At 44.5% G+C, this 57,671-nt stretch carries 52 protein-coding genes (2 of these 52 running past the window's edge); 14 read left to right on the top strand and 38 right to left on the bottom strand.

Going from position 1 to position 57,671, the window contains the following annotated elements; all coding sequences use genetic code 11:
- The 4 genes from MHM87_RS07170 to MHM87_RS07155 form a co-directional block, all read right to left on the bottom strand.
- Nucleotides 1–1,416 carry the 5' end (the start) of a FimV/HubP family polar landmark protein gene (locus MHM87_RS07170; protein WP_239258302.1) on the bottom strand. Its footprint begins 2,982 nt before the window's first position, so only the first 1,416 of its 4,398 coding nucleotides appear in the window; its start codon is at nucleotides 1,414–1,416; the stop codon falls past the left edge of the window.
- 498 nt (nucleotides 1,417–1,914) lie between these two features.
- Nucleotides 1,915–2,931: an aspartate-semialdehyde dehydrogenase gene (locus tag MHM87_RS07165; RefSeq protein ID WP_014949948.1), complete on the bottom strand. Its 1,017-nt coding sequence runs from the start codon at nucleotides 2,929–2,931 to the stop codon at nucleotides 1,915–1,917.
- A gap of 29 nt (nucleotides 2,932–2,960) precedes the next feature.
- On the bottom strand, nucleotides 2,961–4,163 hold the full coding sequence (locus tag MHM87_RS07160) for a 4-phosphoerythronate dehydrogenase (protein WP_239258300.1): 1,203 nt from the start codon (nucleotides 4,161–4,163) through the stop codon (nucleotides 2,961–2,963).
- 237 nt (nucleotides 4,164–4,400) lie between these two features.
- A complete protein-coding gene (locus tag MHM87_RS07155) occupies nucleotides 4,401–5,156 on the bottom strand; it encodes a class II aldolase/adducin family protein (protein ID WP_039225270.1) in 756 nt (251 codons plus the stop codon).
- Between the two features lie 174 nt (nucleotides 5,157–5,330).
- On the opposite strand from MHM87_RS07155, the gene MHM87_RS07150 reads away from it, so the two are divergent.
- Nucleotides 5,331–6,020, top strand: coding sequence for a Crp/Fnr family transcriptional regulator (locus tag MHM87_RS07150; protein WP_061486089.1), 690 nt, complete (start codon nucleotides 5,331–5,333; stop codon nucleotides 6,018–6,020).
- A gap of 41 nt (nucleotides 6,021–6,061) precedes the next feature.
- On the opposite strand, the gene MHM87_RS07145 is transcribed toward MHM87_RS07150, so the two are convergent.
- The 3 genes from MHM87_RS07145 to fabB form a co-directional block, all read right to left on the bottom strand.
- A complete protein-coding gene (locus tag MHM87_RS07145; RefSeq protein WP_239258298.1) occupies nucleotides 6,062–6,358 on the bottom strand; it encodes a type II toxin-antitoxin system RelE/ParE family toxin in 297 nt (98 codons plus the stop codon).
- A complete protein-coding gene (locus tag MHM87_RS07140; RefSeq protein ID WP_014976888.1) occupies nucleotides 6,355–6,585 on the bottom strand; it encodes a type II toxin-antitoxin system ParD family antitoxin in 231 nt (76 codons plus the stop codon). The genes MHM87_RS07145 and MHM87_RS07140 overlap by 4 nt, the downstream gene beginning before the upstream one ends.
- Before the next feature lie 352 nt (nucleotides 6,586–6,937).
- A complete protein-coding gene (gene fabB, locus MHM87_RS07135; protein WP_014949953.1) occupies nucleotides 6,938–8,152 on the bottom strand; it encodes a beta-ketoacyl-ACP synthase I in 1,215 nt (404 codons plus the stop codon).
- A gap of 681 nt (nucleotides 8,153–8,833) precedes the next feature.
- On the opposite strand from fabB, the gene mnmC reads away from it, so the two are divergent.
- Entirely contained in the window at nucleotides 8,834–10,897 is a 2,064-nt protein-coding gene (gene mnmC, locus MHM87_RS07130) for a bifunctional tRNA (5-methylaminomethyl-2-thiouridine)(34)-methyltransferase MnmD/FAD-dependent 5-carboxymethylaminomethyl-2-thiouridine(34) oxidoreductase MnmC (protein ID WP_239258296.1), read from the top strand.
- Between the two features lie 122 nt (nucleotides 10,898–11,019).
- On the opposite strand, the gene MHM87_RS07125 is transcribed toward mnmC, so the two are convergent.
- From MHM87_RS07125 to MHM87_RS07095, 7 genes are all read right to left on the bottom strand, one after another.
- On the bottom strand, nucleotides 11,020–11,745 hold the full coding sequence (locus MHM87_RS07125) for a FlgO family outer membrane protein (protein WP_239258294.1): 726 nt from the start codon (nucleotides 11,743–11,745) through the stop codon (nucleotides 11,020–11,022).
- Nucleotides 11,746–11,755: 10 nt separating this feature from the next.
- Complete coding sequence (locus tag MHM87_RS07120; RefSeq protein ID WP_239258292.1) at nucleotides 11,756–12,520, bottom strand: FlgO family outer membrane protein; 765 nt, start codon at nucleotides 12,518–12,520, stop codon at nucleotides 11,756–11,758.
- Between the two features lie 4 nt (nucleotides 12,521–12,524).
- Nucleotides 12,525–13,190 carry a FlgO family outer membrane protein gene (locus MHM87_RS07115; RefSeq protein WP_014949958.1) on the bottom strand — a complete coding sequence of 222 codons (666 nt, stop codon included), beginning with the start codon at nucleotides 13,188–13,190 and terminating at the stop codon, nucleotides 12,525–12,527.
- 409 nt (nucleotides 13,191–13,599) lie between these two features.
- On the bottom strand, nucleotides 13,600–14,019 hold the full coding sequence (locus MHM87_RS07110; protein WP_239258290.1) for a GNAT family N-acetyltransferase: 420 nt from the start codon (nucleotides 14,017–14,019) through the stop codon (nucleotides 13,600–13,602).
- 30 nt (nucleotides 14,020–14,049) lie between these two features.
- The gene (locus MHM87_RS07105; protein ID WP_039225261.1) at nucleotides 14,050–14,394 is read right to left on the bottom strand and encodes a lactoylglutathione lyase; all 345 of its coding nucleotides are present in this window, start codon (nucleotides 14,392–14,394) and stop codon (nucleotides 14,050–14,052) included.
- A gap of 45 nt (nucleotides 14,395–14,439) precedes the next feature.
- Complete coding sequence (locus tag MHM87_RS07100) at nucleotides 14,440–14,877, bottom strand: GNAT family N-acetyltransferase (protein WP_014949962.1); 438 nt, start codon at nucleotides 14,875–14,877, stop codon at nucleotides 14,440–14,442.
- Nucleotides 14,878–14,950: 73 nt separating this feature from the next.
- Nucleotides 14,951–15,448 (bottom strand): DUF2938 domain-containing protein, encoded by a 498-nt coding sequence (locus MHM87_RS07095; protein WP_239258288.1) that lies wholly within the window; start codon nucleotides 15,446–15,448, stop codon nucleotides 14,951–14,953.
- A 91-nt stretch (nucleotides 15,449–15,539) separates the two neighbouring features.
- On the opposite strand from MHM87_RS07095, the gene MHM87_RS07090 reads away from it, so the two are divergent.
- Nucleotides 15,540–15,959: a helix-turn-helix domain-containing protein gene (locus MHM87_RS07090; protein WP_239258286.1), complete on the top strand. Its 420-nt coding sequence runs from the start codon at nucleotides 15,540–15,542 to the stop codon at nucleotides 15,957–15,959.
- Between the two features lie 60 nt (nucleotides 15,960–16,019).
- Here MHM87_RS07090 and MHM87_RS07085 read toward each other — a convergent pair whose 3' ends face one another.
- Together MHM87_RS07085 and MHM87_RS07080 are read right to left on the bottom strand one after the other, a co-directional pair.
- Nucleotides 16,020–16,508, bottom strand: coding sequence for a GNAT family protein (locus MHM87_RS07085; protein ID WP_343213318.1), 489 nt, complete (start codon nucleotides 16,506–16,508; stop codon nucleotides 16,020–16,022).
- Between the two features lie 5 nt (nucleotides 16,509–16,513).
- Entirely contained in the window at nucleotides 16,514–17,245 is a 732-nt protein-coding gene (locus MHM87_RS07080) for an SDR family oxidoreductase (protein ID WP_239258284.1), read from the bottom strand.
- Nucleotides 17,246–17,364: 119 nt separating this feature from the next.
- Between MHM87_RS07080 and MHM87_RS07075 the strand changes: the two genes are divergently transcribed.
- On the top strand, nucleotides 17,365–18,891 hold the full coding sequence (locus MHM87_RS07075; protein WP_343213317.1) for an ATP-binding cassette domain-containing protein: 1,527 nt from the start codon (nucleotides 17,365–17,367) through the stop codon (nucleotides 18,889–18,891).
- A gap of 223 nt (nucleotides 18,892–19,114) precedes the next feature.
- On the opposite strand, the gene MHM87_RS07070 is transcribed toward MHM87_RS07075, so the two are convergent.
- The 4 genes from MHM87_RS07070 to MHM87_RS07055 form a co-directional block, all read right to left on the bottom strand.
- Nucleotides 19,115–19,798, bottom strand: a complete 684-nt coding sequence (locus tag MHM87_RS07070) for a DUF1826 domain-containing protein (RefSeq protein WP_239258280.1) — start codon at nucleotides 19,796–19,798, stop codon at nucleotides 19,115–19,117.
- A gap of 1 nt (nucleotide 19,799) precedes the next feature.
- Nucleotides 19,800–21,002 (bottom strand): zinc metallochaperone GTPase ZigA, encoded by a 1,203-nt coding sequence (gene zigA, locus MHM87_RS07065; RefSeq protein ID WP_239258278.1) that lies wholly within the window; start codon nucleotides 21,000–21,002, stop codon nucleotides 19,800–19,802.
- A gap of 81 nt (nucleotides 21,003–21,083) precedes the next feature.
- Nucleotides 21,084–21,635: a helix-turn-helix domain-containing protein gene (locus tag MHM87_RS07060; protein WP_239258276.1), complete on the bottom strand. Its 552-nt coding sequence runs from the start codon at nucleotides 21,633–21,635 to the stop codon at nucleotides 21,084–21,086.
- Between the two features lie 15 nt (nucleotides 21,636–21,650).
- Nucleotides 21,651–22,040: a hypothetical protein gene (locus MHM87_RS07055; RefSeq protein ID WP_239258274.1), complete on the bottom strand. Its 390-nt coding sequence runs from the start codon at nucleotides 22,038–22,040 to the stop codon at nucleotides 21,651–21,653.
- A 125-nt stretch (nucleotides 22,041–22,165) separates the two neighbouring features.
- Here MHM87_RS07055 and MHM87_RS07050 point away from each other — a divergent pair, with 125 nt between their 5' ends.
- On the top strand, nucleotides 22,166–22,690 hold the full coding sequence (locus tag MHM87_RS07050; protein ID WP_239258272.1) for a cysteine hydrolase family protein: 525 nt from the start codon (nucleotides 22,166–22,168) through the stop codon (nucleotides 22,688–22,690).
- Nucleotides 22,691–22,722: 32 nt separating this feature from the next.
- Here MHM87_RS07050 and MHM87_RS07045 read toward each other — a convergent pair whose 3' ends face one another.
- From MHM87_RS07045 to MHM87_RS07015, 7 genes are all read right to left on the bottom strand, one after another.
- On the bottom strand, nucleotides 22,723–23,283 hold the full coding sequence (locus tag MHM87_RS07045) for an isochorismatase family protein (protein ID WP_239258270.1): 561 nt from the start codon (nucleotides 23,281–23,283) through the stop codon (nucleotides 22,723–22,725).
- Between the two features lie 82 nt (nucleotides 23,284–23,365).
- The gene (locus tag MHM87_RS07040) at nucleotides 23,366–24,673 is read right to left on the bottom strand and encodes a short-chain fatty acid transporter (RefSeq protein ID WP_014976903.1); all 1,308 of its coding nucleotides are present in this window, start codon (nucleotides 24,671–24,673) and stop codon (nucleotides 23,366–23,368) included.
- A gap of 67 nt (nucleotides 24,674–24,740) precedes the next feature.
- On the bottom strand, nucleotides 24,741–28,862 hold the full coding sequence (locus MHM87_RS07035) for a hybrid sensor histidine kinase/response regulator (RefSeq protein WP_239258268.1): 4,122 nt from the start codon (nucleotides 28,860–28,862) through the stop codon (nucleotides 24,741–24,743).
- 266 nt (nucleotides 28,863–29,128) lie between these two features.
- Nucleotides 29,129–31,882 (bottom strand): pitrilysin family protein, encoded by a 2,754-nt coding sequence (locus MHM87_RS07030; RefSeq protein WP_239258266.1) that lies wholly within the window; start codon nucleotides 31,880–31,882, stop codon nucleotides 29,129–29,131.
- A 203-nt stretch (nucleotides 31,883–32,085) separates the two neighbouring features.
- Nucleotides 32,086–32,379 carry a YfcL family protein gene (locus tag MHM87_RS07025; RefSeq protein WP_014949976.1) on the bottom strand — a complete coding sequence of 98 codons (294 nt, stop codon included), beginning with the start codon at nucleotides 32,377–32,379 and terminating at the stop codon, nucleotides 32,086–32,088.
- Between the two features lie 96 nt (nucleotides 32,380–32,475).
- Complete coding sequence (locus MHM87_RS07020; protein ID WP_014949977.1) at nucleotides 32,476–33,639, bottom strand: ATP-NAD kinase family protein; 1,164 nt, start codon at nucleotides 33,637–33,639, stop codon at nucleotides 32,476–32,478.
- A gap of 13 nt (nucleotides 33,640–33,652) precedes the next feature.
- Nucleotides 33,653–34,375, bottom strand: a complete 723-nt coding sequence (locus tag MHM87_RS07015) for an elongation factor P hydroxylase (protein ID WP_275443299.1) — start codon at nucleotides 34,373–34,375, stop codon at nucleotides 33,653–33,655.
- Between the two features lie 154 nt (nucleotides 34,376–34,529).
- On the opposite strand from MHM87_RS07015, the gene MHM87_RS07010 reads away from it, so the two are divergent.
- From MHM87_RS07010 to MHM87_RS07000, 3 genes are all read left to right on the top strand, one after another.
- Nucleotides 34,530–35,240, top strand: coding sequence for a hypothetical protein (locus tag MHM87_RS07010; RefSeq protein ID WP_239258264.1), 711 nt, complete (start codon nucleotides 34,530–34,532; stop codon nucleotides 35,238–35,240).
- 64 nt (nucleotides 35,241–35,304) lie between these two features.
- Nucleotides 35,305–35,754, top strand: coding sequence for a thioesterase family protein (locus MHM87_RS07005; protein ID WP_239258262.1), 450 nt, complete (start codon nucleotides 35,305–35,307; stop codon nucleotides 35,752–35,754).
- Nucleotides 35,751–36,986, top strand: a complete 1,236-nt coding sequence (locus MHM87_RS07000) for a retropepsin-like aspartic protease (RefSeq protein WP_239258260.1) — start codon at nucleotides 35,751–35,753, stop codon at nucleotides 36,984–36,986. Before MHM87_RS07005 ends, MHM87_RS07000 begins: the two co-directional genes overlap by 4 nt.
- Nucleotides 36,987–37,049: 63 nt before the next feature.
- Here MHM87_RS07000 and MHM87_RS06995 read toward each other — a convergent pair whose 3' ends face one another.
- The 3 genes from MHM87_RS06995 to MHM87_RS06985 form a co-directional block, all read right to left on the bottom strand.
- Complete coding sequence (locus MHM87_RS06995) at nucleotides 37,050–37,409, bottom strand: HopJ type III effector protein (RefSeq protein WP_239258258.1); 360 nt, start codon at nucleotides 37,407–37,409, stop codon at nucleotides 37,050–37,052.
- Nucleotides 37,410–37,550: 141 nt separating this feature from the next.
- Complete coding sequence (locus MHM87_RS06990) at nucleotides 37,551–39,593, bottom strand: NADPH-dependent 2,4-dienoyl-CoA reductase (protein WP_239258256.1); 2,043 nt, start codon at nucleotides 39,591–39,593, stop codon at nucleotides 37,551–37,553.
- 118 nt (nucleotides 39,594–39,711) lie between these two features.
- Nucleotides 39,712–40,551 (bottom strand): crotonase/enoyl-CoA hydratase family protein, encoded by an 840-nt coding sequence (locus MHM87_RS06985; RefSeq protein ID WP_239258254.1) that lies wholly within the window; start codon nucleotides 40,549–40,551, stop codon nucleotides 39,712–39,714.
- Between the two features lie 138 nt (nucleotides 40,552–40,689).
- Between MHM87_RS06985 and MHM87_RS06980 the strand changes: the two genes are divergently transcribed.
- Nucleotides 40,690–41,301, top strand: coding sequence for a TetR/AcrR family transcriptional regulator (locus MHM87_RS06980; RefSeq protein WP_239258252.1), 612 nt, complete (start codon nucleotides 40,690–40,692; stop codon nucleotides 41,299–41,301).
- 52 nt (nucleotides 41,302–41,353) lie between these two features.
- On the opposite strand, the gene MHM87_RS06975 is transcribed toward MHM87_RS06980, so the two are convergent.
- Entirely contained in the window at nucleotides 41,354–43,006 is a 1,653-nt protein-coding gene (locus MHM87_RS06975) for a choline dehydrogenase (RefSeq protein ID WP_239258250.1), read from the bottom strand.
- Between the two features lie 215 nt (nucleotides 43,007–43,221).
- On the opposite strand from MHM87_RS06975, the gene MHM87_RS06970 reads away from it, so the two are divergent.
- Nucleotides 43,222–43,947, top strand: a complete 726-nt coding sequence (locus tag MHM87_RS06970; protein ID WP_239258248.1) for a DUF1439 domain-containing protein — start codon at nucleotides 43,222–43,224, stop codon at nucleotides 43,945–43,947.
- Nucleotides 43,948–43,975: 28 nt separating this feature from the next.
- Here MHM87_RS06970 and MHM87_RS06965 read toward each other — a convergent pair whose 3' ends face one another.
- From MHM87_RS06965 to MHM87_RS06955, 3 genes are read right to left on the bottom strand one after another with little or no spacing between them, the layout of a single operon-like run.
- Nucleotides 43,976–45,415, bottom strand: coding sequence for a wax ester/triacylglycerol synthase domain-containing protein (locus tag MHM87_RS06965; RefSeq protein WP_239258246.1), 1,440 nt, complete (start codon nucleotides 45,413–45,415; stop codon nucleotides 43,976–43,978).
- Nucleotides 45,416–45,425: 10 nt separating this feature from the next.
- Complete coding sequence (locus MHM87_RS06960) at nucleotides 45,426–46,091, bottom strand: TetR/AcrR family transcriptional regulator (RefSeq protein WP_239258244.1); 666 nt, start codon at nucleotides 46,089–46,091, stop codon at nucleotides 45,426–45,428.
- 57 nt (nucleotides 46,092–46,148) lie between these two features.
- On the bottom strand, nucleotides 46,149–47,357 hold the full coding sequence (locus tag MHM87_RS06955) for a DUF445 family protein (RefSeq protein ID WP_239258242.1): 1,209 nt from the start codon (nucleotides 47,355–47,357) through the stop codon (nucleotides 46,149–46,151).
- A gap of 414 nt (nucleotides 47,358–47,771) precedes the next feature.
- Between MHM87_RS06955 and MHM87_RS06950 the strand changes: the two genes are divergently transcribed.
- The 3 genes from MHM87_RS06950 to MHM87_RS06940 all read left to right on the top strand — a co-directional run bounded on the left by MHM87_RS06950 (nucleotide 47,772) and on the right by MHM87_RS06940 (nucleotide 51,338).
- Nucleotides 47,772–49,232: a DUF3336 domain-containing protein gene (locus MHM87_RS06950; protein WP_014976917.1), complete on the top strand. Its 1,461-nt coding sequence runs from the start codon at nucleotides 47,772–47,774 to the stop codon at nucleotides 49,230–49,232.
- A gap of 78 nt (nucleotides 49,233–49,310) precedes the next feature.
- A complete protein-coding gene (locus MHM87_RS06945) occupies nucleotides 49,311–50,744 on the top strand; it encodes a hypothetical protein (protein WP_239258240.1) in 1,434 nt (477 codons plus the stop codon).
- Between the two features lie 57 nt (nucleotides 50,745–50,801).
- On the top strand, nucleotides 50,802–51,338 hold the full coding sequence (locus MHM87_RS06940; RefSeq protein WP_239258238.1) for a DUF3592 domain-containing protein: 537 nt from the start codon (nucleotides 50,802–50,804) through the stop codon (nucleotides 51,336–51,338).
- 376 nt (nucleotides 51,339–51,714) lie between these two features.
- Here the strand turns inward: MHM87_RS06940 and MHM87_RS06935 are convergent, their stop codons facing one another.
- The 4 genes from MHM87_RS06935 to fadR form a co-directional block, all read right to left on the bottom strand.
- Nucleotides 51,715–52,479, bottom strand: coding sequence for a hypothetical protein (locus MHM87_RS06935; RefSeq protein ID WP_239258236.1), 765 nt, complete (start codon nucleotides 52,477–52,479; stop codon nucleotides 51,715–51,717).
- Nucleotides 52,480–52,666: 187 nt separating this feature from the next.
- Complete coding sequence (locus tag MHM87_RS06930; RefSeq protein WP_014949994.1) at nucleotides 52,667–53,026, bottom strand: phasin family protein; 360 nt, start codon at nucleotides 53,024–53,026, stop codon at nucleotides 52,667–52,669.
- Between the two features lie 175 nt (nucleotides 53,027–53,201).
- On the bottom strand, nucleotides 53,202–55,379 hold the full coding sequence (locus tag MHM87_RS06925) for a S9 family peptidase (RefSeq protein ID WP_239258234.1): 2,178 nt from the start codon (nucleotides 55,377–55,379) through the stop codon (nucleotides 53,202–53,204).
- 353 nt (nucleotides 55,380–55,732) lie between these two features.
- A complete protein-coding gene (gene fadR / locus MHM87_RS06920; protein WP_014949996.1) occupies nucleotides 55,733–56,443 on the bottom strand; it encodes a fatty acid metabolism transcriptional regulator FadR in 711 nt (236 codons plus the stop codon).
- Nucleotides 56,444–56,873: 430 nt separating this feature from the next.
- Here fadR and nhaB point away from each other — a divergent pair, with 430 nt between their 5' ends.
- A protein-coding gene (gene nhaB / locus MHM87_RS06915) for a sodium/proton antiporter NhaB (protein ID WP_014976922.1) crosses the window boundary here: on the top strand, nucleotides 56,874–57,671 show its 5' portion. It continues 777 nt past the right edge of the window; the window shows 798 of its 1,575 coding nt (coding positions 1–798); its start codon is at nucleotides 56,874–56,876; its stop codon lies off the right edge, out of view.

Raw genomic sequence — 57,671 nt, 5'->3', positions numbered from 1 at the left:
CTCATCACTCTCAAGTTCTGCCGCGTCTTGGCTTTGTACATCATCAAGCAAGTCATCAATGTCAAAATCATCGGCATCTGTCGATGTAGCCTCGTCAGCAACTTCCGTCTCTGGCTCGCTTTCATCGGCAGAATCTTCATCAAAGATGTCGTCATCCCCTGACAGGTCGAAGCCTTCAAGGTCGTCAGTGTCGTTTTCGTTTAATACTTTATCTGACAGGTCATCGTCATCAAACAGACTATCTAGTTCACTTTGATCAAGCTCATCATCGCCAGCTTCAAACAAGTCATCACTGCCATCGTCTGGCACCAACATGTCGTCTTCAAGGTCGGCGAAGGTTTCTAACTCATCATCTAGGCTTTCTTCTAAATCTGAGGTAAGTACGTCATCGAGCAAGTCGTCGTCATTAAATAAATCGTCATCTGATAACTCTGCTTTATCATCAAAATCGGATGCCAATGCGCTTGATAGATCGCCAATGTCAGAATCAGGTACCGGCACTTCATCATCATCAGCTGTAATTGTCGGGGCAGCTGCAGGCGCTTCTTCAGGCTTACTATTGCGTTTGAGCAGCCACATGATAAGGCCACCAACCAACAATAGTGACAGAATTGCCGAGCCTATAATTAGACTCAAAGGGCTGGTAAGTGCGCTTAAAAACGAAGACTGCTTTTCTGCTTCGCGCTGCGCTTGCTCGGCCTTGATCATGTCGAGCAATTCTTGCTGAAGCGCCACTTGCATATCAAGCTGGCTCTTAACATCACCTTCGACTTGCCCACGCAAGGTTTCTAGTTCGCCATTAACAGCCTCAACACGCTCGTACAAGCGTCTGTTTTCGTTAAGAATCGCTTCAACATTTTCCAGTGAGGCTGCAAACTGCATACGCAGTTCGTCGAATTGTCGGGTTTGCTCCTGATCCAAGCGAGTGATTTTCTGCTCAATATCAGTTTGGGTTTGCGTTAAGTCTTGTTGATTGACTAAAGGCGATGCAGGCTTGATATTTCTTACGCTACTGCCAGGTTTATTTAGCATTTCAGCAAATGCTCTATCATCCTGCTCAGCGCGCATCTGGGCTTTTTGCTTATCAATTCTGGCGATATAGCGCTCTGATGGTAACTTTAATACCGCACCATCAACTAATAAATTTAAATTGCCGTTTTCAAATGCGTTTGGATTGAGCTCGTAAATGGCGGTCATAACCTGATATACGCTCAGGTTATTGTTTTGGCGATAGCGCTCAGCAATGCGCCATAGGGTATCGTTGGCGTCGATGGGCCCATATTCCAGGCCCGAATACTGATCAGTTGCGTCTTTGGGACCTTTTAAGAAGGTAGCGCGTTCTTGTGCATCAACAGTGATGATAGGGCCAGACAAACAAAGTGTTAGTAAAAGTAAGCCCGTCAAATGCAATTTCATAGCAGTCCTATATGCCCTCAAGCGTCTTTACCACCCGAGACGTATGGGCGGATTTTCTAGCCAATCAGTACGGAAGAAAATATTGGCTTTTATTTTTATTCTTAAGCCACCTTGAAACCATTAATAATCAAGCTAGCGTTTTACAGTCTTTATGAACTTAGCAGTAAGATTGATTTGCGCTTTTTAGAGTTCTTACCCTTCGCCTAAGTGTCTGACTGAGTATTGTTTTTAACGTTGTTCTATTCCTAACTTTACAAACTATAAACCAGTTATTAAGGGTGATCTAGTTAGACAGTAGTATTGAAGCGCTCTAATGCTCAAATTTTCGCAAAAAACCGTCATTCAGTAGCTTCGAGTGCTGTCTTTCTATCCCGTTGAACAGTGCCGCTTCATTGCAACAGGTAATTCCCCTTTCATTGCGTATCGGCAAGCACAGAAAAATGTTTACCTTTTCCTGTGCTTATCCGATTAATCAGAGGCGGAACCTCTGTAGAATACTTACAAGTAGTCGCGAATAAGTGTCTCAGCAATTTGAATGCTGTTTGTCGCTGCACCTTTGCGAATGTTGTCTGACACTACCCATAGGTTTAAACCACAAGGGTGAGTAATATCATTCCTGATACGCCCTACATGCACAATGTCGTTGCCGCTAGCGCTGCTTACTTGCGTAGGGAATTGCTCATTACCGTCATAAACTGTTACACCTGGCGCATCGGCTAAAAGCTCTTTAACATGCTGCGCATCTATTGGCGAACGCGTTTCAAGGTGAATAGCTTCAGCATGGCCATAGAAAACCGGTACACGCACGGCCGTCGCATTTACCAAAATACTTTGATCGCCCATGATTTTTTGGGTTTCCCACAGCATTTTCATTTCTTCTTTGGTGTAGTCGTTGTCTTGGAATACGTCGATTTGAGGTATGACATTAAAGGCAATTTGGCGACTAAACGATTCTGGTTTTACTTCACGTGCGTTTAGCAAACCTGCGGTTTGTTTAGCCAGTTCTTCCATGGCTTCTTTACCGGCACCAGAAACTGACTGGTATGTGCACACGTTAATACGGTCAATACCAACCGCGTCTTGAATAGGTTTAAGTGCAACCAACATTTGAATGGTTGAGCAATTTGGGTTCGCAATAATGTTTCTATTGCGAAACTCTGCCAGTGCATGGGCGTTAACTTCTGGCACCACAAGTGGGATATCTGGCTCGTAACGAAACTCTGAAGTATTATCGATGACAATACAGCCTTCCTCTGCCGCTATCGGAGCAAATTTTGCAGAAATGCTGCCTCCAGCTGAGAAAAAGCCAAATTGCACTAATGACCAGTCGAAATCATCAGCATCTAATACTTCAATGTCTTCGCCTTTAAACGACACGGTACTACCTGCTGAACGTTTACTGGCAAGCGGATACAAACGGTTTACCGGAAAGTCTCGCTCTTCTAATAGTTCAATCATGGTTTGGCCCACTAGACCTGTGGCGCCAAGTACCGCTACGTCAAACGCTTGCGACATAATGCTTTATGCTCCTAATATTAAAATAACTAAACCAGACTTACGTGAAAGCCCAGTTTGGTGAATGTGTCTTGGATTTGCTTACTGGTGTTTTTTGGCAAGTGTAACGCATAGGCGCTGCACTCGCGACGCACTCTGTATTGCTTGCGCAATGTAGAGAACGTATTTGCTATGTGTGTCTCTGGCGTTTCATTATGGCCTGACGCAAACGCGTTTCGCGTTATCTCATCGTCAATAGCTACATCATACACATTGTGGAATACGGCAATGAGATCCTCAACCGACAACCGCACCGCCTCAGGCGAATTTAACGCAACTTTGATCGGATTGGTTTTCTCTAAAAAGTCGCTAAGCACTTTGTCTGGGGCTTTGCCCACTACGTCACAAATTTGCTCGTAAATCATTTGCGTACCGCGCACTTTGCCTTCTACAGAGTGCCCCGCGATATGTGGTGTAACGAACCAAACATAGTCAAATAATGCTGTATTTATGGCAGGCTCATTGTCGAATACGTCGAGTACCACCGTTGGCGCTTTTTCCTCTTGAAGTACGCTAAGTAGTGCCACTTCATCAATAACCTCACCCCGGCATGCATTTATAAGCAGCTGGTTTGACGTTAATCCTTCCAGAAACGCTTCGTCTATCATCTGATATGTAGGATATTCGCCGCCTTTAATAAAAGGCACGTGAAGCGAGATAACATCGCACTTTGCTATTTGCGCTAAGTCTACAAATGACTGACCGTTATGCTCCTTCTTACCAGATTTTGCTAGCGCTTGCTGTAGCGGTGGGTCATACAGACAGTGTTTAACGCCAATTGCCATTAAAATTCTTGATAATGCAGTTCCCACATTACCAGCACCTACTATTCCCACTGTCGCATTATATAAATCGAGCTTTTGGGCTTTTTGCGCGTGCAGCAGAACACTCAACACGTACTCGGCAACCGCTACGGCATTACAGCCTGCTGCACTGCTATGCATAATTCCCACGCTATCTAAATGCGTTTTATCTAGATGATTGGTCCCCGCTGTTGCCGTAGTAACAAACTTAAGCTTGTTAGCGCTGGTCAGCAGTTCAGGGGTAACCTTGGTGGTAGAACGCAACGCAAGAATATCTACATCGCGCAGCATTTCAGGCACAAGAGATTGCCATGCATAGGATTCAACCTCACCTACGCTATTAAGGTAATCGGTACCAAACGGAATGGTGTCTTCAAGAAGTATTTTCATGGCGCTAAGTGTACCTTAACTTAGGCTTTTAGTAACCCAGCGCCCCCGATTTATCTTGTCGGTGATTTGTTTAATTTACGTCATTTTGATGAACGTTTGGCCGCAGTATAAGAGAGACGGCCGAAGTTCATACAATCTTTTAAAACGGGAGCGCTTAAAGCAAAGCGCTTAAGCTCTCGTTTTTTGTCCACCTCATCCTTTGCGATCGTGGTATTGGATAACGTTAACTTTAAATAGTTACTTGTCATATCCAGGGAAACGGCGTTCAACGCGTCGTTTAATACCCGGCCATGCTAACGAACCACCAGCCTGCCGGGTGACTTGATCGGCTTGTGTACGAATGCCATCTAGAATTGCCGAATGAATTGGAATAAGCGGTTTGCCTGTGGCCTGCGCTTTTAACTGAATTTCACAGGCGCGCTGCATAATAAACATAAACAAGAAAGCATCGGGAATATTGTCTGCACAGGTTAAAAGCCCGTGATTGCGCAAAATCATAAATTGGGTATCGCCAAGGTCGCGAACCAATCGCACTTTTTCTTCTGGGTTTAGCGCCACGCCTTCGTAGGCATGATAGGAAAGCGACGCCAGCGGAAAAAGCGACTGTTGCGAGTATGGCTGCAACCCTTCTTCTAAAATGGATACCGCCACACCTTCTGCTGTGTGCAAATGCAAGACACATTTTGCATCGTCTCTAGCCTCATGAACAGCGCTATGAATAGTAAAACCTGCTGGGTTAATGTCGTACTCACTTTCCATTACCTTGTTACCGTGAAGATCAACTTTAACCAAGCTTGATGCAGTAACTTCATCAAACATTAAACCGTAAGGGTTGATCAAGAAATGATGATCAGGCCCAGGAACACGGGCAGAAATATGGGTGAAAATAAGGTCGTCCCAACCATACATAGCAACTGCGCGATAACATGCGGCAAGGTCAACACGGGTTTGCCATTCTTCACTGCTAACTTTCGACTTTACTGAATCTGTCATAGCTTTACTCTTTTAACGTACAAATTAATTTCATTTGAGGCGGGAGCCCTAGGTGGAAGGCTCGATACCTTGAACGTTTCAATGAAACTTCCACTTACTTTCTCTTACCACCTACATTACGCGCAGTAATTGCTATACACTGTCGGATATACGACATTGTAAGAAATTTGTTAAATGGAAAAATTTAAACCTGTTCTCGCTAGCTCTACTTGGTTTGGCGCGCTCCCACCCTATTTGCAGGAAGCCATGTTCGACAAGATGCGCCTAAAACACCTAAAAGCAGGGCAGCAACTTCATGCCAAAGGTGAAGACGGTGTCGGTTTTTACGGCGTATGCGAAGGCCGTTTAAGAGTTGTCACTGTGGGCGTGGATGGTCGCGAAATGCTATTTGCGCTATTGGGCCCCGGAACTTGGTTTGGTGAGATATCGATGTTTGACGACCTCCCTCGTACTCACGACAACTTCTGCGAGACAAATTGCACGGTGGCGATTATTCAAAAGAACGCGTTTAAAGCACTGCTTGAGCAATATCCTGAACTCTACCCGCATTTTACTCGCCTTTTATGCACGCGAGTGCGCAGCGCTTTTCAGTTTATTGACTCAAGCGCAGGGCTTAGCCTTAAGCACCAGCTGGTAAAACGGCTTTTAATGCTTACCACCAGTTACGGTCAGCATTTGCCCAAACACAACGCGATTACACTTACCCTTTCGCAAGAGTCTTTAGCGCAAATGATAAATAGCAGTAGGCAAACGGTGAACCAGTTATTAGGTGAACTTCAACAAGAAGGTTTGGTAAAACGGCATTACGGGAAAATCACTATTCCCGAGCCAGATACCTTGTTTAGTCGTTATCAGTTTATTTGACTTGACGCTTCAGCCACATTACTGGGTCTTTCCTCCGTATTTCAATCGCATAGATGTATAGAGTATTTCATCTGTTGATGAAGTACCCTAATGACGAAAATGCCGTCATCGACTTTTTTATAGAAGACCATGTGCCTATGAACTGGCAGATGAAAGTAAGTCTTTCTGATATCCTCAGCTGAAGTACCGATACTAGGGTTTTCCGCCAGAATGACTAGAGCTTCGTGTAGGGCAACAAGATAGGCTTCAGCTTGAGTTACGCCATGAATATTGGCTGAATAATCGTAAATCCCGGAGATAACTTCCTCTGCTTTATTGGAGAGGGTATATTTATTCATTCTGAGGCTCGAGTTTTCTTAACTTGAATAATATCTAAAACATTCTTATCACTTTTCCCACTCAATTCACCTTCTATGAGAGCTAAGCTAATTGCCTCTCGCTCACTCTGATTGCGACGCACTAAATCGCGAATATAATCACTAGCATTAGCAAATTTGCCAGTTTTTACTTGTTCATCAATCCACGTACGCATTTCGTCAGGAAGCGACACATTTAAAGTTGCCATTGTCTATTTCCGAATGTCCACCATTTGCAAATTATGGCAAACATTGACAAAGATTGCCGATTGAGTAATGAAAGTTGGTTTAACCGATAGCTCAGAGCACTTAGTTAAACGACAAATTCAGCGTCACTCGAAACACTGCGCTTAATAAAAATTTGACATTCTGCTTCACGGACAAAACACACAATTACAATCGCTTAAGCGGCCGCTTCTGAAAACACAGGTTTTATTTAAAAAATATCAATAAAAAAAGGGCGTAAACACAAGCACCCACGGTGCTCAGGTTTACGCCCTTTTGTCTTTTTTGAAACTCTTAACTGAAGCTAAAAAAGCTTACTGGTTCAAGCGGTTTTAATTAACCGTTATAACGCTGCATAACAAGCGTTGCGTTAGTGCCGCCGAAGCCAAAGCTGTTAGACATAATTGTGTTTAACGTTGCTTCACGAGCTTGGGTAACAATATCTAGCCCTTGTGCCGCGTCGTCCAGTGTGTCGATGTTAATTGATGGCGCAATAAAGTTATTCTCCATCATCAACAAGCTGTAAATAGCTTCGTTTACACCCGCTGCACCTAGTGCGTGACCTGTCAGTGACTTAGTTGCACTAATTGGTACGCCCGCTTGGCCAAACACTTCTTGAATAGCGGCAAGTTCCTTCACGTCACCTACAGGCGTAGATGTGCCGTGGGTATTCAAGTAATCGATTGGCGCATCGATATTTTGCATTGCCATTTTCATACAGCGAATTGCGCCTTCACCCGACGGTGCAACCATGTCGAAACCGTCTGATGTAGCGCCGTAACCTACTACTTCGCCGTAGATTTTTGCGCCGCGTGCAAGCGCGTGCTCAAGTTCTTCAACAACAACCATACCGCCGCCGCCTGAACTTACAAAGCCGTCGCGTGCTGCGTCATAAGTACGTGATGCCACAGCAGGATTGTCGTTATATTTAGAGCTTAGTGCGCCCATAGCGTCGAATTGGCTTGATAGTGACCAATGTAGTTCTTCGCCGCCACCGGCGAATACTACGTCTTGCTTACCAAGCTGAATAAGCTCTAGCGCATTACCAATACAGTGGGCACTAGTTGCACACGCAGAAGCAATTGAATAGTTCACGCCGCGAATTTTAAACGGTGTCGCTAGGCAAGCCGATACCGTAGATGCCATACAGCGAGGAACCATGTATGGACCAACACGCTTAACGCCCTTTTCGCGAAGAATATCAGCAGATAGCACTTGGTTTTCAGAAGACGCGCCACCTGAGCCAGCAATGATACCTGTGCGTTCGTTTGAAATGTCGCTTTCTTCTAAACCAGAGTCTGCAATGGCTTGTTGCATCGCTACGTATGCGTAGCCTGCCGCATCGCCCATAAAGCGCATAGCTTTACGGTCAATATGGTCTTTCAAATCGATGTCGATGTTGCCCCAAACTTGGCTGCGAAGGCCCATTTCGGCGAACTGTTCTGAAAATGTAATTCCAGACTTACCCGCTTTAAGTGAAGCAAGTACGTCTTCTTTATTTACGCCGATGCTTGATACGATACCAAGACCGGTGATAACTGCTCTTCTCATAGTTTACCCTTTGCGTTGTTGCGGCTTATGGTAACGATTTTGAATGATAAAGTGGTCTGCTCTGCCAATTGCCATACTCAAATTTGCTAAACTTCAGCTTTACAGTACCTGTTTCAATTCTGGGCTTATGTATACAAACAGGTAATTTCCCACTTCCCTTCTTTTTCGTTTTTGCCGTCTTCGTCTAAGCTCTCTTATTCGGAATATTTCCAATGTAGCACGAATGTACAGGGTAATGACCAGTGTTAATTTATACCTTCATAAAACCTTCAAAATAGCTCTAGCGGTTTCTTTTATTGACAAAAGTGAGCTCTAAGTGAGCTCTAAGTTTGTTCTTAAATATTTTACCCGTATCTTCTCTGGGCAGAGTATCGAGTATTTGCAAATGTTTAGGCCACTTGAACCGCGCTAGTTTGCCATCTAAATACCCGTGTAGCGCATCAATCGAAAGCGCATTGCCGGGTGAGCATTGAACAGTTAAATAAACGCATTGTTTTTATTGATACAATGCTATTTACGTATGCAATGGGAAAATGCAGGCCCTGCTCAAATGTAAACTTATGCAGAAAAACAAAGTGGTGGCAGGTAGAATACGCCACCAACTGTTACAGATTTAAATAACAAGAAAACGGGCTGATGCGTTGTTATCGCTCAGCCAAAACCACAGGAGAAAAATAAACAGTGAAATCTAAGCATGCACAGGTTCATTTTAATGAGAGCGGTACGCCTGTCGCCGACCATTTTGACGACGTTTATTTTTCTAACGACAGCGGAATTGATGAAACCCAACACGTTTTTGTTGCAGGCAACGACCTTGCTGAGCGCTGGCAACAGTGGCGCAACCCTACTTTTGTCATCGCCGAAACAGGTTTTGGAACTGGGCTGAACTTTTTGGTCGCCATGCGTGCCTTTAACGAATTTAAAACAGCAAACCCCGACCATCCGTTAAAGCACCTGTATTTTATTACCACGGAAAAGTTTCCACTGCCTCAACAGGATATGCAGCGAGCGCTAGAAGCTTTTCCTGCCCTTAAAGACGAAGCGCAAGCACTCGCTTCACTTTATCCCATGGGCCTAGAAGGTTGTCATCGCCTTCATTTTGATAACCATTCAACCACACTCGACTTGTGGATTGGTGATGTACACGAGCTTTTGCCTCAATGGCATTCTCCTGTAAATGGCCTCATCGATGCCTGGTTTTTAGATGGTTTTGCACCAAGCAAAAATCCTGACATGTGGACCGATGCACTGTTTAGCCAAATGGCTCGCTTGTCAAAAACCGGTACAACATTTGGAACCTTTACCGCCGCAGGCATCGTAAAGCGTGGGCTAGCTGGTGTGGGTTTTACCATTAAAAAACGCGACGGTTTTGGCCGTAAACGCGATATGTTGACCGGCGTTTTTAGCCAAGACAATGAGAATGTGCAGCATAGACTTCGCCTGCCTGCTGGCCCCTATTACAGGTACGCTGACGACAGTTTAGATAAAACAAGCAAAGTCGCAGTAGTAGGCTCCGGCCTTGCAGCAGCTACGGCATGCTTGGCTTTAGTAAAACGCGGCATTAGCACCACTTTGTATTTTGATGGTGACACCCTTGCAAGCGGCGCTTCTGGCAACCCGCAAGGCGGCTTTTATCCGCAGCTCCATAGCGAAGCAAGTATTGCCAGCCGCATTCAGGCGCACAGTTTTTTGTATGCTAGACAAGCCTACGACCACACTATTGAACAAGCAAAAGCCTGTGGCCTAGCCGACGTTGCCCATGATTTTTGCGGTGTTATTCAATTAAGCTTTAACGACAAGGTAGCAGAGCGTCAAAATAAGCTGGCAGCAGCCGACGTATGGCCTGAAGCTTTGATTAAGCCCGTAGACAGCAAAGAAGTGAGCGATATCGCTAACCTAACTCTTCCCTACTCTGGCTTATACATTAGCCTCGGCGGTTGGCTTTCTCCTCCGCAGCTAGTTACTGCCATGATTGAAGAAGCACTTCAAAGTGGCAAACTCGAGCTGAAACCCAATCATACCTATGTATCTCATGAGGCAGTTGAGACAACAAAGCAGCGGGTGCAGATTCGTTTTAACTTAGATAGCGTTGAGAGTGAAGAAGTTATTACTGCCGATCATCTTATCCTTGCCCTTGGTGCAGGTGCGGTAAACGCTAGCGATTTTGACAGCCTCTCCCTTCGCCCTGTTCGCGGACAGGTTGAAGCTATTCCCACCCAAATGCCAATTGAACAGCTTAGCACTGTGTTGTGTCATAAAGGCTATATGACACCTGTATTCGAAGGTCGGCACGCGTTAGGTTCAACCTACGTTAAAAACGACTTAAGTACCGATGCGAGAAGCGACGAAACTGAAATGAACCTCGCCACACACGAACAGGCGCTGGCAAACACCGACATCGTGCAAGCATTACAACATGACGGTAAAGCCAGAGCGGCTACGCGTTTAGGTTCACCCGACCACCAGCCTGTTGTCGGTGCACTACATAACTTTGATTCATTAAAAGAGCTCTACACTATGCTAGGCGTGGGCAAGCCGTTGACTAGCGCGCCAGTGTTGCCAAGCAGCGTAGTTTCTACGCTTACTTGCTTAGGGTCACGAGGGTTAACCACAGCACCTTTAATGGCAGAAGTCTTGGTGAGCAGTCTATGTATGGAGCCTCTGCCTTTAAGTAACGATTTGCTTAATGCAGTGAACACAAGCCGCTTTATGACTCGCGAAGCAATTAGAAGTCAGGGTAAATAAAAGGAGAGGTCTTTGTGAAAATTCTACTGTGCCTAGACACAAAAGATCGGATGTTTAGAGGTTTTAAAGCGAATATGCAATGAGTTCGCTTTGAAAAAACAGAGTGCAAAGGAAGTAAATGGCTAGTTTACGCTAGCCATTTTATTTAAATCCATCACGATAAAAGCGGGAATGTATACGTTGGCGCTTGCTACCACTTGTTTATTTTCCAGCGACACGATACGGGCGTTTACGCGGACGCCTCTGTCATCTTCAATGATGGTGCCAGTTACAACATGGTCCATCTCAACCTGTTTAGCGAGTGCAGTACCATCTCGCGTGAGTACGAAATCGCCGACTGGCGTTACGGTAATGCCACCTGCGAGCTTAAAGTCGACAACCGCTAACCCAAAGTCTTGTAGCTCGGCTATTAGATACTCTGAAAGCTGATTACCTAACACGGTGCTGTCGCTCAACGACTGATTAAGCCTCACAAAGCTCGCCACACCCACCATATCTTGCTGCGTAAGACGGGTTGCATTGTCCATTAACTCCATCGCAAGTTGCGAGGCGTAATCATTTAAGCGCTTATGCGTTTGTGACGGTGAATAGCCATGGTGTAGTGGGTCTTTATAGCCGGGTTCGACTTCCACGTGCTGTTGATATTGTCTATCGCGAGAATCTGGTGTGTACTCCAGCCCCGAACGGTTTGGTACAGGCACTGGCTCGGCGTGATGAGTAATTTCACCGTCTTCACCTAACCAAAATGAGCCAATAGAATCTGTGCTAGTGCACCCCGTCATACATACACTCAGCATTACGCCAACGGCTGCCCAACTGCTTGACACAAGCTTCTTTGTAAACACCATGCTGAAACTCCTAGCCGCGACTTAGCTTAACGCCATCGCGCATACCGTTTTGCTGGCTACCGTCACTTGGAATAAGTGCATCTACCACGTAGAACGGCACTAACATTTGCGCAGTTGCCACAACTGCGCGCGACTCCATGCCTAAAATACGGGCGTTAACTAACACGCCACCTTGGTGCTTGGTCATTGTTCCGGTTAACACGTATTCAATAGGAAGGCTGCTGCTCAATTCCAAATAGTCTCGGCTCAATACAAAATCGCCATCGTCAGTAATGCGAATATACTCGGTGGCTTTGAAGTCGATAACCGGCACGCGGAATTTATGCAGTTCGTGAACAAAAGATTCCGCCATCTGACGACCAAGCAAATCTGTTTTCTGCAAGTCAGTATCTAGTAGTGCGAAATGGGTTACACCAATAGGTGTCTTGTTATTCACATATTCCATATTGGCAATTAAGTCTTGCGCCATGTTCTTCACATAGTCGCCAATATGCTTGGTTAGAGGTCGACCTTTATACGCCCCCTGTACGCTCGAATACAAAGGAGGTTGACCGATAGCGCCGTACGCGTCCATACCCTGAGACTGGGTATCACTGGTATTTTCAACTGGCTTTGAGGAAGCGCGGTCGGCGGCAGTAATATCAATCACGTTCATGGCCGGGCGCTGAGGCGCTTGTTCGGCTACCTCTTCTTCCCCCATCATCATAGAACACCCGCTGACGCTTAGCAGTGAAGCACAAAGCGAAAGCGCCGCGTATTGATTTCGTCTTTTCATGGGGTTACCTCGTACCTTCAGTTCTGTATAACTTGCCGTTTCTGGTGGTTACTTGTTCTTCGCGCCAAAACAGTTCGGCAGGGAAAAAGCGTGTTGCTGCTGCGACAATGTTTTTATTTCTAGCGTTGATAATTCGAGCGTTAACCACCGCGCCAGACTCTTGGTAAACCATGGTGCCGGTAATATAAAAATCGACGCGCTCAATGTTGGAAAGCTGGTCGATATCGCGGGTTAATACTCTGTCGCTCTCGTTACTAACAATTATATCGTTCGAAAGCTTAAATTCTTGAGTAGAAAAGCCTCTTTTCGTGGCCTCAGTAATCATTCCTTGTTCAAGCTGATGGCCCAACAACATTAGCGGATGTTGATGGCCAGCACTGTATTTCATAGTATCCGCAGGTACAAAGCCAACTACCGCATAGCGAGACTGACGTGCTGGACCCACATCAGCAAAAAGTTCGTTTGCCAACATATAGGTATGGTATTCCACATTCCCCAATGCAGATACGTCGCTGGCATCGGTTTGCGCAAATTGACTCTTAGGTTCGTCAGATGAAGAGCAACCAGAGAGTAAGCCCATGAGAAGCGCGGTATATGCCAAGGCTTTCACGACTAAGCGACCATTTTCTGTCAGCAAAGCGTGAGAGACAGGTTTTGTCATACTTTTCATTACACGTGTCCAGTGAAAAACGTCAAATTTCTATCGGAAAGAAGCAAAAACTCATCGAAAAACAGTGATCAGCTACTACGCAAACCGACATTTTTAGTGCCTTTAAACATGCTTTAGCAAAATTCACACCAAAGAGAGACTACAAGCAGCATTGACCGCTACATTGAAGGTTACATTGATAAAATTGCTGATAACCAAGTGACGTAAAGCGCCTAGTTTAAGGAGATATACCTTTCTCAGTGTTAAAAGAACTTGATGTTTATCGTCAGGCCGTGCATGAAAAGCGGAGGCGACTTGCCGCCTTAGGACAGAAAGCTGCCGATAATTAAATAGGCAATGATCACAATGCCAAGTGATTAAAAAACTTGAGAACTCCCGGGACTCTCATGCCGCGTTAATGACCAATTAGCTAAATAAACCTGCACATGCCTAAACCTAAACTTTCACCATCACGAGGTTCAAAACCGAATTTAAGATAAAAACTCTCTTTACCGTGCGCAGCCAACAAACCAATCGTTGCGCCAGGTGCGCAGCAAGACTCTAAATGTCTAATCAACGTGTTCATTATTTTCGATCCCAAACCTTTATTCTGATGTTCTGGATGAATAATGACGTCTTGAATATAAAAATACATTGCGCCATCGCCAATCACCCGACCACAGCCTACAAGGTTGTTGTCGAGGTAAATTGTTGTCCAAAACAACGAGGCATCAATACTTTTTTGAACAACCGATAAACACGGGTTACTCCATCCAATCAATTTTCTCAGACTGGCAAAGTCTTCAGCTGACGGAGGACTTTCTTTAACGGTGTAATTGGTATGCATCATTCGTCATTCCTCCCCTCGTTCTCGCAAAAGCTAGCTACCTAATTCGGTAATGTGAAGCAGTTCGCCCGACGGACCCCATAGATAGAAAACACTTCCCCAATGTTGTTGCTCAATTGATGAAATTTTCGTTTTATGTAACGAGCGTGAGCACAAATCAAAAGCGTCCTGAATGTCTGCTACACATATTTGTAGCATAAAGTTATTCGCCAATTCAGGATTATAAAAGCGCTGAAGAAAAAAGAGACAATCACCATTTTCAAACAGTGTTAGGTCTTCATTTACGTATTCTGCATTAAATCCAATCTCAGAATAAAATGCTTTAGAAATGTCGTAGTTTTTGCTTGGAATAAAAGTCTTAATATCTATGACGTCCATATCTTGAGATCCATCGCATTTCGCTGCTTTAAATTTAAGTCGTGGCTAAATGGCAATAACAGCAAGCATGTCTTCGCCATCTTCATCTAACCCCACCTCTTCGAAACCAAAGCTTGAATAGAAGGCTTTGGCGACAGGATTCTTGGGGTTATAGCATATCTCTATCTGTTTGAGCTCAGAAGTTTGCTTTATAAGCGTGATAGCTTGAGATAAAGCAACTCTGCCAATTCCATTATTCTGATGGCTCTCATCAATCATAAAGCGCCAAATGGACACTTTGGTTGGCGTTTCCTGAACCCACATCAAGAACCCTACGGGCTGGTCATTGCAATAAATGGCTTTGCAGGTATGGTTCTCGTTGTAGAAAGACTCAACCAACGACCACATATTGCACGCTACAAACGCTTGTTGATCATCCGCCACATCCAAGTCACAAACCTGCTCATAGTTAGATTTGTTTATTTCTTCCAGTGAAATTTTCATCCTGTCTTCTTATAAATGCACGCTGTTTTATTGCCATTATAAGCTGAAGTTCAGTCAAGTCATCATTAGTCGTTTATAGCCATATTGATAGTAAAAGCCTAATTAACAAAGCCGAAAGGTACAGCCCAACGCCAAATACGACGTGATTAATAATGCTGTGTAACCGAGCGTTATTGGGATTAGGCGTTTTCGATGCGGCAATACCCGCCCCCATACCTGGCTGCAATATAAAAAACGGTGCAACGACTGTAGCGATACCGAGCGCCACTGCTGGACCTAGCGTCGGTTCGAACAACCAAGACTCTCCGCATATGAAAATAAGCAGTGCTGCATAGGCAATTCCAATTAGGTAATGGGCTGTCCACCCAATAGTACTTTCCCCGTGAACAGCATGGGCACTTGAAATAGAAGTATGACGAAACTGCCCTTTTCTCATGTGCCCTATCCAGCGCCCCACCATGCCCCAATTGGTAGGGGCAATACCAAACAATTGCTTTCTCAACAAGGCCCATAAATCCATCACTAAAGTAGCTCCAATACCTATCAGCAAGATAAAAACAATACTTTGCATATTCACTCTCAATAACTAGTTTCAATTAACATGAGATGCTAGCCTACAACTTCAAGTTAACTTTAAGTCAAGCATTCCTTTGGGAAAAAGTATGGAAATATCTCAGGTCGCCAAAAAGTCAGGAGTGTCGGCATCAACACTGCGCTTTTATGAAGAAAAAGGCCTTATCAAATCTATTGGTCGACAAGGTATACGTCGCGTATTTAGCTCAAACGTTTTAGAGCGCCTTGAATTAATCGCACTAGGCCGCGCAGCTGGTTTTTCACTGGAAGAAATTGCAGGAATATTAGGAACCGATGCAAAGCCTGATATAGATCGCGATCTACTACTTAAAAAAGCGAACGAATTAGATGAAACAATCAAAAAATTAGAAGCAATCCGTGATGGTCTGCAGCATGCAGCTGCTTGCACAGCACCGAGTCATTTGGAATGTCCGAGGTTTCGTCGATTGATGAACCTTGCAGCCGCAGGGGTGATTGAAGGCGTTGCCGCGAATAAAGCAGTAAAATAAAAATCCGTATCAATGGAAACCACTCAGCGCTTTGCGGGTACTAAAGTCACCATCGCAGAGCTACCTCAAAATGGCAAAAATATGGCTATCGTAAAACCGTCCATTTTTAAAAATGGCGCGTTGCAATATCGCTTCTTGCTTAAACCCTGCATCTAACAGCAGCTTTTGCGAAGCAAGATTGGATGAAAATACGCAGGCAAAAATGCGCTCTATACTTGTGCTTGAGAAAGTAAGGGCGATAATTTGGCGCAGCGCGTCACGCATAATCCCTTTTCGCCAATGTGATGAACAAAGCCAGTATCCGACCTCTCCGGCTCTTTCATATTCAAAGTTTCCTGGGTTAACACCAATACACCCTACTAACTCGCCGTCGTACTCTACAGCTCTTATAAAACCCTCTTTGCTCCCCTCTTGAATCCACCATGTGGCATCTTCTTTTGTATAAGGGCTGGGAATTTTTGTCGACAGAAATTGCGTGACCGACGGTTGATTCAAAATATCTACCAGTCTACCTACATCGCTCATTTTAAAATCTCTGAGTGTTATCACGCGCTTTACTTCCCACCCGCTAAATCAATAAACGACCCTGTAACATATGAAGACTGAGGTGATAGAAGCCAGGCTATCGCCTGCGCGACTTCATCTGCTGTACCGCCCCGCTGCATAGGAATATGTGAGCTTAACCGTTCTACTCTGCCAGGTTCACCACCATCGGCATGAATGTCTGTTTTAATAAAACCAGGCCGGACGCTGTTTACACGAATGTTCTTCGCAGCAAGTTCTAACGAAAGCCCTTTGGTGAATGAATCCATTGCCCCTTTCGACGTCGCATAGTCGACGTATTCAAAAGGAGCACCAGTACGAGAGGCAATGGACGAAACATTAACGATTGCGCCTCCTACAACGCTTTGTTTTACAAAAGCCTTTGAACACAAGAATGCGCTAAGCACATTGGTATTAAGTACTTTGGTGAAGCGCTCTGCACTGACGTTAGTTAACTCAGTTTTGGTAAATAAAACACCCACATTGTTAACCAAATGCGTTACCTCACCCCACTGTTCCCTTACATATTCGAACATGTCCAGTACTTGCGCTTCATCGGAAACATCGGCTTTATGAGCAAATGCAACGCCACCGTTGTCAGCTATCGACGCGCACACGCTATCCGCAGCATTTTTATCTGATAGGTAATTAACGCAAACCTTATAATCGTTACTTCCCAACAATTTAGCAGTTGCGGCACCAATACCACGACTAGCACCTGTGACAATAACTACCTTGCCCACAATTTGATTCCCTTAACTGGCCATTGAACGTGGCGCTAACTTTATAAGACTAACTTACCAGCTAGTTCTGGCTTCAGAAAGTCTTATTCACCATTGACACATAATCAGAAAACTTCACAATGGTTCTACTCCATATTCACTCGCGATCATTAATGCTGTACCTTTCTGAATTTCAAATAAAGCTTTCTAATCAATACATTACTCCTGCATTTTCGCTAGCGCTCTGTACTGAAAATGCGCCGTCGCACTTCCTTATCGCAGGTAGAAACAGTAGCGGAAAGTCACTCTTAATTTCCGCGCTTGCCGGTAATGGGAAGGTAGCAAGCGGTAGTCGTGAATGTACTTCGGTTGTTGCAGAGGTATCGGTTTTTAAACAGCAAGCGATAATTGAAGAAGAAAAACAAAAAGACAGTGCAGATATTTTAGACGTAATAGCTGAGCCAACACAGGTTCGCGAACTATTCGCACAGACTAATGAGGATTATCAAAACCACCCTTATTACGACGAACTCGCCTCTGCGCTTAGAATTGAGCATCTGCTAGATAATGGGTTTCTTTCACTTTCAACAGGTGAAACCCGCAAGATTATTATCATGTTGGCATGGTTAAGTAATGCCTCTATTATTTTGCTTGATGAACCCTTCGAAGGTTTAGATGTTGAAGCGATAAGCGCATTTAGTCGCTTTCTTGTCTCTCAGCAGCAAGCTTCTTTAGTGCTTACCGCCAACAAACTCGCAGATATTCCCAAGAATATACAAGCCCAGTTGATTGTCATGGATGACTTGGCTATTACGTGGAAATCTGAAGATAAACTTAACTATGACGGTTTGCGCTCAGAACTAAGCACCTGGTTTGCACTAGAGTCTGATGATATCGATGTTCCCTCAGCCCTTAACGCTAAAGACAAACACGGCGATGACCCCAATCGCAATGACCGAAACCTCAATGAGCAAAACAGTGAGTTAGATTCACTACCTCATACCTTAATTCAGCTTAAAGATGGGTTCGTGCGCTTCGATGAGCGAACCGTATTTGAACAGCTTAACTTTACGCTTAACAAAAATGAGCATTGGCAGATCACTGGTCCAAATGGGTCAGGCAAAACCTGTTTGCTTCAAATGTTTACCGGTGATAATTCCCATTGTTATATCAACGATTTAACAATGTTTGGCATAAAACGTGGCACAGGCGAGAGCATATGGGACATTAAAAAGCACATTGGAATTATGTCGAATGCACTCCACATGCAGTACAAAGTAAACGCAAGTGTTGAGCACGTTATCATTTCAGGCTTTCACGACAGTATTGGTCTGTACACTCGCCCCACGCTAGCGGAACGCATGGTGGCAGAGCAGTGGCTTGAAGTACTGGGTTTGAAACAGAAAAAGAACTCGCCGTTTCAGTCACTGTCTTTTGGTGACCAGCGATTGGTACTTATTGCACGTTCTATGGTTAAGCACCCCGCCGTGCTTATTTTGGATGAACCTTGCAATGGTTTAGACGACTTCAACCGACAGAAAGCGCTTAAGCTTATTGATATATTGGCTAGGGCTGGCACAAGTACACTGCTGTATGTGAATCACCATGCAGAAGAACGCATTCCTAGCATTCACAATACGTTAAATATGAAAGACTATAATGTTTAAGGGTATATGTTGAAAACCTTGGCTTTTCAAGTTTTCGCTAAAAAGGTGTGGCACTTGCCTGTAAGACAATTAGCCTTAAAGCTGGAAGCTTAAAAGCTAATATTTAAAAATATTAGCGAGGCTAGGTACCGAGAAAGAAAAAAGCGCTATCACAAGGGAAAACTCATGGAAAAAGTGATAGCGCCGAAGTAACCGAGGGTGAGGTACAATAAAAACTTAAAAACTACATGGGATCCAGGGTAAGTAACACGCGATGAGTACCAGGTATGACTTTGCAGGACCGATGCACGGCGGCAAATTCTTCATGGCCCTGCCACGACTTACCTTTAAGTAAACCCACATCAAACGCATTCATTTGCCTAACGCTGCACTCGTGATAGTGCTGGCCCAACCTATTCTTAGTAAGCCCTTGCGTATTCGCGTCGTTAAGACCAATCATTTGGCGTGTAACAACACTTTCTTTCGGCAGCCACTCTGTACCTTCGCCTAAATAGGTATTCACCAACCGAACAGGAATATTGTCCACATGAAAGCTTGGGCACATTGCTGATGAAAGGGGCACTAACCTTACGCACACACTGTCACAGTCAAATAGCGTGGTGAGCATGTCAGACAGCAAATAAATATCGTCAATGGCAGCCTGCTTTCCGGCACTATTTCTTCCATCAGGTAAAAGCTTTGCGATTTCCTCTTTCAGTGATGTTAAAGAGAAAACACCGCGAATCCCCATTCCTAATGATTTAAAAACGTCGAGATAATATTGCGAGACAAGTGGAGCTTCAGGCCTTGTCCATAACGCAACGCTTATCCCTTTTTCAAAGATATCGCCCAACACCATAGCATCGGCGCTTGAACGCCAAGAGTCGCTGTGTTCAAAGGAAGTATTGTGGTCTTGTAGCGCCTGCATATTAGTGCTCCCACGCAGGAAATGGGTCAGGCATTTCAGCCCAAACATGATGGCCTTGGATAAGCTGATCGTCTGTTAACAAGCAACGATCTAACCGCTCGATAATGTCGTTTTTATTAAGCCCTTGTCCAATGAACACCAGTTCTTGACGCATGTCACCGAAGGGCTCCATCCATTGTTCTTCAATCGCTTTAAGGTATTCAGGGTCTTCAGGCCACTGCTCTTTGGGTACGGCTTTCCAAAACAGCCCAGCAGCCCCGTATCTTGCCATACCGCCAGCTTGGCTCCAGCTACCCGCTAATTGAGGGCGTGTTGCCAGCCAGAAGAAGCCTTTTGAACGAATTAACTTACCTGCAATGTCTTTACTATGAATAAAATCATAAAACTTCTGCGGATCGAACGGACGTCGCGCTTCGTACGAAAAGCTGCTTATACCAAACTCTTCAGTCTCTGGTACGTGCTCGCCACGCATTTCTTTCAGCCAACCAGGCGACTGCTGAGCACGCTCGAAGCTAAACCGCCCTGTGTTCAGCACTTTGTCGAGGGGCACTTTTCCATGCTCGATAGGAACTTGAATAGCCTCGGTGTTGAGGGTTTGCAGAATACTTTTAAGGCGCGCCAACTCTTGTTCAGAGACTAAGTCGGTTTTGCTTATTAGCAATATATCAGCAAATTCCACTTGTTCGACCAACAAGTCTGCCACGCTTCGCTCGTCTTCCTCCCCCAAGCTCTCACCCACTTCGTTGAGAAACTTAGCTTCGTCATAGTCTTTAAGAAAATTCAATGCGTCGACAACGGTAACCATCGAATCGAGGCGTGATATTTCCGACAAGCTTTTACCGTCTTCATCGGCAAACGTGAAGGTCTCAGCTACAGGCAAAGGCTCCGAAATACCTGTGGACTCTATTACCAGATAATCGTATTTACCTTCATGCGCTAAACGCTCTATCTCTTCAAGCAAATCTTCTCGCAACGTGCAGCAAATACAGCCATTGCTCATTTCAACTAGCTTTTCTTCGGCTCGATTAAAGCTAATTTCATTTTTCACCGTAGCAGCATCGATATTGATTTCACTCATATCGTTAACAATAACGGCTACTCTTAATCCATCACGATTATTCAGAATATGATTTAGAACCGTGGTCTTACCGGCGCCTAGAAAGCCCGAAAGTACGTTAACGGGAAGCTGAGTTTGAATTGACATAACGACTCGCTAAGTTTCATTTTAAATCTCGAATTTAAAAAATGTTATAACATAACAATTAAAATGAAAATAACGATATGATTAATTTATTGCAAAACGCTTGCGGTATTCCACCGGACTAAGCCCATACTCTTTACGGAATATCTTCCTAAACGCATTGACGTTTTGATAGCCCACGTTGAATGCAATATCAGCAATGCTACGCGTAGATACTTCAATTTGCTGACAAGCATGATGAAGTCTCAGCTTCTGCAGATAGTCGATGACTGACATACCTAACGCTTGCGTAAATCTTCGCTGTAAGGTTCGCTGACTAACGAAAGTGTGGCTGGCTAAATCGCTAAGAGAAATTGGCTGACTGTAATTGTTTGCCAAGTAATTTTGCGCTTTAACAACGAGAGCATCGCCATGATCTTTTTTGGGTGAAAACTGGTGATAAAAGCCTTGCTCCCTGTAACCTGTATCCACCACCATCTCTTTAGAAAGACTCAAGGCAATGGTGGGTGAACTTAAGGTCGATATGATTTCAAACACAAGATCAATCCACGCCATTCTTCCACCAGCTGTTATTACACCCTCCCCGTTTACCACGATAGCCTTAGCATCTAGTTTTGCTGTGGGAAAGGCTGCCATGAAGTGATCGGCAATTCACCAGTGTGTAGTACACACTTTGTTATCTAAAAAGCCCCCTTTGCCAAGAATAAATGCACCTACGCAAGCAGATGCGAGCAATGCACCTTGGGACTGCATGACTTCCATATAGTTGATAAGTGATGTGAAGTCATGCTCAAAAAATGTTTCACTCATGCTTGGCGGCAAGATGACGACATCAACCAGTGCATTTGAATTCAACTGTTCCGCTTTGTAAATACTCGCGCTAAATGCCACATCAGCGTTGATTTGCTCACACATCGTATTTGCTAACTCTAACATCTCAACGATGCCGTAAAGCGCAGATTTGCTTGCGGTTGGATAGTTTATTACTGCTATTTTTATTTCTTTCATCGTTTTATTGGTGCTCGAAGAACGCTGTCGCATTTGGCGTGCTTTTTGTCATTATCGTCACTCTCTATTACACGTGAAAACCCGCAAAATAGTCAATATCGAGTAAGCACAACTTAAACCGTGCTAGAGACTATTTCTTGGAAAAAGAGGGTAAGACCGTGGTTAAACAAGCACTTATTGTTATAGATATTCAAAACGATTACTTTCCTGAAGGGAAGTATCCTTTACACAAACCAGAGCTTGCGATGCAAGAAACACTTAAAGCGATGGCTATTGCAAAGGAAAAGAGCATTCCGATTATTCACATACAGCACCTTGTGCCTGTTGAGGCCGAAGAAGGGTTGTTTTTCTATGAAGGATCTCATGGCGCTGAAATTCATAAAGAGGTGATAGCCGCTGCCCCGGATGCGCCAATCATCACAAAGCAACACGCCGATTGTTTTGAGAACACCAATTTAGAAGAAACCTTACAGTCATTGGGCGTGGATGAAATTCTTCTTGCAGGTATGATGACGCACAACTGCGTAACTCACACAGCATTATCACCAGCTGCTGCCAAGTATTCCCCCAAAGTCATTGAACCTTGCACCTGCACGCGTGACGCCATTGGTCATCTATTGGCGCTGGATTCTATGCAAGTGCGTGGTATTGACATTGTATCGATAGAAACCGCATTCGCTTAGCTCCGACTTGTTTCGCTCATCACGTTGTTCGACTACTTGATGAGCGCTAACACTTCTCGGAATTTTGGATGTTGGCATGATTTTAAAAGGCCAAAAAGTGTCATCTCAAAACTGCTGATCCGTGCGCCCTGCTCACGCATATTTTGAATGGCGAGCACAGCATTTGAAGACTCTCTTGAAGAAATACAGTCCTGTATTACTTCCACAGTGTGATTATTTTCCAATAAACCCTTTACCGTTTGATAAACGCATACGTGCGCTTCAATTCCCACAACCAGCCATCGACTTAATTCCATTTCACCAATGTACGCCAGTATTTCGGACGAGCACTGGTCAGTACCTGCTACTGCGTTAAAAGTAAATTTCTTAAAGTGAGGATCGCTTGCGACATGAGTTTCAATTTCAGGGACCGTTCTCCCCAAGCCATCAGGATTTTGCTCAAGTACAACTACGGGAATATTGAGCAATTTACAACACTGTATTAGCTTTACTGTTTTGCAGATCATTGTCTGGCTATCATTGACTTTTCGAGCCAGCGCGCCCTGAACATCTACGATCAACAACCCTACCTTTTCTTCGTCTAAATGCATCATTCACACCGCTTGTATTTAAGTTGTGGCTTCATATTCGGCTCTATTCGCCTTGTTTGACGGCGTTAAATTGCTCTCTATATCCTCACACAAACCGCAATACCAAGGAAATAATGACACCGGTTACGATAAGCTGAACTAAGCAAAAGCCCATAATGTCTTTGGCTTTCAGGCCGGCTATGGCAAGTACGGGTAGCGCCCAAAATGGCTGAATCAAATTGGTCCACGCATCACCCCACGCTACCGCCATGGCAACTCTATTTATTTCGGCTCCAAGTTCAGCGGCAGCAGGCAAGATTACTGGGGCTTGCACTGCCCACTGCCCTCCACCCGACGGCACAAAGATATTAACAATGCCTGCGCTAATAAAACTCCATACTGGCAGCGACTCTGCAGATGCAAAGCTAATCAGCCACTCTGACATGGTTTGGGCCAATCCTGATTGAACCATTACCGCCATGATCCCTGCATAAAATGGGAACTGTATAACAATACCACTACCGCCCTGAACGGCTTGCTGCAGGCTGTGCAGTACATTGCGTGGTGTACCGTGAAGGACAATAGCGAGAAAGAGAAATAGCGTATTAACGATATTGAGATTAAGCCCGCCCCCTGAAACAAAGTAGTTAGTGAGATAAGCAAGCCCTGCAAAGCCTACGAGTAACCCAAGCACCTTGCTGTTTTCAAGTTTGTCGGCGGGCCGCTCGTTTGTTGCCGAAGGCAAAGTGTCGTCTTTTAGCTTGGCGCTATCGACAATAATGCTTTCAGATTCAGGCGGTAACATTAAACGATTAACAAGAGGAATAATCACGAACATGATTGCCAATAACAGCAAGTTAAACCCACTGAAAATAGTCTCTCCAGTGCCAACTACGCCAATCTGTGCTTCTGAAAAATGACCCGGCGTTGCAATAGTTAAGGGCACAGAGCCCGCTAGACCGCCATGCCATACAATAAAACCTGAGTACGCGCTTGCCACCAATAACCGATAATCAACCGACACTTTTCTTGCTAAAGCTTTAGCAAACAACGCGCCTACAACAAGACCAAAGCCCCAGTTTATCCAGCTTGCAATAAGCGACACCAACGTGACCAGCACAATGGCGCTCCCAGGGCTTTTTGCTAAGCTCGCAAGCCTTTCAAGTAAAGCTTTTACTAATGGCGTGCATGCCAGCATAAACCCAGTGACTAGTACCAAAAGCATTTGCATTGAAAATGTGAGCAGCCCCCAAAATCCGTCACCCCACTGTTGAATAGTTGTAAGTGGAGACTGATTTTGAATGACCACTGCAAACGCAAACGTAATTAGGGTGAGTAATAAAACGAAAATGTAGGGGTCAGGAAGATATCGTTCGACGAGTTTGACGAAGGGTTTTGATGCTCGGTTTAGCATTAACGCTCTCACAACATGTTAAAAACTTGTTGCATATTAACGCGTTTATTTCCCCGTTGGCGAGGGTCTAATTAACTTTGTTGAGCCAGTGCTGTAATGTTGAAGTTACTTTATTGTGCTCTATGGGTTTGGTGAGAAAATCATCCATACCGGCTTTCATACACATATCTTTGTCGCCCTGCATAGCATTCGCCGTCATCGCTATGATGGGAACACGTTTGTAAACTTCGCCGGCTGCACCATAGCGAATAAGCTTGGTTGCTTCGAACCCGTCCATTTCCGGCATTTGGCAATCCATGACAATTGCGCTGTAATGCGCCTTAAGCTTGCTGCTTTTTAACAGTTCTAACGCTTCTACACCGTTGTTTGCAACGTCAACCACATACCCTTCGCTTTCTAGAACATTGGTGGCCACTATTTGATTAATGGCATTGTCTTCTACTAACAAGATTCGATAAGCATTGTCATCAGAGGTGGATTTTTCGTTTTCTTCAGGTGATTGAACGTGCTGAGTGTTGCCTTCGATAATATGAACCGGATCATCCTCCCGTTTTTTAAAGCGTGGTTTAGCTTCATAGTCAGATGTATTTACTGATTCCTCTACAATTCGAATTAAATCTGAAGAGGTCAGTGGCTTAGGAAGACTCTCATCAACGTCTACTCCGCCATAGACAACAGAGCTCTCCATGTCGCTTAGCTGTGTCATTAATACCAAACGCGTATGTTTTGTTCTGGGGTTATCTAAAAGTATCTGGCCGAAGTGTTGTGAAAACTCCTCCTCTTCTGCTTTCTCCAGAAATACAACATCAATGGGTATTGCCGGTATCTCTTGCTCGCTGTCTTTCAAATATAAGCTAATCGCTTCCTCAATCGAAGATGCGGTCAGCGTAAGCAGTCCCCAAAGTTTCAGCTGGCTTTGCATGGCACGCCTTGTTGAAGCATTGTCGTCAATAATCAGGCAACACATGTCTTGTTTAGCAAGCTGAGGGCGCACAGCGTTGCGTTGCTCGGCGTAGCGAATTTCGCATGTCACATCAAAACGGCTGCCTTTGCCAAGCTCGGTGGTAACACTTATGTCTCCTCCTAACAATTGGCATAGCTTTTTGGTAATGCTCAACCCAAGCCCTGTTCCGCCATAGCGTCTAGTTGTAGAAGCGTCGACCTGTGTAAACGCATCGAACAAGTGAGGTAGTTTTGACGCGGGAATACCAATGCCCGTATCTGCCACCGCAATATGCATAAGCGCAGTATTCTGATTGTTAGTAGGAAGCAATTCTGCCGTGACAGAGAGCTCTCCCTGCTCGGTAAATTTAACGGCGTTGCTTAAAAGGTTTGTGAGGATTTGTTGAATTCGGCTGGGGTCTGAGTTTATTTTCGACTCACTGACCTTTGACAAATCTACAACAACATCCAGCCCTTTTTCTTGCGCTAAATGCGCAACCGATTGAGCAATGCTCTCAATCAATTCCCTTACATCAAATTCAACGGACTCAATCTCGAGTTTATCCGCTTCTATTTTAGAGAAATCCAAAATATCATTAATCAGGGCCAGTAGAGAATTAGCGCTTGAGCTTGCGATGTTGACGCGCTGTGATTGCTCAGTAGTTAGGTCGCTTTTCTTAAGCAGACCCAGCATCCCTATCACGCCGTTCATTGGCGTTCTAATTTCATGGCTCATATTTGCAAGGAATTCAGACTTCAACTTGGTTGCTTCTTCGGCTTGTTCCAGCGCCTTTTTCAAATCGTTGGCCTGTGCTTTCAACGAAGCTGTTTTTTCTGAAACTTGTTGCTCTAGCGCCTGAACAAAGCGCTTCTGCTTGGTAATTTCTGTTTGCTGTAAGTGGGTTCTTAAATAAATGATCATCAGAACAATGCCGAGTAAAAACGCAATGTAAATGCTGTATGCCCACCATGTTTTCCAAGGAGCTGCTGCTACATGCAAATTAACCGACATGACTTCATTGCCCCATTCACCATTGGGCTTCATTGCTTTGACCAGCAATGTATAGGTGCCGCCATTTAGGTTAGTAAATGAAACGTTGTTGTGATTTCCGATATCAATCCACTGTTCATCGTATCCTTCTAATTTGTAGGAAAAATGCGAACGCTTGGGATCAGAGTAGTCTAGAAGAGCAAAGTCTAATGAGAAGAAATAGTCTTCGTAGGAAAGATTAATATCCGTAACGTAGGATAGTGGCTTATCAAGGCTTACTGCTTCGCCCATTTTGTTGAAGCCAGTTAGCACAATTTTAGAATCGACCAACTCAGACTGTCCTGACACATACTCAAAGTATTCAATACCTCGCTGGCTACTGGTAAAGAACGTGTTGTTAGCGGCTCTAAGTAAACTGTTTGAATAGAAGTTCTGACTTACAGCCCCTGCAGTGCTAGTGTAATTAATGGCACTTTCAGTAGCCGGATTAAAAAGAAAGATCCCTTTATTCGTGGTAAGCCAGAGCTGGCCCTCGTCGCCGTCTGCAATCGCTCTTACTAAGGTAGCGGGCAACCCTTTCTGCTCCCCAAACCACTCGAAGGATTTCGATTCAGGCTTATAAAGGTTTAACCCCCGTTGGGTTGCGATCCAAATTTGGCCGTTTTTGGTCTCATGAATATCTTCGACGATGCTGCCCAACAGACCTGCATTGTGATCTTTATTGTACTCAATCTGAGTGAAAGTACTGTCCTGAATGGACCATAAATTAACGCCGCTTCCAGTGCCAATCCACATATTTCCTTGAGAGTCATTAACTATGGCGTGAATCTCTGGGTGAGCTAAACCGTCAGTCGTTGAAAGATGCTCAAAGGCGCCAGATTGCACGTTGTATATATAAACACCATGCTTGTAGGTACCTATCCATACATTGCCTTCTTTATCTAACGCTAACGCTCTGAACTCTCTGAATTGGCGATATTTGCTGTCTTCTCTGGGATATTCTAAGCGACTTACATTTCCATTCTTTCTGTTAACACGTGCAATAAAGTTGTCTTGTGCCACCCAAATATTGCCGTGTTCGTCGGGGACAATAATAGGTCGTTCTATAACTCCCCTATTTGAATATTCACTTTCTTCTTTAAATACCGAGTCAAATTCCTTTTGGAGTATTTGCTCTTTCACTTTCCATGTATAAATTTCAGCATTTGCTGTAGCAATCAATACATCGCCACTATTTTTGAAGGTATCTAGCTCAATGCCACTGGGTGAAACCAATGAGTCACTGTTGATCTGCTTGATTTTACGGCGAGGAGATAGCTTGAATATGCCGTGAACTTCACTGGTTACCCATTTAGTTTTAGTGTGGTCTTCATATATTATGCGAAGTCCGTTGTCATAGCCAAAGTCCATCTTCTCTACGTAATTTCCCTCACCTGTATGTCTATAAAGACCCGTGGTGGTCACAAACCAAATGCACCCTTCGTGATCTTCAATCATTGAGTTCACTTGGCCTAATGCTTTGCCGTCTCGCGTAGTTTGTGCAAGGAATACGCCTGAACTTGGAAAGAAAAGAAAAGGGCCTTCCTGAGTCGCCACATAGAATTGGCTTGACGAAGTTCGCAGCAAGCTACGTATTTCATTGGCTCCTGTCGCAGTACGATTATCAGGGTCGGGAAAGAAGTGTTTGGTGGCGAGAGTTCTTTTGTCTAATAAGTTCAAGCCAAAACTGGTGGCTACCCACAGGCTGTTGTCATTATTATCCATAATGTCCCAAATGCGATTATGAGACAGACTGTGGTCCTCATTGCTTTTCTTCTGAACCCTTTCGAATTCCCCATTTCCTAGAAAACGATTTAAACCTTGATCATACGAACCTAGCCAAATTTGGCCTGTTTTATCGTGGAAGAGTGATTGGATTCGGTTTGAAGATATGGAGCGAGGGTCGTCTGGATCATTCAAGTAACGAGAATAGCGACCTGTTGTTGGGTCGTACTTGTTAACTCCACCTCCCCACGTTCCAATCCATATATTGCCCTCTGCATCCAACATCAAATTGCCAGCGTCGTTGTGTGATAGCCCTTGGCTAGGATCGCTGTCAGACTCAAACAACGTAACTCTACGACCGTCGTAACGCATTACACCGTTTTCGGCAGTACCAAACCACAAAAAGCCTTGGCGATCTTGGATAATGGAATAAATCTCTGATGAGACGAAGCCATCTTCGGCAGTTAAAAGCTCAACCGAATACTCATTCATCAGCTTGTCTGCATTAGATGGATAAACACAGGGAATATAAAACAGGCAGATAAGAGCTATTGCAAACAAGCGCACTGGTGCAAGTACAGGATTTGTTATGCTCGCAAAGAAGGCATTCTTCAAAGTGGAATCAAGACATCAAATTAAACTTTCTTAACCATAAAGCATCTATTGAACGCAATCTATTCTACAAAAGACGCATTAGTCACATAAAAAAGGGCCGAAAATGATATCGGCCCTTTATCTCTTGGTTAATTATTTACCAGTTACAGTGAATTCATGCTTTGCACGCTAACAGGCCCGAGCTGAGCCGCTTCAACTTCTGCTTTAATCTTCTCGGCATCTCCGATGATTATCCAGGTTAATTTCTCTGGGTGCAGCACTTCTTTCGCCGCGTTACTCAAATCGTCTAAAGACAAGCTGTTGTATTTCTCGACCAAGGACTCTGGGTAGTTATATTGTCTGTTAAATCTTTCACTCGACAGTAAGCTATACAATACCGCGTTAGCCGTCTCAAATTGACCTGGCAAAGAGCGAACTTCGTCTAACCGCGCCCTTTCAAGTTCATTCGCCATTGGCGGCTTTTCACCTAAGTAAGCGTTAAGCTCTTTCTTAAGCTCAAGCAGTGATGGACCTGTTTTATCAGTTTGCACCGGCGCATAAACCATAAACGGGCGCTGTCCCCTAGCATCTTGCAGGAAGGTGTACGCGCCATAAGACCAGCTTTTATCTTCACGCAGGTTCATATTAACGCGAGCAGTAAAAGCACCACCTAAGGTTAAATTCATGGCATTAATTGCAATATTGTTGTCAGCCCCTGTTGGTGGCGCTAAATGTGCAGCCAGAATAAGTGACTGTTGTGCACCAGGGCGGTCGATAATAATCGCTTGGCCTTGCTCAGGCATTGACGCTTCAGCAATTTGCTTCGCACCTTTGCTACCTTCTACCTTCCATTTGCCAAACTCTTTCTCAAGCATGGGTTTAATGGCACCTAACGTGGTGTCACCAACAACAAAAATTGTCGCATTGTCTGGGCGTAGCCACGTATTTTTAAAGTTAACAAGGTCATCTCGCGTAATCGCTTGTACGTCTTGTTCAGTTCCGGTACCGGTAAACGGAATACCGTACGCATGGCCTTCACCATAAATAAGAGGCGGAAGTAACGTAAGCGCAATACTTACAGGGCGTGTTTTTTGCTGTGCAACATTACTTAATATAAGCGCTCGTTGACGCTCAATCTCTTCCTTTTTGAACGTTGGTGATTTCAAGATATCACCCATTAGCGCCAAAGAAGGCTCCATGTTTTCCGTTAACATTGACATGCTAACTGTGGTGGTATCTAGGTTTGAGCCAGCGTTTAAATCAGTACCTAACTGCTCAAGCTCTGCCGCAAGCTCCAGCGCATCATATTTTCCCGCGCCTTCGTCAAGCATCTGTGTGGTAAAGCTCGCAAGTCCTAACTTGCCACCCGCATCGGCAGCGTAACCTGCGTCGAATTGCACCGCAACATTCACCAATGGAACCGTAGAGCGTTTTGCAAATACTACCTTTACACCGTTAGAAAGCGTAGTTTCTGTCACCTCAGGAAAGCTCAGTTGAGTCTCTGCATCGATTGAAGGCAAGCCAGAGCTGCGGTCAACGCCTTCGGTAGATGCTGTGTGCTCAATAAACGGAACAACCGTGATTTGATGCCACCCTTCTTTTAGCCATTTATTCGCAGCCGCTTTAACCCCTTTAGGAGTAGCCTGTCCTAGCTCACTCAATTCAGTTTTGAAGTAGTTAGGGTCGCCAGCAATGAACTCACCACTAGCAAGCGTATCGGCTTTACCGCCAAAGCCCCCAACCTCTTCAAGCCCGCGAATAATTGAAGCACGTCGCTTAGTCGACACCAATTTAACTTCGTCTTTGCTTGGACCTTTACGCAAAAACTCGCTAATGACTTTATCTATTTCTTTTTCCACTGTCGCAACGTCAACGCCGTCTTTTACGTCAACCGTCACACCAAAAATGGACGCCATTTGTAGCTCGTAGTTAAACACCGAGGCATTGGTAGCAATTTGTTGGTCGTACACCAATTCTTTGTAAAGGCGTGAGTTTTTACCATCGCCCATGACACTCGCGGCAATGAACAAGTCTGTTGCGGTTGAAGAGGTATTTTCAGGTGAAACCCAAAGACGGTAAATGCGCGATTGAGGTACCTTGTCTTGAATCACTTCGCGGGTGTTTGCACTACGCTTTGGCACCCATGCTTCCCACTTAGATAGCGCTGGGCCCGGCTCAATGTCAGCGAAATATTTGTTAACCAGAGGTTTGGCTTCTTCTGCGTTAATATCGCCGCTTAGCACCAGTATTGCGTTATTCGGTCCGTAGTATTGGTTAAACCAGCCCTTAACGTCATCTAACGAGGCGGAGTTAAGATCTTCCATCGAGCCAATCACCGTATGATGGTAAGGATGCCCTATGGGAAATAAGCCTTCAAAAATATGCGTGAATACGCTTCCGTAAGGCTGGTCTTCGCCCTGACGTTTTTCATTTTGTACAACGCCACGCTGTTCGTCTAATTTCTCTTGTGTCACCGCACCTAACAAGTGCCCCATGCGATCAGATTCCATCCAGAGAATACGATCAAGTGCAGGTGTCGGAACGGTTTGGAAATAGTTAGTACGGTCAAAGTTTGTGGTACCGTTTAATCCTGTTGCCCCAGCTTCTTGTAACGGCCCAAACCATTCATCGTCATAGTTCTCGGTGCCGTTAAACATTAAGTGTTCAAATAGGTGCGCAAACCCTGATTTGCCGTTTGGTTCGTCTTTTGAACCCACCTTATACCAAACCGCAACGGCAACCACTGGGGCCTTGCGGTCTTCATGAACAATTACCGTTAACCCATTATCAGTAGTGAACTTTTCGTAGTCGATATTGATATCGTTTTTAGCAAACGCTGAGCCAACCAGCGTACTACTTACTGCCAGCACACCTACACTTACTTTTAAGCGCTTGGTGAGATGCTTAAGTACAGTCATTTCGTCATCCTTAATCTTATTATCTGTGCTGAACACCAAAATGTGCCAGGCACCACAAAACGGCTTTACGCCAGTACTAAACATAAATCAATTTGGTAGTTTATAAAGAGTTACGATGCAGAAAACTGTAACGGATTGTAAAAGAGAGGATAAACGACGAACGAAGAAAAATTGTTAGGGAAAAGTAAGGAAGAAAGTCGCAATTATATTGCGACTAGCCGTGCCCAAAGCGCTTTAACTTGTTTAGCGTCTTCACTTTCTAATTCGTTGTTGGCGAATGCGCTATTAAGGCTCTCGAGCATTTTATCATTAAGCATCGCAACCGTAGCATCTTCTTGCATTTCTAACTGGCGAGCCTCTACTGCAAAGTGACCTTGCAAGTAGCTGGCTATAAACAATTCGTCATCACTACCGTGATTTACCACGTCATCAAGCGATGCCTCAATATCTGCGATGGCGTTAACGACACTTTCTGGTGCTGCAGCAGGTGGTAACACGTCTTACTCCTTCCTGTTTTTAAATATCAAATCTTAGTTCGAGATAAACTCATTTTTTATGGCTATACATGTGCCATGTTGTATCAAACTACGTCTTTAAACAGCTTGGCAAAGTACTTTATCTTTATACCCAGTGATAACCGTGAACGCGCCTGCGAGTTCAGCGTCTAGCGTTGCATCGCTTGAGTCTAAGCGAAGCGGCTTACCGTTTAATGCCTGTAGTTTTTGTTTAGTGGCAACAACGAGCATATTCTGCTTGCCAATTTGACGGATAAAAGCAGGGCTAAGCTGCTGATTTCCGCGACCTAATATGTGGCCCTGACCACCGATCACCGTCAAAATGACTTTGGTGGGCTTGTCATGAGTCAGCGCAATCAGTTCGCTCGCAGTAACGTCACTTGCGATTAGCTCACCTTGTTTAACCACATCCACACCTAACAAGGTATTTTCTAGGCCAAGAAAGTCCATGACCGCACCTACAGTAGAGCCGGATCCCATGACAAAATAGGTATCAGGCTCATCGTCAATAATTTCACCAACGTAAGCGGCAATGTCGTCAAGCACTAAGGCCTCGTCTTCTTTCCCGCCCATTTTTACTGCTTGAACGTAAGTGAGCTCTGCGGGTACGCGCATTTCACCATAGTGTTTGGCAATAACTTTGCCCTCGCGAAACGCGTTTTCGTCAATATCACGTACTTCGGCGTCCATTTCACTCACAAGCTCGCCTGCGATCATCTGACTTACTACCTGCCCTGCCGCTGACGGCGACACGCAGTAAACGCCAGAGTGAATTTTGCAACCTGCAGGCACACCTAGCACGGGCACCTGTGTGCCAACTACGCTACAAATATTACGGGCTGTGCCGTCGCCACCGGCAAAAAGCAGTAAGTCGACGTTGGCGTCCACCATTGCTTTAGCTGCACGCTCTGAATCTTCGCCCTCGGTTTGCACGGCATCGGCCGTATAGATTACCTCATAAGGAATACCCAGAGATTCACAGATTGTTTCACCCATATCGCCCGATGCTGTCACGACGGTAAATTGCCCAGATAAGGCTTCTAGAATGCTGAGCGCTTTCGCCATTTTTTCGTTGGCTTTTTTCTCTGCTCCCATAGCCAGTGCTTTTTCGCGAATTTCTGCACCGTCGCTGCCTTTAAGCGCGAGTGCTCCGCCTATGCCGGCAAAGGGGTTTACCACAACACCCAGTTTGAATTTGGGTTTGTTATCAAACGTTGATTGGCTAAGATCAGTATGATTCATTCGGCATCTACTCCTATCCCGCCACCCAATTTGCTGTTAGCGTACTTTTTGACGTGTCTGTTACCGTGCTATTTATTATGCTGCTACATGAACCAGACGACTTACCTTTACCAAACGTAGATGACAGCGCATTAATAAACTGTTCAGCCCGAGGCGGAAAGCCCTCAGATTTATAGCGTTCAAGCTGAGCGGCTACGTTTCGCGTAAAACCTTCTCTGTCGGGCTCAGCGCCGTTTAAGTTATCCGTGCTTACCTGAAACTTTCTTCCTGCTGCTTCTGTAAACGCCCACTCAATGGCCTGGGGCTTAATTTCTACTTTTTCGAAGTCAGCTTGCTGTGATGCATCGCGGCCATCTGGGCAATACCAGTAACCGTAATCTTCTAATAGTCGACGCTTTTCACCCGCAATACACCAGTGCGCAATTTCATGCAAAGCGCTTGAAAAAAATCCATGAGCAAACACGACTTGATGATAAGGTGTTGCGCTGTCTGCTGGGATGTAAATGGGTTCGTCATCACCTAAAACCAAGCGCGTATTAAAATCTTCAAATGTCGAATTAAACAACGCGATTAACACAGGTACATCAACGTCTGCTTCTGAGTGATCCGACCCCGTAGTCGTTTCTCGGTGCATGCCCGGATATTCACTTTTTAGGCTTTCAACGTTTGAGCCTTTAGTATCGGTATTTTTAGTTTCAGTCTTGGCAAACAATGCGTGATGACTTGCGATGTTCATGGCGGCTAATAAATTCTACATAACAGAGCTATTTCAATGGCGGTGGAGTATACCAGTAAAACTTTGTCTTCTCACTTGAAAGGCTCGCTTGCTTAGGTCAATCTAGGTTTACAACAACGAATTAGCCACACTATCTCAACAGGGAGTTTGTCATTTGGCGCAAGAGATAATTAAACATATTCATCGGGTCAATGCCCTTCGTGACTTAGCCAATCAGTTGGGTGTCATGCCTATCATTCATCAATTGCAACACTGGCAATGCGAACGTTTACTGGTCACACACGACGATTTAGCACAGCAAAAACGTTACCAAAAAGCCATGGCTTTTTTTGTAGATGAATTGTACGGGCCAAAAGATTTTAGCCAACGGGACGCTGATTTAGTGCGAGTCATTCCAAAACTCGCAAAAGTACTGCCTGACAAAGCTATGAACGCTATGGACGACGCATTGTCGTTAAATGCACTATCGTTCGATTTAGATATGGCGATGGCTCAGTACTTACAAAGCCATTTTCCCGGAGAACCTATCAACCGAGATAACTACGCTTTGGCGTATCGTAATGTGGGCAGAATTGAGGATAGAAAGCATCAAATCGACATAATTTCCCATTTGGGCGATCAACTCGCCGACGTTATAAAAATTCGTGGTATAGGTATGTTAATTTCACTGTCCCGTCGTCCAGCTAAATTAGCAGGATTACTCGCATTGCATGAATTTTTGGAACGAGGGTTTGATGCGTTTAAAGCGATAGGTGACGTGCAGAGCTTTATTGCCCCCGTATTAGTGAGAGAAAAAGCGATAATGCAATTGTTGTTAAGCGATGATTTAACGTTACCTGAAGATAATCCCCTGCCTGTGGTATGAGGCACAATGCCTGAACGTGAAGAAGCAGAGTAGATAAAAGCAAAAATATGAGTAAGGAAAAGATTTGAGCACCCCAACGCTTAATTGGATGTTAGACACCCCCTATGTGCAGCAGTGGCATATTGATGAAACGCACATCGACCACTATCAGCACGTTAATAATGTGGCATACCTGTCGCAGTTAGAAAGCCTAGCATGGGCCCATTCAAACGCGCTTGGCTTGCAGTTTGCCGATTATCAATCGCTTAACCGTGGCATGGTCATTAAGCGCCACGAGCTAAACTACCACCTGCCAACACATCTTGGAGATACGTTAGAATGCGCTACATGGATAGTGCATTGTGACAGCAAACTTACTTTGAAACGCCTGTTTCAATTTATCTGCCCAAAGCGAAACAAAACCGTATTTGATGCTATGACCACATTCGTATGTGTTAGCCTTGATACTGGCGCCCCAAAGCGAATGCCTAAACAATTCGTGGACATCTATGGCAAAGCGTGTGTGGCACAATGAAAACGTGGCTAGCGATAGTGCTTTCGCTCTTCCTCATTGTGTCGTTAGGCATAAACGTTTACCTATGGCTTAGTTTAAAGCAGCACAATGATAAAGCTTATGCACTAGAGGCCAGTTATGAACACCGTTTAGATAGTGACAAGCAGCTAGAAACCCAAGCACAGTTGGTGGATGAAACTCAGGTAAACGAAAAAGCTGAGCCCTTCAACAATGAACGCTCTCCCGCCAACTTTTCACCTATGACAGGCATTAACACGGCACCCAACGCACTTGACGATCTACGCACCTCTTCACCACTCGTTAATCAAGATCAATTAGAGTCACTGACTACCCTACTCAATAACGAGCAATACGCGTTCCTCGCCACTGAATTAACAAACCTTTTGAAATATGACCCGCTCAACGAATCTCTGTTGTTGCTAGAGGGTGAACTGATTGAGTTAACCAAGCCTCTCTCAACGGCCATAGTGCACTACTACGACTTGGCCGAACTGCCTCTTTCAACTGAAACTCTCTCATTTATTGACGCAAAAATTGCTACTTTGTATCAACAGGCCCAGACGCAGTTAAGTCAAGACGAACAATGGGAATTGGTTGCCAGATTAAATGAGCCACTGTATCAACGCATACCTGACGCTAGGCACTACACCCTTAATTTGGCTGAAGCGTACGCTTATCAGCAAAAGCTTACGTTAATGGAAGACGTGCTTGCTGCCCTTCCATCAAACGACAGAGACGCTAATATCATTCGCAATAAAGCCTATGAAATGCGCGATATTGCCAACGCAGACGCTACGCCGAACAAGAGTGAAATAGAGCCAACAGGCTCTGAAGCCGCACGTTATCAAACCCGTGTAACCTTAGAGCGCATTGGCGATCAATATCGCCTTGATGTAAAGGCGCTTAACCAAAAAGCCACCATGATTTTAGATACGGGTGCCAGTACCACCGCAATATCATCGCGACTCTTTGCGCGTTTAGGCCGTATGCGAAACCTCACGTTCATTGGTAACTTCAACATTAGAACCGCATCAGGAACCATTGAAGCCCCTCTGGTACAAATACCCCGATTTTACTTTGCTGGCTACGAGTTCAACGATGTTTCTGCCATCGTGCTGCCCGAAGACGCTCTACCCGATGCCGACGGATTGTTGGGAATGAACGTTCTAGGTCAGTTTGACTTTGCAATAATGCCCCAGTCTAGTGAGTTGATTTTGACAGAGCGTGATTAATGCAGTCTGCACAAGGGCGAGAGCTTTGCGCCTCTTGCCTTTTAGGCTCTATAGCGCGATGTATTAATTTTGCAATTCAACTAAAGGAAATGTCTCAAACACCACCCCTTCGTGGCCCGTTTCCATAAAGTTGCGGATATTGGCATGGTCGTCGCCGTTAGGGTTATTAAGTACATCTTCTCGATAAAAACGTCCAAATAAGGCCAGCGTTTGCGCTCGGTTTAGGTTTAAATGCTGACCGAGTGCGAGCAGTTTGCAAGAGCCATTGTTCTGATTGGCTTCGTTTTTCACGTCACCATTAGTGAAAGCAGTGGGCGTGAAAACAAACGCGCTATCAACGAGCGTGATAACGTCGTTAAATTCGATAGTATCTGGGGAATTAGTGACTGCTTGAACTAAGTCTTGGGTGCTGCTGTATGCCATGTTTATCTCAAAAAAAGAAAACGATAATAACAGGTCTATGTCATTACAAAAGTCCACAACAGGTTCAGTTTTAATATATACAAAAAAAGCGCCTCTCCATGAGGCGCTTATAATGCTAACAAGGTTGGGTTTACTAGCTCGTTAAACCGCAGCGCACACGCGCGTCCCCTGATCGATGGCCCGTTTTGCATCTAGCTCTAATGCTTCGTCTGCACCACCAATTAAGTGATAAGGCATGTTTAAGCCTTCAACGATATCACGCATCGGCTCCTGGCCTGCACAGATGATGATGTTATCTACCGGCAATACTTGGCTATTGCCTTCTACCGTAATGTGTAGCCCTTCATCATCAATTTTGTCGTAGCTCACACCTGGGATCATGGTCACGCCTTTGGCTAGCAAGCCTACTCGGTGTGCCCACCCCGTTGTCTTACCTAAACCCGCGCCAACTTTAGTTGTCTTGCGCTGTAATAGGAAAATCTCTCTCGGAGACGGCTCCGGCTGCGGCTTAACACCTTCAATGCCCGCGCGAGCAGAGAAGGTCATATCAATACCCCACTCTTTCATAAATGCAGGAATATCTTGGCTTGGCGTTTCTTTGCCATGAGACAAGTACTCCGCGGTATCAAAACCAATACCACCAGCACCGATAATAGCCACTTTATTGCCAACGGGTTTCTTTTCTTTCAATACTTCGATATAGGTCAGCACTTTCTCGTGCTCAATGCCTTCAATCGCTGGCGTGCGCGGCTTAATGCCCGTCGCAATCATCACTTCATCGAAACCTTCGTCGTTTAGCGCAGCCGCATCAACATAAGTATTGAGTTTAAGGGTAATATTATTATGAAGCTCAATTTGGCGCTTGAAATAACGCAGCGTTTCGTAGAACTCCTCTTTGCCTGGAATTTGTTTGGCGATATTAAATTGACCACCAATTTCACTAGATGCATCATAAATCACCACGTCGTGACCGCGCTTGGCAGAAGTCACTGCCGCTGCTAATCCAGCTGGGCCCGCACCTACCACTGCAACACGCTTTTTGGTTTCTGCTGGCTTAATGTTAATTTCAAGCTCATGACATGCACGAGGATTTACCAAACAGCTGGTCATTTTGCCGTTAAAGACATGGTCAAGGCAGGCTTGGTTGCAGCCAATACAGGTATTAATTTCGTCGGCTTTATTTTGCTGGGCTTTGCGGACGAAGTCAGGGTCTGCCAAGAACGGACGTGCCATAGACACCATGTCAGCATCGCCGCGAGACAACACTTCTTCAGCCACTTCAGGCGTGTTGATACGGTTTGACGTAATAACTGGAATTGAAAGCGCTTCTCGGAATTTAGCGGTCACCCACGTAAATGCCGCTCGCGGTACTTTAGTGGCAATGGTTGGAATACGCGCTTCGTGCCAACCAATACCGGTGTTAATAATAGTTGCACCGGCTTTTTCAATTTCTTTGCCAAGCTGTACGACTTCATCGTAAGTAGAGCCACCTTCCACAAGGTCTAGCATCGATAAGCGATAAATAATAATGAAGTTCTTACCTACCGCCTCGCGCACGCGGCGTACCACTTCAATAGGCAGACGGATACGGTTCTCGTATTCGCCCCCCCACTGATCGTCACGGTGGTTTGTGCGCTTTGCAATAAACTGATTAAGGAAATAGCCTTCAGACCCCATGATCTCAACACCATCATAACCCGCGCGCTGGGCTTGAGTTGCGGCAGTAATGAAATCTTTAATTTGCTTTTCAATCTCGTCAGCTTCAAGTGCTTTTGGCTTAAACGGGTTAATTGGTGCTTGTACCGCAGAAGGTGCCACTAGCTTTGGGCTATACGCATAGCGGCCCGTGTGCAGAATTTGCATACAGATTTTACCGCCAGCAATGTGCACCGCGTCAGTCACTTCTTTGTGGTTTTTCACCGCTTCGTCTGTATCTAAACGAAACGTTGACGGATGGGTAGCGCCCTCTTCGTTTGGTCCTATACCACCTGTAACGATAAGCCCTACGCCACCTCTGGCACGTTCACCATAAAATGCCGCCATACGTTTATGGCCGTCGGGTAATTCCTCTAAGCCTGTATGCATAGAGCCCATTAGCACGCGGTTTTTTAGGGTAGTGAAGCCTAAGTCTAAAGGACGAAATAAATGAGGGTAAACGGGATGATCGGTAACGGTCTGATTCATGATACATTCCTGAAAGTCGTTTTGGCTTGGTAAAAGCCGTTAAAAAGCCTGTTTAAATATTCTTATCTAATGCGCTCTTTCTCTGAAGGCGCTATGTAATTCAACGAATTACATAAACTTACGAATTCATTTTCTTAATGGCTGGGTGCAATGGCGGATATTCTGGCAGCGTTTTGGTTTTCTGTGCTTCCATGGCTTTAAACACATCTTCCATTTGGAACATGCCCGCTTGCCATGTGGCCATATAGGTCAAGCTCTCTGCCACCGTGTGTTCTGCCGCGTAGTTAATCATAGTCTTAGTGCCTGAAACTGCTAACGGCGAATTCATTGCAATCTGCTGCGCTATTTTCATCACTGCGTCTAGCAATGATTCTTGGTCGTCAAATACCTGATTTACAAAGCCAAGCTGCTGCGCTTCTGCTGCACCAAAATTGCGACCTGTATAAGCCAGTTCTTTAACTATGCCAATGGGAATGAGTTTTGGAAGTCGCTGAAGCGTGCCGACATCGGCTGTCATGCCTAATTGGGTTTCTTTAATAGTAAAAAAAGCATCTTGTGTGCAATAGCGCATGTCACATGCACTAAGCAAATCTACTGCACCACCAATTGCCCCGCCCTGCACGGCACCAATAACCGGCATACGTGCCTGCTCTATGGCGGTAAAGCTATCTTGAAGCAACATTACCATACGGCGCATACGCTCTGCTCTGCGCGACGGGTCGCCCTTAAAGTCTTCTTTCATATTCAGGAACACCGATAAGTCCATACCGGCAGAGAAATGCTTACCCGTTGATGAAATAACAATGACACGGGCGTTGCCTTCATCGTCTATTTTACGAATAGCCGCTGGCAATTCGGTCCAGAACTCTGGGATCATGCTGTTCATTGCGTCGGGGCGGTTTAGTACTACGTGGGCAATATGACCCTCTTGTTTTACTTCTAATGTAGAGTACTTCATGGTTTGCGCTGTCTCCTTGGGCTGTTCCTGTTAACAAATTTGCAAACTAGACAGCGTCAAGATAAAAGGCTATGTTGACAGTGTCAAGATAAAACGTTATCTATTCGTCTCAATTTTGAAAATGGAAACATCGGGTTTATGGCTAATGCAGTACAAAGCTACCATCACGGCGACTTGCGCAGCGCACTGATAGAGGCGGCAACGGCGCGTCTGTCTGAATACGGTGTTGATAGTTTATCTCTCAGGAAGCTGGCAGAAGATGCCGGAGTGTCACGTACTGCGCCCTATCACCATTTTAAGGACAAGAGTGCGCTTTTAAGCGCCATTGCAGCCAAAGGCTTTAGCGATTGGCATACCGCAGCTAAACGAATCTTCGAACAAGAAGACAAAACACCGCAGGCACGTTTCCGCGAATTTGTGCACGAATACATTGGCTACGCTGCCGACAACCCAGAGATGTACGAATTGATGTTTGGTCGCACTATTTGGCAAAACCAAGCGGCGACCAACGATCTGAAAGAGGTTGCATTTCCCTGCTTTCAGTTTCAGGTGACGATGACGCGCTATTGGCAAAATAAAGGGCTTCTCCCAAATAATCAGGATGCGCTGAGACTCGCACAGGTTACCTGGGGCACGTTACACGGGATTGCACGATTGCTCATTGATGGTATCTACGCTGACAGCAGTCATATCGAGGAAATGTGTGATTGTGCAGCAGATTTGTTTATGCAAAAGCAAATGGATACTTAGAACGGATGAATTGCCAGAGCGAGACGAAGACTCGCTCGTAGCACTTTTTTAGTTACGCCGATTCCGCTTTAGCCAAAGTTACTGGCTGACCTTCGTGCGTCGCTTTAATAAACTCAGCAGCACGTTCAGCAATCATGACGGTGGGCGCATTGGTATTGCCGCCAATTAGGCTGGGCATCACCGAAGCGTCTACCACTCTAAGGCCTGCAACACCTCTAACCCGTAATTGATTGTCTACTACCGCCATCTCATCATCATCGCTGCCCATTTTGCACGTACCAATTGGGTGATAAATGGTTTCAGCACGCTCACGTAAAAACTCTAATATTTCTTCATCTGTTTGTGCTTCTACCCCAGGATATAGTTCACTGCCTTGGAACTTGTCGAAGTCTGGTGCAGATAGCAGCTTACGAGCAATGCGCACACCTTCAATCATGACTTGCTGATCTTCCTCTGCAGTCAAATAATTGGGGTCAATAAGGGCTTGATCAGCAGGATGGTTGCTTTGAAGCGAAATAGTGCCGCGACTTTTGGGGTATAGACAGCATACGTGAAGGCCATAACCGTAACCAAAAGCTAACTGTCTTCCATGGTCGTTTAAAATTGCCGGTAGAAAGTGAAACTGGATGTCTGGACCTTGTGTCGCTAAGCTTGAGCTAACAAAGCCACCTGCTTCGGCAATGTTGGACGAGAAAATACCTTTGCGCCTAAACGCATAGTCTGCGGTGGCTTTTACATAGGAAGGTAATGCCCCCAATGCCACGGCATAGCCCTCTCTGGCTTTGCAGGTATACTGTACAATTGCATCAAGATGGTCTTGTAAGTTTTGACCCACACCCGGCAGGTCTTGTTGTACAAAGATTCCCTTTTCTTCTAGCTCTGCTCTGGGTCCTATACCCGAAAGCATGAGAAGTTGTGGTGAATTAATCGCGCCACCGCAAAGAATAACTTCACTTTTAGCAAAGTAGCGATTTACTACACCTTTTTCGCGTACCTGAACGCCAATTGCACGCCCCTCTTTTAACAGCACTTTTTCGGCTGCGACTCTTGTAAGTACAGTTAAATTGTTGCGATGCTTGGCCTGCGTTAAATATCCCTTCGCCGTTGAACAGCGCTGTCCGTTGGCCTGAGTAACATGGTAATAGCCTAGCCCCTCTCTATCGTCTCGGTTAAAGTCGTCGAGCTGTTGATAGCCTGCAATCGACGCTGAGTTCACAAATGCGTCTGACAGCACGCTGGTATGCCTAAGCTTGCTAACATTGAGTGGGCCGCCTGTGCCGTGGTATTCATCAGCACCTTCTTCAAAGTTCTCAGAGCGTTTGAAATAAGGCAGTACATCATCAAACGACCAACCTTCAGCCCCTTCTTCGTTAGCCCAGCGGTCGTAGTCTTCTTTTTGCCCGCGAATATAACACATCGCATTAACCGAACTGCTGCCGCCCAAGGTTTTACCGCGGGGCCAGAACAGTTCTCTGTCATACATCTCTTTTTGCGGCGCCGTATGATAACCCCAACCAATACCTTCAAACCTACTGAGCAAAGACAAGCCAAACGGGATGTGAATAAGCGGGTTAGTATCTTTAGAGCCAGCTTCAAGTAGCAAAATATCTAAAGCGGGGTTTTCCGATAAACGTGTGGCAAGCACAGCGCCCGCAGAACCTCCACCAACAATGATGTAATCGTATTTGCTCAGTACTTCGCTCATTTCGCCGACTCCTTGAGGGCAAGACTATCAACATGTTAATAAAACGTTGTGGTACGACCAGATTACCAAACAATACTTCGCCAAGAAAAGACTTAAATTGTAAGATTTAAAAAATCTAATAATCCTGATAACTTAAGTGCTATATCGAAGCAGCCCCTACTCTGAAAAAACTAACAACAAGCCACCGCCTAGTAGATTTAGGCTAAGAATGAACGTTGACCAAAAACCTATCATTTAAAGACAAATGTAAAGTCTACCTTGCACAATGGCTTGTGAAATGGGGCAAGCTGACGCACGACGACTTCACGAAATCAGAGCTTCATGACCTCGTAAAAGGCAGCTTTCCTTACTCATTCACTTTCGATATCCCCATGGGAACTGGCACGGTTACCGTGCTTGAAGGAAATATCACGCTAGATAGTGAAAGCAACCGTATTGGTCTGCAGTGCCTCGCTGCGCTTAATATTGTGGTTGCCACCACGACTATTTATCGCGCTCATGTTGTATTTACCGTGTCGGCTTCACCCTATTACGACAAAAATATGAGTACACTCTATTTGACTGGCGTTGCCACTGATAGCGTCACCTTAGTTAACGATGATTACGCGTTGATTAAAGACACGCAATTTCTGATGTCGCGACTCTTCCCCAAAAGCGTTAATTCTTTGCTTGGTGGCTCTTTAAAATCAGCGTTATCACTGTTTAGCGCCGGCACATCCGATATGGCTGCAGACTATCTAAAGGTCTATTTATCTGGCTCGAAACAAGCCGTGTTGGACTACCACATCCCTCTCATTAACAACGCCATTAAAAAGCAAATTAAGCAGGAAGACTTAAGCCATACCATGCGTAACGACCATTGGCGCGAGGTTCTGTTCTCAAAAGCTGGCCAAAACGTGCGTATAGAAGACGACGTGCTGCGCTTCTACCTCATTGAATGACAACGCTTACTGTTTGGAACAATGCACGCTAGTGATCTGACACAATAGAAACAGGGACGGTATCCACCTGTTCACCAATATCGTCGATGTTTAACCTGGGATCGTCCACACTTGCTTCTAGCATATCGAACGCCTCTTTGACGTAGCGCGCTAACGGCTGTAGCGATTCAATATTCTTATTGCAGCACACTAATCCCACATTTGCCGTGCCTGCATATGTCATAAGCGTAATATTTACCCCGCCACCAGGTGTCATGGTAGAAATGGGGTAGCAAGCCAGAAGCTCTGCATCTTTTAGATACCGCGTATCTTTTGGCCCAGGTACATTGGAAATTAAGATGTTGGCAATGGGTTTGACTACGCTAGATAGCCTTAACCACTCAAAGACCAGTGCAAGCGATTGAATAACAATAGTATAGCCGCTAAATGCTGCGGGCCGCGCGTGCTGCGCTGCATGTTTTACAATGCGGTGATTCACTACAATTTGGCGCAAACGTAAATAAGGATCAGTTTCGCCGTGAGCAAGCTGCACCGGCACAATAGCTATCTTATTACCCGTGGTTTTCTCGCCGGGTTTACGCAAATTAATTGGCATATTGGTGAACAAGGCTTTTTTAAATACTTGCCCATGGTCTTGCAGCAGTTTATGTACGCCAATATCGAAGGCACATAGCAACACCTCGTTTGCCGTAGAGCGCGTTCGCCTTGCCAGGGCTTTCACACGCTTAAAGTCTAAGTCCATGGTAGCCACAGCCCTTCCCGCTTTCACTTGTCCAGTCAGCACTGTTTTCGTACCAGTGAAAGGAATAGGCATATAGTGTGGGTTCACTCGCAGCACTTTCATAAATATACGGATAAAGATAATAAGCAAGTCGAGCGCTGTTTTAAGTGCGTAGCCTACTCCCACTAAGCGCTTGTAAAAGCTCACAGGCTCCCTGCGCCTATGCCGAAGCCGCTTCACTGCCCAAACGGGCGTAAACTTAGTTTCGTGAGAATTTGATACATAGCCCGCCTGGAACCAGCGTACCAAAGTTGCACCGTCACCATACATATGGTGAACGCGTGCATATATCGCAAACGTCTCGCTTTTATCGTCAAAAATAAAGTGGTATTGCCAAAGCGGTTTATCAGGATCTAACCGAGAAGCGTGTAATCGTGCTACAAACCCGTCTAAAGCCTCGCGGTTAGTGACATCAGCCACACGATGAATTTGAACGTGATAATCCATGTTGAGCTTCTTTACTGGCACAAACCCAACCGGATAACCCAACACTGTTTTTACCGCACAGTTAAATGGCGATGTAGCGCGGGCAAAGCTTCTTATTTCTTGAAATAACTGGGGAACATATTCAGTGCTCTTTGCCCCTTTTGGAATGGCAAGAAGCTGTAAGCAAGCTACGTGTTTCGGATTTTCATCTGACTCTGTTATCCAAAATGACTTATCTAAGAAACTGAGCGTTTTTGCCATTGCTATTCCTTTATGCGAAGTCTAAGGGGGACGGGGTTGCTGCCTCTCTCATAAAGTCATGAGAATGTAGCATTTGTTCTAGTTGGTGCTTTTGTTCATCAGACAGTGCCAATCTGGGAAGAACACTAACCATCATCAATGACAGTGCATGATAACGCTGCATTTCGCTGTCCATATGACTGTTTAATTCGTCAAACTGGCATGATTGAGTAATAATTAACGACATTAAGTCGACCATCAGTGCCCTATCTGCTTTTGAGGCAACGAGAACGTTACGCCTTGATAATGAGTCGAAGAGAAAGGCGAGTTGCTTGTTTAGACTGGATAATATGTGCTGTCTGGGCCGGACGATACTGGGATACTTTTCCGCCAAATCAGCAGGACTTCGATAGAAAAAGCGGAACACATGAATACTATCAATAAGCAGAAATAGGTAATACATGATTTCTTCTGGATGCAGCGTGTCGAGTTTTTCTCGATTTAGCATCTTCTGCATTTGTTGTTCATGCATTTTCATTAATGCGCTTACTAAGCTGTCTTTACCCTTAAAGTGGTAATAAAGATTACCTGGGCTGATATCTAACTCGACGGCAATATCAACACTGGTTATGGTGTTCTCACCGTGCTCGTTAAATAGCGTTAAGGCGGTGAGTAGTATTTTCTGCGCGGTTTTCATAATTTAGTTCAATCCTTTGCCAACCCAGTGCGTTAATTTTTTTATTCGTGAAACACGCTACATAAACACCAGATAGAGTTGAGCAATACCAGCTACCATACCTAGAATAGCGCCGGTTACGATGAGCTTCCACTCATCCTGTTGATACGCTGGGCGCAAAACGCCTTCAAATTCTTCAACACTTAACGCCTGCATGCGCTCACTTAAATCGTGCCCAATCTGCATAGCATTATTAGCGTAATCAAACGCATAAAGCAGATACTTATCAGAATTATCAAATATCTGACGCACCGCTAGTGCCTTCATTTTATGGTAATTTTCTGACCCCACACCCAACGCAAAATACGGTTGCGCTATAGCAACATAGCGTTCAATAGCGTCGTTGACATGAAGCTCAATGAGTTCTAAAAGCTGGGCTGAGCCTGAACCATGCAAGATTACATGGGTGATGTTTTTAGGCGTTATAAGCTTTTCTTCAATAATGTTTGAATAGACTTCGGACACTTCTTTTTGGCGCTTTAAAAACATACCTTGAATAGTAATAGGCCCCACTTTTCTCGGGCGTTTGGGTTCGAATATGATTTTGATAGCAATCCAATTAGTGGCATAACCCACAAGCAGCCCACCTAACGGCAGAATCCACCATGCTTGGTAGAAATACCAAAGTAGCATGGTGGGCAAACCAAACAAAAAGCCAAAATAGAAGCCAGAACGCACAATAAACGGAAACTCTTTGCTGCCTGCCGTTAAGAAAATTTCATTAACGAGCTCGGGCGCATTCACCAGCTGCTCTACCACCAGCTCTTTAATATCTAAAATTTCTGAAACATTGTGCTGAAAGTCGTCCACCATTTTATGAACCACATTAGGAATGTCGTTTTCGATACGTTGATAGACTAAATTTTTGCCCTGTACAGGCAACGCAGCCCAAAGTTGAGGCGCAGATTCTGCCATTACATCGTTAACGACTTTGCGAATAACTTGACTTAAACGCCGCTCAATTGCTTTGGTGAGCTCGTCTGCGTCTAAACGCTGTGCTAACTCTTCAACACTAAGCAGTTTGCCTAGCACTAGCTCAACCTCAATCTCGGCCATTTGGCGGCGCTTCGCAGGAATGAGTCCCTGCCACCCTAAGAAAGGCTTAATACCAACAAACTCAATGGGGTAAAACATCATTTTTACCGCCAGATAGTTGGTTAGCCATCCAACAATAGCGCTAATTAAAGGAATTGATAGCAGACTTAGCGTTTCAAAGTTCCATTCCATACTACGAACATGTGGTCCAATTTGTTATTTTCTCTCTCAGGCTACTGAGTGCTTATGAAATGGTCAATGTAAAAAGTGAAATTACTGCTAATTATTGATTGAAAACAGCTAAATGAAAGTCTAAAAGTTAGAATGTTTGACCTTGTGTGATTCACCTAAAGTGCATCAGTTTTCTCAACAACAAACGATTAGGTAGTGAATTCTAAATTTACGCCATACACTCAAAATAGTGTATGAACCGCTGTTCTCATGCCCTTGCTTTAAGTCTTCGTTATTTGGACATTTAAAGACCTGTAATTTTTGAGAACTGTGTTCTAAGTGAAAACTATCGTTTTGCTGGTGTTTTTCGGGTCAGTGTACTTTTTCAAATGAGTAGAAGGCACAGCCCTCATCAATCAAAAATAGGTACTCGTCATGGCAGTATTCGACTTGCGGTTAAAAAAGCTTGAACATGAAATCGAGCATGCAGGCAATTATGATGAATATGAGGCCGCGTGCTTAGCGCACGATGCATTGTCTGGTGCTGAGGAATGGAAAGCCGAAGACGCTAGCGATGATTACGACTACAAACTAATTCGAAAACGGGTTCAGCGCCTACAGCTTGCCAGAGGCAAAGGCGATTTACATGCGCTTATGTCGATTCTGCACGAGGGGCTACACGGCAATTTAGGCAATATTGCCAACCCCGTATTACTTACCCAGTGTAAAATAGGCACTAAATATCTTATTGAACAGTTTATTGACGAAGTGATATTGGCGCTAGAGCAAATTTATCACGCCGATGAGCAAGATGTAGACTTTTACGAGAAACTGTCATTTTTTGAAGAGACTGCACACGCCTTCGGGCGCAGCTGCCTTATGCTTTCAGGTGGCGCAGGCTTAGGCTTTTTCCATGCTGGCGTGGTTAAGTCATTAAACGAAAAGAATTTGTTACCTACCGTAGTGTCTGGCTCTAGCGCTGGTTCTATCATCGCAGCCATGTTGGGTACACGAACTCACGACCAATTATTAGAAGCACTCAGCGCCGACTTTATTTACGAGACTTTTAAACACTGGCGAAGCTTTGCCGGTCTTGGAAAGAAAGGGCTATTTGATAGTTCCGTGCTCGAAAATGCGCTGATTGAACTTTTCGACCTTACCACTTTTGAGGAAGCCTTTAAGAAAACAGGTCGACACATTACTGTGACGGTATCCCCTGCCGACCTCCATCAACATTCGCGCTTGTTAAATGCTAAAACCTCACCGAATGCGATTATTACTCAAGCGGTACGTGCATCCTGTGCAGTTCCCATCATTTTTAGCCCTGTACAGTTAAGAGCGAAAACGCCTTCGGGCGATATTGTGCCTTATATTCCCAACCGTCGTTTTGCCGATGGCTCATTAATGGCCGACCTTCCCTTCGAGCGCTTAGCGAGGCTATATGGCGTAAATCACAGTATCGTGAGCCAAACAAACCCGTTGGCAGTGCCATTCATTTCCGCAAACCGCATTGACCCCAACTCGCTGTGGGACATGTCTGCGCGCCATCTTGGCCAACTAGCGAAAACTAACAGTATTTTCGCCATTGATATCATTGAAAGATTAACCGGTAATAAAAGTGCCAAATTGGCTATTCATAAAGTTCGTTCTATCATTGATCAGCAATACGTAGGTAACATCAATATTTTACCCAAGCGCCAAATTAGAAATTTATCGCAGGTGTTGTCTAATCCAACGCGCGAAAGCATCAATCAGTTGATCGTCAGTGGCGAACGGGCATCATGGCCGCAACTTCATGTTATTAAAAGAAATACCAAAATTAGCGAAAATTTACGGTATCATTTAGGCCAATTGAAAAAACGTGAGGCAGTAGAGCTTGGGCACGAAGTAAGATAGCGTGTGCGTCGCTTGACCTGTCTTGAATTGCCAATAGCAAAGTAATGGCAATTCGCAGCATCTTTTGAAAGGAAAACGGTGAGCGCACAAAGCCAAAACCCCGACAGCATTTACACGCAGCAAGTAAAACAACTAATCAATATGATTTATCCTCAAGAAACGGGCTACGGTTCGGTGTTCGAGGATGCGAGTCACTATTTTTCGCTTACCCCCTCTCTTGAGCAGCACATTGAAGACTTGAAAGCTCAGCTTAAGAGAATTGAGGGAAATAAAAACAAAGAGTTGCTTGCAGAGCAACTGACCAAGCAAATAACAAACAGCACTGAAAAGCTTGAAGAAGAGCGTCTGGCAAGGATAGAGCGGCTTGACGCTGTAAGCACCAAAATTATTGAGCTTTGTGAGGGCGACAACTGGCAAGAAACACAACAGCTCAGCGCTAAGTTGCTTGGTACACTTATGCTGCTCACACGAGGACCAGAGGGCAACTTTGCACGTGTGCACATGCGCTTCAAACCGCTCTACAAAGCGGTGCTTACACTGCGCTTAGTCGATAGACTGTTAGAGCACGACACGATTGCTCACAAATATCTCTCGAAGTATCGCGAAGCTGCATCCCGGTTTCGTGGGAACCGCTATTGGCGCGATAAATGGAAAACTGAGCTTGGACGACCGCTAATTACCGCAGCGTTACTTCAAGATATTGGCCTGCAAAGCCCTGCCGCACTCACCATCTTGAAAGGGGAAAATGGCGATCTAGACGAATTCCGTTTGTTAGACGAGTCTCAGCGAAAAGACTTGCTGAAACTGAACTACCACTTCACCTTAAAGTACTTGACCGAGGGGCTAGGATTGCCCAATTACGTAGGGAATGACAAGGAAGAAAGAGACCGTTTTATTCAAACTCATAAAGACGCGAACGAATTTTTACAGCAGCTGGTAAAAGATGCATTTGTGTCGAAAACGGGGCTGGGAGAAATTGTAAAGATCCCTCAAATTTATGTTTCGATTGTGCTTTCAACTAAGTCTGACTACTCACGTATGAGCTTGCCTAAAGGCTACATGCTCATTGAACAATTAGCGAAAAAAGGCGGCTTAAATAAGCAGTTAGCTCAGGATTTTGTTGAGCTTGTGGGATACTTCCCGCAAGGGTTCGGTATTACGTTTATACCTGTTAATGAAAACGGTCAGGAAAAGGACCAGTACGAATGTGCAATAGTGATTGGCCTCAACCCTGCAAATCCAGCTGAGCCTTTATGTAAAGTGGTAACAAGAAATCAGAAGTACATTACCAGCGGTACGCAAGAAATCATTCCCAAAGGAAGAAACCTTTATTTCCCAGCTAACCGCAAGAAACTCATGCGCGTAGGGAAAGACAGATTAAGTGAAATTATGAGTCAATTGTCGAGCAACTTCACTCCGGACGCACTTGACGATTTAGTACCGAGTTTCTGGGAACCCTATGACTTCTTCGGTTTTAAAAAGCATCAGAATTTGTGGGCGAAAAATAAATAGCGAGTAAGTATTCTTCTATAAAGATATGATAAAACACGGACTGAATGAGACGTTTTTATGACTATTGAGGTAAGCCGAGCACAACTTAGAAAAGCAAGATTGGGAGTCTATTTTGTCGCTTTAGTTGCCCTAATTTTTGTCATCGCCTTTTCAATACAAGTAGTTAAAGGGTTAGCCGGCCCAATCTCTTCAATGAATTGGGTTCCTATCAAAGCAACTTTAATAAATGTATATATTGACGAAATGATTACAACAACGACTAGAGATAATCGAAGCCAATATACTTTATACACGCCTCGTATCCTTTACAAATACAATACTAGTGGCCAAGAACATACCGGAAGAAAAGTTACTTGGTATGACATTTATGACGACGGCTTTATGCTTAAATTAGGGCTTGAATTAAAAAGAAAATTTGCAGCTTCTGAGCCAGTAGACATTTTCATAAACCCCAAAAACTCGGCAGAATCCATTTTGATCAAGCGTGTTATCTGGGAACATATGTCGATGTTGCTTGTCGGTTTTCTTGTTTCTTGGTCGGTATTTCTTTGGTTAGTTTACGTTCTTATTTTTAAGTTAAAGTATAAACGTTGATGACTTTGAATTTATCTAGTTGCATTTTAAAAGTTGCTTTTGATTCTTTTGAAAAGCTTCTTTTAGTAACGACACAAATATATACATCTGAAAGCTCACTGGCATGTCACAAACTGAGCACCCTAACTACTAACCAAACAAGAATTGTATTAATGTTTCATGGTGATTATTACGCAATACAAGATGACTCGGATATACTGGCAAAAATTCTTGGATTAGAGGTGGATAGTTTAGAGGCCTGACATCACCGATAATTATCTCTACACTCAAACAAAAAGATAATTTAAACGAACCTAGACGAAGCAGCGCCAAATATACGCGTATTCATTTATTTGGCGCTATTACCAAAAACTACCTTTACCTTTATTGAACGCCTTTACTCGTCGTTCTTTGTGATGTCAGACGAATCCGATGTACTTTTAGTCGTACTTTTGGCCGATGTAGCTTTTGTACTAGCCGTTGTTTTACGTGCTGTACTCTTTGCTGCCGTTGACTTTGCTACGGTGCGTTTATTCGCTGTTCCGGTCGCGGCCTTTTTAGTCGCACTAGGCGATGAAGCGGCCGTTGTAGTGGTTGTTTTTGTTTTACTCGGTTTGCGGGTACCGGTAGTTGTCGACGAGGTCGTTGTTGACTTAGCTGAAGAGCTTTTAGTTGCTGTTCTGTTATTGGCAGTAGCCTTACTTGCAGTACTTGTCACTTCGGCTTTTTTAGCCGCCTCCTTTGCAGCTAAAAGGGCTACTTGCTCAACGAGTAAGTCCACTTTTGCGCTCAGCATTTCAAGCTGTTGTTCTTTCTGTTGACGTTTTTGACCGCCAGACAACACCGAAAATAATGGCGTTGATGCAACCAGTTTTTGAGCAGTATCAACTAGGGCGAATGGATTAAGCGTACGTCTAAGTTCACTCTCCACTTCCAAGCCTTTAGCTTGCATAGCATTGATGGTTTCTTGAGTGTTATCAATTTTTTGGCTGACCACACCTGCCGCTTGATCTAGCTTTGAAGACAATAGGTCGGAACCAGCAAAAAGCCATCCAAACAAGGGGGACGACTTCAGAGATGAAGGGGTAGTACCATTTAGCGTTGTCGATTCTCTTTGGACAACAGGCATAGCTTCCGGGTTAGGAATATTTTTGTTGCTCATAACGCCTCCAATATGGAGATTTAGTAAGCATGACAGTGGAAAGCAATGTGATTTACAGCACACTAAGTTGCACACTCGCTTTCCGCGGTCACTCAACTGTAGCTTTCTATCTAGCCAATTTAGTTAAAAGGACTAAATGAAAGCTGCGTTTTGGACACCGAAAACGGTGTCCAAAATACTGATTGCTTTACTTGCTGGCAGCTAGCTTTGCAACCGCTTCAGTCAAGGCATCGATTTTTGCTGAAAGCTCTTCGATGCGCTGATCAGCTGGCTCTGAATCAAGGCCAAGTTTCTTGCGCACGTCTGCAACGCGATTTTCAACATCGTTAGTCGTAGATTTGAACTTACTCTTTGCGTCTTCTTCTAGCGTTTCGCCTTTTGTCACTAGCTCGTCAAACATTTTGTTCGCTTCTTCGCTTAGCTTCTCGTAACGCCCCTGCGCTTCTTCAACGCTCTTGCCATAAGCGCCTAGGCCTGCTAACCAAATTTTACGTGCCATTTCTTCGGCTTCGTTGATTTTACCTTTAATTGTGTCAGTAGTAGTCATGTTCAGCTCCTATGAATGCTAAATGAGAGTGTATTTCAACACCATGGCTTTACTTTACGATTAACAATTAGAATCTGCATACTAAAAACACAAAAAAATAAAAATGCCCGAAAAAGCGCTAACTTGTTCGGGCGAAATACCAGAGGAGACTGGTTTTAAAAAGGTGGGTGTAGAGTTAGAGTGGAACACCTGCAAGATGCAATACGAACGCATATTCAAGCGCGGTAGACTCGAATCGTTTGAAACGTCCTGAAGCTCCACCGTGACCCGCTTCCATGTCGGTTTTGAAAAGCAATAAGTTTTCGTCTGTTTTGTATTCTCTTAGCTTCGCCACCCACTTCATTGGCTCAAAATACTGCACTTGTGAGTCGTGTAGTCCGGTTGTGACCAACATATGTGGATAGTCTTTTGCTTCAACCTGGTCGTAAGGCGAGTAGGAAAGCATATAGTCAAACTCAGCTTTGTTGGCTGGGTTACCCCACTCGGTATATTCGCCGGTAGTCAGCGGAATAGACGCATCGCTCATCGTGGTCACTACATCAACAAATGGAACGTGCGCGCTCACACCTTGATAGAGTTCAGGTGCCATATTTACGATTGCGCCCATTAATAAGCCACCAGCGCTGCCGCCCATAGCAAAGACGCGGTCTTTGTCTACGTACTGCTTTGCCACAAGTCCTTTTGAAACGTCAATAAAGTCAGTAAAGGTATTTATTTTCTGATGCATTTTGCCGTCTTCATACCACTCGCGACCCAACATTTGACCTCCGCGAATGTGTGCGATCGCGACAACAAAGCCTCTGTCTATCAAAGACAACCAGCTGCTTCTAAACGTTGGGTCTACAGTCGAACCGTATGAGCCATAGGCGTATTGATATAATGGATTGGTGCCGTCTTTCTTAAACTTATCTTTGCGATAAACCAACGAAACGGGAACCGACGTACCGTCTCTCGCTTCAATCATCACGCGCTCAGAGGCATAGAGAGAGGAGTCAAAAGTGTCAGATACACGGGTTTGTTTCATCACCTCGCTTTCAAGGGTATCTAAGTTGATATCAATGATAGAACCAGGCGTGGTCAACGAGCTGTAATAAATTCTAAGCTTATTGGTATCCATTTCAGGGTTTGCATTAAAATACGCACCGTAAATTGGATCTTGAGTTGGAATAACTTTCTCTTCGTTTGTCGTCAGATTGTGAACGACCAAGCGCAGCATGCCGTTTTCTTTTTCTTTAACCACTAAGTGGTTGTTCATTACTTCAATACTTTGAAGGAAAACGTCTGGACGATGTGCAATCACTTCTTGCCATTTCGACACATCGTTAGTGGCGTCTAATGGTGCTTTCATCACTCTAAAATTCTTCGCACCAATATTAGTCAACACAAAATAACCGTCACTCGCTTTTGCTACACTGTATTCTTGTCCGTCTTCAATGGGCAAGAATACTTTTGTTTGAGACGTTGGGTTATTCGCATCAATCAAAGTCACACCTGTTTTTTCGGTGTTGTCATGGTGAATGTATATGACACTATCGTCTTTACTTTTACTGATATAGGTATAAAAGGTAGGGTCGCTCTCTTCATAAACTAAAACATCTTCGCTTTGAGACGTGCCCAATTTATGGCGATAGACTTGGTATCCCAAAAGAGTCTGCGGGTCTTTCTTCACGTAAAAGAGATGGGTATTATCGTTCGCCCAAACTACACTTCCAGACGTACCTTCTAAAACGTCATCAAGCCTTTCTTCACTCTCTAGGCTTTTGACATACACAGTGTAGATGCGTCGGCTAAGCGTATCTTCAGAATACGCAAGCAATTTGTTGTTGCTGCTCACCGCGTAACTGCCAATACTGAAATAATCATGCCCTTCAGACATTCGGTTTGCATCAAGCAATACTTGCGGCTCAGCGTCAAGTGAAGGTTTTCTTAAATAAATAGGATACTCGTTTTCACCTGAGTAGCTGGTGTAGTACCAGTAACCATTGTCGAGAACGGGCACGGTTGAGTCGTCCTTCTCAATCCGAGACACGAGCTCCTCATAAAGCGCTTCTCGGTTTTTCTTAAGAGGAGCCAAAACAGTCTCAACATAGCTGTTTTCTTGCTCTAAATGGGACAATATCTCTTCATCGGTGCGGGAGTCATCACGCATCCAATAGTAATTGTCATTACGGGTGACACCATGCGCGGTCATTTCATGCGGCACTTTTTTCGCCACAGGCGCACTTACTTGAGTATTTAGCATAACGGATGGCGCTGCACTTTCAGCTACTTGTTGAGGATTTTCAGTTTTGTTTTCGACGCCACAGCCTGCTACCAAGCCACCTGCGGCAAGTGCTATCCATAGATATTTCATTATTATTCCTGTTGTGCACTTTTATTTGCGCTTTGTTTACCGCCAAACGGTTGAAGGCAATCGACTTATGGTGATTGAAAATATAGGGAGGCAACTAAACTAAGCGGAACTTATAAGTAGACTGAGTATATATAAATACAATTAAGGGTCTAGCGATAGTTAACGCGAATGAGATTAATTAAAGGTTAAAATGTTACAAGATATGTAAAGCTGTGTTTCATCGCTGTAAATTCACCAACGAGCGTTAGTAGAAAGCTATAAAAAACGCCGCATATTCAGAAATAATGCGGCGCTTTTGTTGTTTATTGTAAAAGCCGTCGTATGGAAACCAACAGCCTTTGGCAGCCTAGTGTTTAGTCGACCAAATCCTTAGGCATGTCATCACGAATAGCAAGCCACACCTTTCCACTTTCTATACCGTACTTTCTAACTACTACAGGGACACGGTCGTATTCGCCTTTCTCAGCAACATCAAGCAAGTCTGCGTAATACTTGTTTGCCACGTCGCGTGCTTGTTGGTGCGAGAAGAAATAGCCACCAATACGCGAGTACAAACCACGGAAACCGTTCATCATCAAAACAAATACGTTATTGTTAGACGCTAACGCCAAGTCATGTGACATTTGATAGTCGAATTGGGCAAAAGCTAAACCTTCTTGCTCCACATTTTTATAACGGGCAATAATTTCAGCAGACTCTTGAGGGTTGTTTCGAATTGCGCCTCGAATGAAAACCGCACTTAAATTAGTGCGCGCTGCTAACAAATTATCAACCAGTTCAGGGATCCCTTCTTGGTCTAAACGAGCGAGTGTTTCTAAAATGTTTAACCCACACGTTTCCCAGAAATTGTTAACCTTGGTCGGCTTTCCGTGTTGAATTGTTAACCAACCATCACGAGCTAGACGCTGAAGTACTTCACGCAGTGTAGTACGCGTTACACCAATTAACTCAGAAAGCTCTCTTTCTGCAGGCAAAATGGTGCCAGGTGGAAATCTTCCACTCCAAATAGATTCAACAATATATTCTTCGGCGAATCCAGCTGGACTCTGTGCCTTATAAATCATAACTAATCGCCTGCACGTTATTGTTATTTTGCAACTGATTGTACCAGATGCTGTTTTATTATCACAATGAATTATGCCTCGTCCACTAAAGCTTTTAACAACTTGTTAAAATTAAAGTGTTATTTCAAACACCATTAAATACTGCTTGTACATTTTACGTTCGAAATATTACGTATTTTCAAATTCAATGATAACTATCATAAAAAAAGTGATAAATATTCAGTGACTTTCACATGGTGGGGTCTGTGAATTGCTTTCTCAAGACGTTAATATCATGTACGCTTAATTTCCGACTATAATGACAGCAGTAAAACCGCGGTAAGGCGAAATAAATCGCATAGCGCCAGCAGTTTATGTATGCAATAACCGGAACTACACAGTATAAAGATGCGCAAAAATGCGTGCTTTGTTGTAAAAGGAACAGGAACTCATGCAAACCTCAATGATCGCGGCGATCTATAAGAATTTCCTGGGACATGCGCCCGACTGGTATAAAAAAACCATTATTGCCTTTCTCATTGTTAATCCCTTCATCTTTATGGTGGACCCATATGTAGCTGGCTGGACGCTTGTAATCCAATTCATCTTTACCTTAGCGATGGCATTGAAATGTTACCCGCTTCAACCAGGCGGCCTGCTGCTCATCGAAGCGATGTTTATAGGCATGACATCGCCTGGCCATATGATGCATGAGATTGAAGTTAACTTAGAAGTGTTATTGCTACTGGTATTCATGGTAGCGGGCATTTACTTCATGAAAGACCTGCTTATGTACTTGTTCACCAAATTAGTGATTAAGGTTCGCAACAAGCTAATTTTATCCCTATCGTTTATTTTTGCATCTGCATTTCTATCGGCGTTTCTCGACGCATTAACGGTTGTTGCAGTAATAATCAGTGTAGGTCTGGGCTTTTACTCTATCTATCACAAAGTAGCGTCGGGCAAGGAATTCCACTCTGATCACGACCACACTAGCGACGATGAGTTGGGTAGCCACGACTTAGAAGACTTCAGAGCTTTCCTACGCAACCTTATGATGCACTCAGCGGTAGGTACTGCCCTTGGTGGTGTTATGACCATGGTAGGTGAACCACAAAACCTGATTATTGCAGACAAAGCCGGCTGGGACTTCGTTGAGTTCTTTATCCGCATGGCGCCTGTCACACTGCCAGTGTTTGTATTTGGCTTGTTAACTACCGTCGTGTTAGAAAAAACCGGAATGTTTTCT

It is taken from the genome of Alteromonas sp. Cnat3-28 (assembly GCF_022348265.1).
GTDB lineage: Bacteria > Pseudomonadota > Gammaproteobacteria > Enterobacterales > Alteromonadaceae > Alteromonas > Alteromonas macleodii.
Note: the sequence above shows the minus strand (reverse complement) of the source record. Positions and strands in the feature narration are given on the sequence as shown.

Bases quoted from the DNA above. Each gene is read 5' to 3' on its own strand.
- MHM87_RS06930 (WP_014949994.1), bottom strand. From the start codon at position 53,026: ATGACTACTACTGACACAATTAAAGGTAAAATCAACGAAGCCGAAGAA.
- MHM87_RS07035 (WP_239258268.1), bottom strand. From the start codon at position 28,862: ATGAATGAGTATTCGGTTGAGCTTTTAACTGCCGAAGATGGCTTCGTC.
- MHM87_RS06940 (WP_239258238.1), top strand. From the start codon at position 50,802: ATGACTATTGAGGTAAGCCGAGCACAACTTAGAAAAGCAAGATTGGGA.
- MHM87_RS06995 (WP_239258258.1), bottom strand. From the start codon at position 37,409: ATGGCATACAGCAGCACCCAAGACTTAGTTCAAGCAGTCACTAATTCC.
- MHM87_RS07030 (WP_239258266.1), bottom strand. From the start codon at position 31,882: ATGACTGTACTTAAGCATCTCACCAAGCGCTTAAAAGTAAGTGTAGGT.
- MHM87_RS07045 (WP_239258270.1), bottom strand. From the start codon at position 23,283: ATGATGCATTTAGACGAAGAAAAGGTAGGGTTGTTGATCGTAGATGTT.
- MHM87_RS07105 (WP_039225261.1), bottom strand. From the start codon at position 14,394: ATGGACGTCATAGATATTAAGACTTTTATTCCAAGCAAAAACTACGAC.
- MHM87_RS07040 (WP_014976903.1), bottom strand. From the start codon at position 24,673: ATGCTAAACCGAGCATCAAAACCCTTCGTCAAACTCGTCGAACGATAT.
- MHM87_RS07140 (WP_014976888.1), bottom strand. From the start codon at position 6,585: ATGGCAACTTTAAATGTGTCGCTTCCTGACGAAATGCGTACGTGGATT.
- MHM87_RS07055 (WP_239258274.1), bottom strand. From the start codon at position 22,040: ATGCGACAGCGTTCTTCGAGCACCAATAAAACGATGAAAGAAATAAAA.
- MHM87_RS06980 (WP_239258252.1), top strand. From the start codon at position 40,690: ATGGCTAATGCAGTACAAAGCTACCATCACGGCGACTTGCGCAGCGCA.
- MHM87_RS06990 (WP_239258256.1), bottom strand. From the start codon at position 39,593: ATGAATCAGACCGTTACCGATCATCCCGTTTACCCTCATTTATTTCGT.
- MHM87_RS06925 (WP_239258234.1), bottom strand. From the start codon at position 55,379: ATGAAATATCTATGGATAGCACTTGCCGCAGGTGGCTTGGTAGCAGGC.
- MHM87_RS07095 (WP_239258288.1), bottom strand. From the start codon at position 15,448: ATGCAAAGTATTGTTTTTATCTTGCTGATAGGTATTGGAGCTACTTTA.
- MHM87_RS07000 (WP_239258260.1), top strand. From the start codon at position 35,751: ATGAAAACGTGGCTAGCGATAGTGCTTTCGCTCTTCCTCATTGTGTCG.
- MHM87_RS07150 (WP_061486089.1), top strand. From the start codon at position 5,331: ATGGAAAAATTTAAACCTGTTCTCGCTAGCTCTACTTGGTTTGGCGCG.
- MHM87_RS07125 (WP_239258294.1), bottom strand. From the start codon at position 11,745: ATGGTGTTTACAAAGAAGCTTGTGTCAAGCAGTTGGGCAGCCGTTGGC.
- MHM87_RS06950 (WP_014976917.1), top strand. From the start codon at position 47,772: ATGGCAGTATTCGACTTGCGGTTAAAAAAGCTTGAACATGAAATCGAG.
- MHM87_RS07075 (WP_343213317.1), top strand. From the start codon at position 17,365: ATGGTTCTACTCCATATTCACTCGCGATCATTAATGCTGTACCTTTCT.
- MHM87_RS07120 (WP_239258292.1), bottom strand. From the start codon at position 12,520: ATGAAAAGACGAAATCAATACGCGGCGCTTTCGCTTTGTGCTTCACTG.
- MHM87_RS07160 (WP_239258300.1), bottom strand. From the start codon at position 4,163: ATGAAAATACTTCTTGAAGACACCATTCCGTTTGGTACCGATTACCTT.
- MHM87_RS07015 (WP_275443299.1), bottom strand. From the start codon at position 34,375: ATGAACATCGCAAGTCATCACGCATTGTTTGCCAAGACTGAAACTAAA.
- MHM87_RS07145 (WP_239258298.1), bottom strand. From the start codon at position 6,358: ATGAATAAATATACCCTCTCCAATAAAGCAGAGGAAGTTATCTCCGGG.
- MHM87_RS07115 (WP_014949958.1), bottom strand. From the start codon at position 13,190: ATGAAAAGTATGACAAAACCTGTCTCTCACGCTTTGCTGACAGAAAAT.
- fabB (WP_014949953.1), bottom strand. From the start codon at position 8,152: ATGAGAAGAGCAGTTATCACCGGTCTTGGTATCGTATCAAGCATCGGC.
- MHM87_RS07110 (WP_239258290.1), bottom strand. From the start codon at position 14,019: ATGATGCATACCAATTACACCGTTAAAGAAAGTCCTCCGTCAGCTGAA.
- MHM87_RS07020 (WP_014949977.1), bottom strand. From the start codon at position 33,639: ATGAATCATACTGATCTTAGCCAATCAACGTTTGATAACAAACCCAAA.
- fadR (WP_014949996.1), bottom strand. From the start codon at position 56,443: ATGATTTATAAGGCACAGAGTCCAGCTGGATTCGCCGAAGAATATATT.
- MHM87_RS06960 (WP_239258244.1), bottom strand. From the start codon at position 46,091: ATGAAAACCGCGCAGAAAATACTACTCACCGCCTTAACGCTATTTAAC.
- MHM87_RS07165 (WP_014949948.1), bottom strand. From the start codon at position 2,931: ATGTCGCAAGCGTTTGACGTAGCGGTACTTGGCGCCACAGGTCTAGTG.
- MHM87_RS06975 (WP_239258250.1), bottom strand. From the start codon at position 43,006: ATGAGCGAAGTACTGAGCAAATACGATTACATCATTGTTGGTGGAGGT.
- MHM87_RS07090 (WP_239258286.1), top strand. From the start codon at position 15,540: ATGGAAATATCTCAGGTCGCCAAAAAGTCAGGAGTGTCGGCATCAACA.
- MHM87_RS07155 (WP_039225270.1), bottom strand. From the start codon at position 5,156: ATGACAGATTCAGTAAAGTCGAAAGTTAGCAGTGAAGAATGGCAAACC.
- zigA (WP_239258278.1), bottom strand. From the start codon at position 21,002: ATGTCAATTCAAACTCAGCTTCCCGTTAACGTACTTTCGGGCTTTCTA.
- MHM87_RS06935 (WP_239258236.1), bottom strand. From the start codon at position 52,479: ATGAGCAACAAAAATATTCCTAACCCGGAAGCTATGCCTGTTGTCCAA.
- MHM87_RS06985 (WP_239258254.1), bottom strand. From the start codon at position 40,551: ATGAAGTACTCTACATTAGAAGTAAAACAAGAGGGTCATATTGCCCAC.
- MHM87_RS07070 (WP_239258280.1), bottom strand. From the start codon at position 19,798: ATGCAGGCGCTACAAGACCACAATACTTCCTTTGAACACAGCGACTCT.
- MHM87_RS07060 (WP_239258276.1), bottom strand. From the start codon at position 21,635: ATGGCAGCCTTTCCCACAGCAAAACTAGATGCTAAGGCTATCGTGGTA.
- MHM87_RS06965 (WP_239258246.1), bottom strand. From the start codon at position 45,415: ATGGCAAAAACGCTCAGTTTCTTAGATAAGTCATTTTGGATAACAGAG.
- MHM87_RS06955 (WP_239258242.1), bottom strand. From the start codon at position 47,357: ATGGAATGGAACTTTGAAACGCTAAGTCTGCTATCAATTCCTTTAATT.
- MHM87_RS07100 (WP_014949962.1), bottom strand. From the start codon at position 14,877: ATGAAAATTTCACTGGAAGAAATAAACAAATCTAACTATGAGCAGGTT.